Annotated in this window: 54 protein-coding genes, 1 pseudogene and 1 riboswitch; of the genes and pseudogenes, 34 read left to right on the top strand and 21 right to left on the bottom strand. The window is 59.1% G+C overall.

The features are described from left to right. Positions 1-218: 218 nt before the first annotated feature. On the bottom strand, positions 219-605 hold the full coding sequence (locus tag PMI22_RS16585; RefSeq protein ID WP_007945477.1) for a DUF6124 family protein: 387 nt from the start codon (positions 603-605) through the stop codon (positions 219-221). Positions 606-1,035: 430 nt separating this feature from the next. On the opposite strand from PMI22_RS16585, the gene PMI22_RS16590 reads away from it, so the two are divergent. The 11 genes from PMI22_RS16590 to madM all read left to right on the top strand — a co-directional run bounded on the left by PMI22_RS16590 (position 1,036) and on the right by madM (position 9,534). Further along, on the top strand, positions 1,036-1,665 hold the full coding sequence (locus PMI22_RS16590; RefSeq protein ID WP_007945476.1) for a nucleotidyltransferase domain-containing protein: 630 nt from the start codon (positions 1,036-1,038) through the stop codon (positions 1,663-1,665). After that, a complete protein-coding gene (locus PMI22_RS16595; RefSeq protein ID WP_007945474.1) occupies positions 1,628-2,059 on the top strand; it encodes a hypothetical protein in 432 nt (143 codons plus the stop codon). The genes PMI22_RS16590 and PMI22_RS16595 overlap by 38 nt, the downstream gene beginning before the upstream one ends. Before the next feature lie 229 nt (positions 2,060-2,288). Next, positions 2,289-3,959, top strand: a complete 1,671-nt coding sequence (gene mdcA / locus PMI22_RS16600; protein ID WP_007945472.1) for a malonate decarboxylase subunit alpha — start codon at positions 2,289-2,291, stop codon at positions 3,957-3,959. After that, positions 3,959-4,822 (top strand): triphosphoribosyl-dephospho-CoA synthase, encoded by an 864-nt coding sequence (locus PMI22_RS16605; RefSeq protein ID WP_007945471.1) that lies wholly within the window; start codon positions 3,959-3,961, stop codon positions 4,820-4,822. The genes mdcA and PMI22_RS16605 overlap by 1 nt, the downstream gene beginning before the upstream one ends. Then, positions 4,822-5,121, top strand: coding sequence for a malonate decarboxylase subunit delta (locus PMI22_RS16610; RefSeq protein WP_007945470.1), 300 nt, complete (start codon positions 4,822-4,824; stop codon positions 5,119-5,121). Before PMI22_RS16605 ends, PMI22_RS16610 begins: the two co-directional genes overlap by 1 nt. Continuing rightward, a complete protein-coding gene (locus tag PMI22_RS16615) occupies positions 5,114-5,965 on the top strand; it encodes a biotin-independent malonate decarboxylase subunit beta (protein WP_007945468.1) in 852 nt (283 codons plus the stop codon). The genes PMI22_RS16610 and PMI22_RS16615 overlap by 8 nt, the downstream gene beginning before the upstream one ends. Beyond that, positions 5,962-6,765, top strand: a complete 804-nt coding sequence (gene mdcE, locus PMI22_RS16620) for a biotin-independent malonate decarboxylase subunit gamma (protein WP_007945467.1) — start codon at positions 5,962-5,964, stop codon at positions 6,763-6,765. Before PMI22_RS16615 ends, mdcE begins: the two co-directional genes overlap by 4 nt. Next, entirely contained in the window at positions 6,759-7,379 is a 621-nt protein-coding gene (locus tag PMI22_RS16625; protein WP_033049198.1) for a malonate decarboxylase holo-ACP synthase, read from the top strand. The genes mdcE and PMI22_RS16625 overlap by 7 nt, the downstream gene beginning before the upstream one ends. Continuing rightward, positions 7,376-8,287 (top strand): malonate decarboxylase subunit epsilon, encoded by a 912-nt coding sequence (gene mdcH / locus PMI22_RS16630; RefSeq protein WP_007945465.1) that lies wholly within the window; start codon positions 7,376-7,378, stop codon positions 8,285-8,287. The genes PMI22_RS16625 and mdcH overlap by 4 nt, the downstream gene beginning before the upstream one ends. 64 nt (positions 8,288-8,351) lie before the next feature. Continuing rightward, positions 8,352-8,768: a malonate transporter subunit MadL gene (gene madL, locus PMI22_RS16635; protein WP_007945464.1), complete on the top strand. Its 417-nt coding sequence runs from the start codon at positions 8,352-8,354 to the stop codon at positions 8,766-8,768. Position 8,769: 1 nt separating this feature from the next. Then, positions 8,770-9,534, top strand: coding sequence for a malonate transporter subunit MadM (gene madM, locus PMI22_RS16640; protein ID WP_007945463.1), 765 nt, complete (start codon positions 8,770-8,772; stop codon positions 9,532-9,534). A 111-nt stretch (positions 9,535-9,645) separates the two neighbouring features. On the opposite strand, the gene PMI22_RS16645 is transcribed toward madM, so the two are convergent. Then, positions 9,646-10,560 carry a LysR family transcriptional regulator gene (locus PMI22_RS16645; protein WP_007945461.1) on the bottom strand — a complete coding sequence of 305 codons (915 nt, stop codon included), beginning with the start codon at positions 10,558-10,560 and terminating at the stop codon, positions 9,646-9,648. Between the two features lie 174 nt (positions 10,561-10,734). Between PMI22_RS16645 and trhA the strand changes: the two genes are divergently transcribed. After that, positions 10,735-11,352: a PAQR family membrane homeostasis protein TrhA gene (trhA, locus tag PMI22_RS16650; RefSeq protein ID WP_007945460.1), complete on the top strand. Its 618-nt coding sequence runs from the start codon at positions 10,735-10,737 to the stop codon at positions 11,350-11,352. 111 nt (positions 11,353-11,463) lie between these two features. Here trhA and PMI22_RS16655 read toward each other — a convergent pair whose 3' ends face one another. Beyond that, positions 11,464-12,183, bottom strand: coding sequence for a 16S rRNA (uracil(1498)-N(3))-methyltransferase (locus tag PMI22_RS16655; protein WP_007945459.1), 720 nt, complete (start codon positions 12,181-12,183; stop codon positions 11,464-11,466). A 132-nt stretch (positions 12,184-12,315) separates the two neighbouring features. Continuing rightward, a complete protein-coding gene (locus PMI22_RS16660) occupies positions 12,316-13,722 on the bottom strand; it encodes an adenosylmethionine--8-amino-7-oxononanoate transaminase (RefSeq protein ID WP_007945458.1) in 1,407 nt (468 codons plus the stop codon). 222 nt (positions 13,723-13,944) lie between these two features. Here PMI22_RS16660 and PMI22_RS16665 point away from each other — a divergent pair, with 222 nt between their 5' ends. The 3 genes from PMI22_RS16665 (at position 13,945) to PMI22_RS16675 (ending at position 17,100) form a co-directional block, all read left to right on the top strand. Continuing rightward, the gene (locus PMI22_RS16665; RefSeq protein WP_007945457.1) at positions 13,945-15,669 is read left to right on the top strand and encodes a flavin monoamine oxidase family protein; all 1,725 of its coding nucleotides are present in this window, start codon (positions 13,945-13,947) and stop codon (positions 15,667-15,669) included. 262 nt (positions 15,670-15,931) lie between these two features. Then, positions 15,932-16,483, top strand: coding sequence for a cytochrome b (locus PMI22_RS16670; protein ID WP_007945455.1), 552 nt, complete (start codon positions 15,932-15,934; stop codon positions 16,481-16,483). Between the two features lie 32 nt (positions 16,484-16,515). Further along, entirely contained in the window at positions 16,516-17,100 is a 585-nt protein-coding gene (locus tag PMI22_RS16675) for a YceI family protein (RefSeq protein WP_033049197.1), read from the top strand. A gap of 263 nt (positions 17,101-17,363) precedes the next feature. On the opposite strand, the gene PMI22_RS16680 is transcribed toward PMI22_RS16675, so the two are convergent. From PMI22_RS16680 to ahcY, 4 genes are all read right to left on the bottom strand, one after another. Continuing rightward, positions 17,364-19,238, bottom strand: a complete 1,875-nt coding sequence (locus PMI22_RS16680; RefSeq protein ID WP_007945453.1) for a DEAD/DEAH box helicase — start codon at positions 19,236-19,238, stop codon at positions 17,364-17,366. A gap of 223 nt (positions 19,239-19,461) precedes the next feature. Further along, positions 19,462-20,277, bottom strand: a complete 816-nt coding sequence (locus tag PMI22_RS16685; protein ID WP_007945452.1) for a substrate-binding periplasmic protein — start codon at positions 20,275-20,277, stop codon at positions 19,462-19,464. 124 nt (positions 20,278-20,401) lie between these two features. Further along, entirely contained in the window at positions 20,402-21,247 is an 846-nt protein-coding gene (metF, locus tag PMI22_RS16690) for a methylenetetrahydrofolate reductase [NAD(P)H] (protein ID WP_007945451.1), read from the bottom strand. Positions 21,248-21,433: 186 nt separating this feature from the next. Further along, positions 21,434-22,843 (bottom strand): adenosylhomocysteinase, encoded by a 1,410-nt coding sequence (ahcY, locus tag PMI22_RS16695; RefSeq protein ID WP_007945450.1) that lies wholly within the window; start codon positions 22,841-22,843, stop codon positions 21,434-21,436. A 23-nt stretch (positions 22,844-22,866) separates the two neighbouring features. Further along, a riboswitch (S-adenosyl-L-homocysteine riboswitch) is annotated at positions 22,867-22,969 on the bottom strand. A 181-nt stretch (positions 22,970-23,150) separates the two neighbouring features. On the opposite strand from ahcY, the gene PMI22_RS16700 reads away from it, so the two are divergent. After that, positions 23,151-23,555: an acyl-CoA thioesterase gene (locus tag PMI22_RS16700; protein WP_007945449.1), complete on the top strand. Its 405-nt coding sequence runs from the start codon at positions 23,151-23,153 to the stop codon at positions 23,553-23,555. Between the two features lie 103 nt (positions 23,556-23,658). Next, a complete protein-coding gene (locus tag PMI22_RS16705) occupies positions 23,659-24,543 on the top strand; it encodes a formate/nitrite transporter family protein (RefSeq protein WP_007945447.1) in 885 nt (294 codons plus the stop codon). A gap of 113 nt (positions 24,544-24,656) precedes the next feature. Here the strand turns inward: PMI22_RS16705 and PMI22_RS16710 are convergent, their stop codons facing one another. Next, positions 24,657-25,826 carry an MFS transporter gene (locus PMI22_RS16710; RefSeq protein ID WP_007945446.1) on the bottom strand — a complete coding sequence of 390 codons (1,170 nt, stop codon included), beginning with the start codon at positions 25,824-25,826 and terminating at the stop codon, positions 24,657-24,659. Between the two features lie 218 nt (positions 25,827-26,044). Between PMI22_RS16710 and PMI22_RS16715 the strand changes: the two genes are divergently transcribed. Both PMI22_RS16715 and PMI22_RS16720 read left to right on the top strand, forming a co-directional pair. Further along, on the top strand, positions 26,045-26,878 hold the full coding sequence (locus PMI22_RS16715; protein ID WP_007945445.1) for an EamA family transporter: 834 nt from the start codon (positions 26,045-26,047) through the stop codon (positions 26,876-26,878). Positions 26,879-26,918: 40 nt separating this feature from the next. Continuing rightward, complete coding sequence (locus PMI22_RS16720; protein ID WP_007945444.1) at positions 26,919-27,302, top strand: MAPEG family protein; 384 nt, start codon at positions 26,919-26,921, stop codon at positions 27,300-27,302. A gap of 141 nt (positions 27,303-27,443) precedes the next feature. Here PMI22_RS16720 and mltA read toward each other — a convergent pair whose 3' ends face one another. Beyond that, positions 27,444-28,628 carry a murein transglycosylase A gene (gene mltA / locus PMI22_RS16725; protein WP_007945443.1) on the bottom strand — a complete coding sequence of 395 codons (1,185 nt, stop codon included), beginning with the start codon at positions 28,626-28,628 and terminating at the stop codon, positions 27,444-27,446. 128 nt (positions 28,629-28,756) lie between these two features. Here mltA and PMI22_RS16730 point away from each other — a divergent pair, with 128 nt between their 5' ends. Beyond that, positions 28,757-29,206 (top strand): c-type cytochrome, encoded by a 450-nt coding sequence (locus PMI22_RS16730; protein ID WP_033049196.1) that lies wholly within the window; start codon positions 28,757-28,759, stop codon positions 29,204-29,206. Positions 29,207-29,350: 144 nt separating this feature from the next. On the opposite strand, the gene PMI22_RS16735 is transcribed toward PMI22_RS16730, so the two are convergent. The 4 genes from PMI22_RS16735 to PMI22_RS16750 all read right to left on the bottom strand — a co-directional run bounded on the left by PMI22_RS16735 (position 29,351) and on the right by PMI22_RS16750 (position 33,981). Next, positions 29,351-29,746, bottom strand: coding sequence for a DUF1090 domain-containing protein (locus PMI22_RS16735; protein ID WP_007945441.1), 396 nt, complete (start codon positions 29,744-29,746; stop codon positions 29,351-29,353). A 98-nt stretch (positions 29,747-29,844) separates the two neighbouring features. Further along, positions 29,845-31,518: an NAD-dependent DNA ligase LigB gene (gene ligB / locus PMI22_RS16740; protein ID WP_007945440.1), complete on the bottom strand. Its 1,674-nt coding sequence runs from the start codon at positions 31,516-31,518 to the stop codon at positions 29,845-29,847. A gap of 259 nt (positions 31,519-31,777) precedes the next feature. Continuing rightward, positions 31,778-32,968 carry a methionine adenosyltransferase gene (metK, locus tag PMI22_RS16745; protein ID WP_007945439.1) on the bottom strand — a complete coding sequence of 397 codons (1,191 nt, stop codon included), beginning with the start codon at positions 32,966-32,968 and terminating at the stop codon, positions 31,778-31,780. 17 nt (positions 32,969-32,985) lie between these two features. Further along, entirely contained in the window at positions 32,986-33,981 is a 996-nt protein-coding gene (locus PMI22_RS16750; protein WP_007945438.1) for an ArsR/SmtB family transcription factor, read from the bottom strand. Between the two features lie 261 nt (positions 33,982-34,242). Between PMI22_RS16750 and tkt the strand changes: the two genes are divergently transcribed. From tkt to PMI22_RS16795, 10 genes and pseudogenes are all read left to right on the top strand, one after another. Then, positions 34,243-36,240 carry a transketolase gene (gene tkt / locus PMI22_RS16755; RefSeq protein WP_007945434.1) on the top strand — a complete coding sequence of 666 codons (1,998 nt, stop codon included), beginning with the start codon at positions 34,243-34,245 and terminating at the stop codon, positions 36,238-36,240. 151 nt (positions 36,241-36,391) lie between these two features. Continuing rightward, positions 36,392-37,453, top strand: coding sequence for an erythrose-4-phosphate dehydrogenase (gene epd / locus PMI22_RS16760; protein WP_007945433.1), 1,062 nt, complete (start codon positions 36,392-36,394; stop codon positions 37,451-37,453). 17 nt (positions 37,454-37,470) lie between these two features. Next, on the top strand, positions 37,471-38,634 hold the full coding sequence (locus tag PMI22_RS16765; protein WP_007945431.1) for a phosphoglycerate kinase: 1,164 nt from the start codon (positions 37,471-37,473) through the stop codon (positions 38,632-38,634). A 34-nt stretch (positions 38,635-38,668) separates the two neighbouring features. Then, a complete protein-coding gene (locus tag PMI22_RS16770) occupies positions 38,669-38,890 on the top strand; it encodes a hypothetical protein (protein WP_007945429.1) in 222 nt (73 codons plus the stop codon). A gap of 56 nt (positions 38,891-38,946) precedes the next feature. After that, positions 38,947-39,276, top strand: coding sequence for an MliC family protein (locus tag PMI22_RS16775; RefSeq protein WP_007945428.1), 330 nt, complete (start codon positions 38,947-38,949; stop codon positions 39,274-39,276). 155 nt (positions 39,277-39,431) lie between these two features. After that, the gene (gene fba, locus PMI22_RS16780) at positions 39,432-40,496 is read left to right on the top strand and encodes a class II fructose-bisphosphate aldolase (RefSeq protein ID WP_007945427.1); all 1,065 of its coding nucleotides are present in this window, start codon (positions 39,432-39,434) and stop codon (positions 40,494-40,496) included. Between the two features lie 163 nt (positions 40,497-40,659). Then, positions 40,660-40,911 carry a helix-turn-helix transcriptional regulator gene (locus tag PMI22_RS16785; RefSeq protein ID WP_007945426.1) on the top strand — a complete coding sequence of 84 codons (252 nt, stop codon included), beginning with the start codon at positions 40,660-40,662 and terminating at the stop codon, positions 40,909-40,911. Then, entirely contained in the window at positions 40,904-42,175 is a 1,272-nt protein-coding gene (locus tag PMI22_RS16790; protein ID WP_007945425.1) for a type II toxin-antitoxin system HipA family toxin, read from the top strand. Before PMI22_RS16785 ends, PMI22_RS16790 begins: the two co-directional genes overlap by 8 nt. A gap of 28 nt (positions 42,176-42,203) precedes the next feature. Continuing rightward, positions 42,204-42,426, top strand: a pseudogene (locus PMI22_RS30530) (fructose-1,6-bisphosphate aldolase); the annotation flags it as partial. 213 nt (positions 42,427-42,639) lie between these two features. Next, complete coding sequence (locus PMI22_RS16795; RefSeq protein ID WP_007945424.1) at positions 42,640-42,867, top strand: hypothetical protein; 228 nt, start codon at positions 42,640-42,642, stop codon at positions 42,865-42,867. Between the two features lie 76 nt (positions 42,868-42,943). Here PMI22_RS16795 and PMI22_RS16800 read toward each other — a convergent pair whose 3' ends face one another. Further along, the gene (locus tag PMI22_RS16800) at positions 42,944-43,237 is read right to left on the bottom strand and encodes a hypothetical protein (RefSeq protein ID WP_007945423.1); all 294 of its coding nucleotides are present in this window, start codon (positions 43,235-43,237) and stop codon (positions 42,944-42,946) included. Positions 43,238-43,871: 634 nt separating this feature from the next. Further along, positions 43,872-44,540: a polysaccharide lyase family 7 protein gene (locus PMI22_RS16810; RefSeq protein ID WP_007945421.1), complete on the bottom strand. Its 669-nt coding sequence runs from the start codon at positions 44,538-44,540 to the stop codon at positions 43,872-43,874. A 323-nt stretch (positions 44,541-44,863) separates the two neighbouring features. On the opposite strand from PMI22_RS16810, the gene PMI22_RS16815 reads away from it, so the two are divergent. The 3 genes from PMI22_RS16815 to PMI22_RS16825 are packed head-to-tail and all read left to right on the top strand — an operon-like array spanning position 44,864 to position 47,846. Beyond that, positions 44,864-46,987 carry a putative bifunctional diguanylate cyclase/phosphodiesterase gene (locus PMI22_RS16815; protein WP_007945420.1) on the top strand — a complete coding sequence of 708 codons (2,124 nt, stop codon included), beginning with the start codon at positions 44,864-44,866 and terminating at the stop codon, positions 46,985-46,987. A 45-nt stretch (positions 46,988-47,032) separates the two neighbouring features. Next, a complete protein-coding gene (locus tag PMI22_RS16820) occupies positions 47,033-47,524 on the top strand; it encodes a YgjP-like metallopeptidase domain-containing protein (RefSeq protein ID WP_007945419.1) in 492 nt (163 codons plus the stop codon). 25 nt (positions 47,525-47,549) lie between these two features. Next, positions 47,550-47,846 carry a winged helix-turn-helix domain-containing protein gene (locus PMI22_RS16825; RefSeq protein ID WP_007945417.1) on the top strand — a complete coding sequence of 99 codons (297 nt, stop codon included), beginning with the start codon at positions 47,550-47,552 and terminating at the stop codon, positions 47,844-47,846. Positions 47,847-47,962: 116 nt separating this feature from the next. Here PMI22_RS16825 and PMI22_RS16830 read toward each other — a convergent pair whose 3' ends face one another. Further along, positions 47,963-48,418: a GNAT family N-acetyltransferase gene (locus PMI22_RS16830; RefSeq protein WP_007945416.1), complete on the bottom strand. Its 456-nt coding sequence runs from the start codon at positions 48,416-48,418 to the stop codon at positions 47,963-47,965. A 256-nt stretch (positions 48,419-48,674) separates the two neighbouring features. On the opposite strand from PMI22_RS16830, the gene PMI22_RS16835 reads away from it, so the two are divergent. After that, positions 48,675-49,418 (top strand): substrate-binding periplasmic protein, encoded by a 744-nt coding sequence (locus PMI22_RS16835; RefSeq protein ID WP_007945415.1) that lies wholly within the window; start codon positions 48,675-48,677, stop codon positions 49,416-49,418. A gap of 115 nt (positions 49,419-49,533) precedes the next feature. Here the strand turns inward: PMI22_RS16835 and yccS are convergent, their stop codons facing one another. The 4 genes from yccS to mdtD form a co-directional block, all read right to left on the bottom strand. Then, a complete protein-coding gene (yccS, locus tag PMI22_RS16840; protein WP_007945412.1) occupies positions 49,534-51,717 on the bottom strand; it encodes a YccS family putative transporter in 2,184 nt (727 codons plus the stop codon). 224 nt (positions 51,718-51,941) lie between these two features. After that, positions 51,942-53,120 (bottom strand): NAD(P)/FAD-dependent oxidoreductase, encoded by a 1,179-nt coding sequence (locus PMI22_RS16845; protein ID WP_007945411.1) that lies wholly within the window; start codon positions 53,118-53,120, stop codon positions 51,942-51,944. 146 nt (positions 53,121-53,266) lie between these two features. Further along, positions 53,267-54,604 carry an ATP-dependent RNA helicase DbpA gene (gene dbpA, locus PMI22_RS16850; protein WP_238543950.1) on the bottom strand — a complete coding sequence of 446 codons (1,338 nt, stop codon included), beginning with the start codon at positions 54,602-54,604 and terminating at the stop codon, positions 53,267-53,269. Positions 54,605-54,835: 231 nt separating this feature from the next. Then, positions 54,836-56,263, bottom strand: coding sequence for a multidrug transporter subunit MdtD (gene mdtD, locus PMI22_RS16855; protein ID WP_007945409.1), 1,428 nt, complete (start codon positions 56,261-56,263; stop codon positions 54,836-54,838). Positions 56,264-56,340 lie beyond the last annotated feature (77 nt).

The raw sequence follows: 56,340 nt of genomic DNA, 5'->3' as shown, positions 1-56,340 counted from the left end.
CTAACAATCGTGCCGAAGAAAAAATGTAAGACGGTTCTTTGAGCGTCGTAGGACGGGGCTCTGAATGTTGAGCCGGCTACGTTTTTACTTACGCGATCACAAGCAGATTCGCACCCACATAGAGCCCAGTCGTTTACACACATTGTGTCCGCTGAAGCTCAACGGTGAGAGCGAGCCTGCTCGCGATGGCGACCTTCAATTCACCAAAAATCTAACGGCTAAACCTTGGCCTGAGTCCGCAGCTGCATCTGCAACGCCTCGTAATGGTCCAACGCCCGCTCCACCAACAACTGAACGCCATCCGCCATTCGGCTGATCGCCAAGGCGACCGAGCGGCGAGAGCCTTCCACATCGTCTGCCAGATCGGCAGCAATCGCGCTGATCGACAGCATGTCTTCAGAGGCGTTGGCCAGCAGGGCTTCGGCGTCGATGTCGGGGCAGACAGTGAAGAGCTGGGATTTGTTACGGCGTCCCGGTGGTTTGTCGCGAGCAGGGGGGAAGTAATAGGAGAACGCGCGGTCGGCGGCTTCCTTGAGTTTTTCGGCTTCGAGGGATGGGGCGGAACCGGTGTCGGTTTCCGGGGGGTTGGGAGTAGCTTTAAACATGGTGACTCTCCGTACAAGGGTGAAGCTGACCCATTCGGTTTCCAAGCGAATGGTGGCAGCTGTACGCGGTTGGAAACCCGGGGTACGGCCCGGCAGACCCTAAGGTCTTCCGCGCACAGCCGCCATAACGGAGTGCACACTTTGAAGGTGCGCAAGCATACGTTATGAAGGACGCTTTTGCGTCCCGTACTCATGGGGTTTCCAGCCCCGGTCGCTGAATTGTCAGCGACCCACAAACGATAAAGCCCAGCGCAAAACCCCACCAGTCAGCGGCTTCCGGCATTGCTGTAAGCATCGCGGCCAGAATGCGTAGCCTCACGCCCTTCCTGCTTACAAACTTTTAAACACAAAACCTCAATCGACCAGCCCAGGTTGAAGATTCCCAAAAAGGGACCTATCGTTCCCTTTTTGGGACTCATCGGTTGCCACTGTGAAAAACCTTTCCCTCAGCGAAGCCCTGTTCACGACAACTCAGCAAAAAGTGCTGGGCTTGTTGTTCGGCAAACCCGACCGCAGTTTTTACGCCAACGAGATCGCCCGCTGGGCTCAAGTCGGTAAAGGCAGCCTCATGCGCGAGCTGGATCGGTTGCATCAGGCCGGCGTGCTGACCCTTAGCCGTCAGGGCAACCAGACCCACTATCAAGCCAATCCGCAATGCCCGATCTATGCCGAACTGTTGGGCATAGCCCGCAAGACGTTCGGTATTGCCGAGCCTTTGCGCCAAGCGCTGCAACCCTTTGCCGAACAGATCACCTGGGCATTTGTGTACGGCTCCATCGCCAAGGATTCGGCAAACGCATCCAGTGACATTGATCTCATGCTGATCGGCGAAAGCCTCCACTACAGTGACGTGATGGAACGGCTCATGCCTCTGGAAGAGCAGATGGGCCGCGTCCTCAACCCGACGCTCTACACCCCCGACGACTGGGCCGCAAAACTGGCGGCTGAAAACAGCTTTGTCGTGCGGGTGGCGCAGCAGGACAAGATCAACCTGATGGGGGGAAACCCTTTGGAGTCCAAGGATGGGCAGCAACGAGAATCTGGAGAACCTGATACGTAGCGGTGGACTGAAAGCCGAGCCGCCGGATCGCAAGGAATGCGAAGGACTGATGCGTTCCGCGGTGGATCGATTGAAAGATGCGCAAACGTCTTCGCTTTCCTTCGCAAGCCGTTTTGACCTGGCTTACAACGCTGCCCATGCCTTGGCTCTGACGGCTCTTCGCTTGTGTGGTTACCGTTCAGACAAGAGATACCTGGTGTTTCAATGCCCGGTTCATACCGCTGATATTGGCAAAGTGCAGGTTCGGTTATTCGCGCTGTGCCATGAGCGACGAAACCTGGCGGAGTACGAGGGCTACATGGATGAAGATCCGGCGTTGTTGGCGCAGTTGTTGGAAAGCGCTGAGCAGTTGCTGGTTCGTGTGCAGCAGCTGATGACTGGGTTGAAATGTTGAAACTGCGGTGATTTTTCCGGCCCCTTCGCGAGCAAGCCCGCTCCCACATTTGATCTGTGTACGCCGATCCAATGTGGGAGCGGGCTTGCTCGCGAAGGCGCCAGTCCAGGCAACAGATATCTCCAACCAACCATTACCCTGACCGTAACGATCCACCGCTCAGCTTGATTGATGCCCCCACCCAACACTCCTAAGGTGACTTCCACGAAAGCGAACCCGTGGAGTGGTCATGACAACAACAATATCCCCCGACTCGCGATGGACGCGCCGGCGCAGCGAAAAGCAGCGGCGTCTGGCGTTGGTCAAGCATTTCGCCGATGGCGTAGTCCTGCACACCGACAAAATAGTCGCGGCGCTGGAGGCGCTTATCCTGCCCGGCGACCGCGTGGTGCTGGAGGGTAATAATCAGAAGCAGGCGGATTTCCTGTCCCGCTCACTGGTCAAGGCTGATCCCGCCAAGCTGCATGACCTGCATATGATCATGCCCAGCGTCGGCCGTGCCGAGCATCTGGACCTGTTCGAACGCGGCATCGCCCGCAAGCTCGATTTCTCCTTTGCCGGCACACAAAGCCTGCGTATCAGCCAGTTGCTGGAAGACGGCCTGCTGGAAATCGGCGCGATTCACACCTACATCGAGCTCTATGCGCGACTGGTGGTCGACCTGATTCCCAACGTCGTGCTTTCTGCCGGTTTCATGGCTGACCGCGCCGGTAACATCTACACCGGCCCCAGCACTGAAGACACTCCAGCTTTGATCGAACCGGCTGCGTTCAGTGACGGCATCGTCATCGTCCAGGTCAACCAGTTGGTCGACGATGTCAGCGACTTGCCGCGCGTCGACATCCCCGCATCCTGGGTCGATTTTGTGGTGGTGGCGGACAAGCCGTTCTACATCGAACCGCTGTTCACCCGCGACCCACGGCACATCAAGCCCGTACACGTGCTGATGGCGATGATGGCCATCCGTGGCATCTACGAAAAACACAACGTTCAGTCGCTGAATCACGGCATCGGTTTCAACACTGCCGCCATCGAATTGATCCTGCCGACCTACGGTGAATCCCTCGGACTCAAAGGCAAAATCTGCCGCAACTGGACGCTCAATCCGCACCCGACCTTGATCCCGGCGATTGAAAGCGGCTGGGTCGAAAGCGTGCATTGCTTCGGCACCGAACTGGGTATGGAAAACTACATTGCCGCACGGCCGGACGTGTTCTTCACCGGCCGCGACGGCTCGCTGCGTTCCAACCGGATGTTCTGCCAACTGGCCGGACAGTACGCAGTGGACCTGTTCATCGGCGCGACCCTGCAAGTCGACGGCGACGGTCATTCCTCCACCGTGACCCGCGGACGCCTCGCCGGATTTGGTGGTGCGCCGAACATGGGCCACGACCCGCGCGGTCGCCGTCACGGCACGCCGGCCTGGCTCGACATGCGCCACGACGATGCGCCTGAAGCCTTGCTCGAACGCGGCAAAAAACTCGTGGTGCAAATGGTCGAGACCTTCCAGGAGGGCGGCAAACCGACCTTCGTCGAAACCCTCGACGCCATCGACGTGGCGAAGAAAAGCGGCATGCCGCTGGCGCCGATCATGGTCTACGGCGACGACGTCACCCACCTGCTGACCGAAGAAGGTATCGCCTATTTGTACAAGGCGCGCTCGCTGGAAGAACGCCAGGCGATGATTGCCGCCGTCGCCGGGGTGACCGCCATTGGCCTGCGCCACAACCCGAAAGACACCGCACGCATGCGCCGCGAAGGGTTGATTGCCTTGCCCGAAGACCTCGGCATCCGCCGCACCGACGCCACCCGCGAACTGCTCGCAGCGAAAAGCGTGGCGGATCTGGTCGAGTGGTCCGGTGGCCTCTACAACCCGCCCGCCAAGTTCAGGAGCTGGTAATGCACGCACTCAACCTGCAACCCACAACCTTGAGCCTGGCGGAACGGCTAGCCGATTTGGCGGTGGACGCGCTGATCGACGAAGCGGACCTGTCGCCGAAACCGGCGCTGGTCGACCGTCGTGGCAACGGCGCCCACACCGATTTGCACCTGGGGTTGATGCACGCTTCGGCGTTGTCACTCTGGTCCGCGTTCAAGGAAATGGCCGAAGCCGCTATCGAATGTGGCGAAATCGGTTTGCCGCTGCGCGAAGCGGTGGGGCGGATTGGCCGGGAAGGGGAGCAAGCGATGCTCGCCACCACGGGAGGTGTGAATACCCATCGCGGGGCGATCTGGGCCTTGGGCCTGTTGGTCACTGCCGCGGCGCTTGAGCCGGCCGGTTCCATCACCTTGCGCGCCGCACGCCTGGCGTTGCTCGACGACCGTTACGCACCCCGTCCCCTCAGCCACGGCGCCCAAGTCGCCCAGCGCTACGGCGCCCGAGGTGCCCGTGAAGAAGCACAGCTGGGTTTTCCTTCTGTGGTGCAACGGGCATTGCCGCAACTCAAACGCAGCCGCGCCGCCGGCCACGGAGAGCAGAACGCCCGGCTCGATGCCTTGCTGGCGATCATGACCCGACTGGCCGACACCTGCGTGCTCTACCGCGCCGGCGAAGACGGCCTGCGCACCATGCAACTTGGCGCCCAGGCCGTGCTCGATGCAGGCGGCAGCGCCAGCCTTGCCGGTCGCCGCCGTTTGCATGAACTGGATGAACAATTAATCGCGTTGAATGCCTCGCCCGGTGGTGCTGCCGACTTGCTCGCAACCTGCCTGTTTATTGACCGTATCGAGTCGGGCGATGGGCTCATCCTGGGAGTATTTTGATGGAAACCTTATCCTTTGAATTCCCCGCCGGGCAGCCGCCACGCGGTCGCACGCTGGTGGGTTGTGTCGGCTCCGGCGATCTGGAAGTGCTGATCGAACCAGGTCAGGCCGGCAAGCTGACCATCAACGTGCAGACTTCGGTCAATGGCGCGCAACAGCGCTGGCAGCATCTGTTCACGCGGATGTTCGACGGTCAGACACCGCCGGCGATGGCCATCGATATCCACGATTTCGGCGCGACACCGGGCGTGGTGCGCTTGCGTCTGGAACAAGGCTTTGAGGAGATCAGCCATGACTGACAGCGCACAACTTCTTAACAAACACAGCTTCATCGAACTCGGCGCCCGGCAACGAGCGAAAGCCTTGCTCGACCCCGGCACCTTCCGCGAATTGCTCGACCCGTTTCAACGCGTCATGTCGCCGTGGCTGGAGCGCCAGGGCGTGGTGCCGCAAGCCGATGACGGCGTGGTGATCGCCAAGGGCAGCATCGGTGGATTGCCGGTGGTGATCGCGGCTATCGAAGGCGCATTCCAAGGTGGCAGCCTCGGTGAAGTCGGCGGGGCGAAGATTGCCGGTGCGCTGGAACTGGCCGCAGAAGACAACCGCAACGGCATTCCAACCCGCGCCGTGCTGCTGCTGGAAACCGGCGGCGTGCGTTTGCAGGAAGCCAACCTCGGACTGGCAGCGATTGCCGATATCCACGCGGCGATTGTCGACCTGCGCCAATACCAACCGGTAATTGGTGTGGTGGCCGGCAGCGTCGGCTGCTTTGGCGGGATGTCGATTGCTGCCGGATTGTGCAGCTATTTGCTGGTGACCCAGGAAGCGCGACTTGGCCTGAACGGCCCGCAAGTCATCGAACAGGAAGCGGGCCTTGAAGAATACGACTCCCGCGACCGCCCTTTCATCTGGAGCCTGACCGGTGGCGAACAGCGTTTCGCCAGCGGATTGGTGGATCGTTATGTCGCCGATGAAGTCGCGCAGATTCAGCAGCAGGTCAATGAACTGCTGCAACTAGGTTTGCCCGCGCAACAACGTAGCCGTCAGGCGGGTCTGTTCCTGCAACGGTTGGCGCGTCTGGACGCCACACCACAAATCGAACCGGCGACGGTTCGCGATCTGTACCAGGGAGCGCGCTCATGAGCACCTATTCGCTAAGAGGTTTGAACTGGTTCAATGCCCTGAGCACAGGGGCCAAGCTGGTCGAAGGTTTGCCGGCTTCATTGAAGGTGGCCGATGGCGTGCTGGGTGATCAGCCTGTCCGGTTTATCGCAGTGGTGGCTGATCCGGACAACCGTTTTGTCCGTGCGCGTAACGGTGAAGTCGGTTTGCTGGAAGGTTGGGGCTTGGCGAAAGCGGTGGATGACGCGATCGCCGCTGATGTGGATAAACCGCACAAGCGCGCCTTGATCGCCATCGTCGATGTGCCGAGTCAGGCTTATGGCCGACGCGAAGAAGCCCTCGGCATTCACCAGGCATTGGCCGGGGCCGCAGACAGTTATGCCCGTGCCCGTTTGGCCGGTCATGCGGTGATTGGTTTGCTGGTGGGCAAGGCGATGTCGGGGGCATTTCTGGCTCATGGTTATCAAGCCAATCGGTTGATCGCCCTGCGAGATCCGGGAGTGATGGTGCATGCGATGGGCAAGGCTTCGGCGGCGCGGGTGACCTTGCGCAGCATTGAAGAACTTGAAGCGCTGGCCGCCAGCGTGCCGCCGATGGCCTATGACATCGACAGCTACGCCAGTCTCGGTCTGTTGTGGGAAACCCTGTCGGTGGAACAGATTGAGCAGCCGACGGTAGCCGATCTGGCGCGGGTGGCTGAATGCCTGAATCAGGCGATTGGCGATGTGGCGGCCCACGGTCACGATCTGAGCAGTCGCTTGGGTGCAAGCAACCGTGCCGCTTCGAGCAAGGTGCGCCAACTGTTGAGAGCGCAGTGGTGAACACGCTTATGGCCCACGATCTGCTCTGGGGGATGACCCCGGAGCAGTTGCCTGCGGATGCACCTGCGTGGGTGAGCGAATCGCTAAGCGCGGGGCAGCCGGTGGTGGTTCGGCGTGCGCTGAGCGCTGCGGGTCTGGTCGCGGTCGGTGTGCGTGGGCGTTTGCGTGAACAGCGTTTTGCGACGCTGATGCCGGCCGATGCCATTCAGCGCCGAGTCAAACCGGAAGACCTTTGCCACGTCTCGATCGATCGGGATTTGCCGGCCTTGCGTGCCCTCGATCAACTGCGGCCGATACTCGATGAGTGTGGTTGGGTGTGGGGTGTCAGCGGCAGTGCCGGGTTTGAATTGGCCAGCGGCTTTGTTGCCTTGCACGAGGGCAGTGATCTCGATTTGATTCTGCGCACGCCGCAAGCGCTGGAGCGTTCTCAGGCGCACGCACTGATGAAGATTCTCGATGCGGCTGTGTGCCCGGTGGACATGCAGTTGCAGACGCCGTTTGGCGCTGTGGCCCTGCGCGAATGGGCCGGTTCTGCTCGGCGTGTATTGCTGAAGAATGCCACCGAAGCCTGTCTGGTGAGCGATCCGTGGAATCCGCAGGAGCAAGCCGCATGAGCAGTTTGCTGGTGTTCCCCGGCCAGGGCGCGCAGCAGCCGGGCATGCTCCAGCGTTTGCCGCGCGAGACGGTGAACGAGGCGAGTGAAGTGTTGGGTGAAGAGGCGTTGTTGCTGGATGGTGACGAGGCCTTGAAGTCGACCCGTGCGGTTCAGCTTTGCCTGTTGATCGCCGGCGTGGCGGCATCACGCCAATTAGCCATGGCGCCGGATTACGTGGCCGGATTGTCCATCGGCGCTTACCCGGCAGCGGTGGTGGCCGGTGCCTTGAGTTTCAGCGATGCGCTGCATCTGGTCAGCCTGCGCGGTGAGTTGATGCAGCAGGCTTATCCACAGGGTTACGGCATGACCGCGATCATCGGCCTGGAGTTGTCCACAGTCGAAGGCTTGCTGGCGCAGGTTCACAGCGTCGATACGCCGGTGTACCTGGCCAATATCAATGCCGATAACCAGATAGTGATTGCGGGCAGCGACGGGGCGATGAACGCGGTGGCGGTGCTGGCGAAACGTAGCGGTGCAGGTCTGGCCAAACGGCTGGCGGTCAGTGTGCCGTCGCATTGTCCGCTGCTGGATGCGCCGGCTAAAACCCTGGCCGAAGCCTTTGCCAAGGTGCCGCTGAAAACGCCGTCGTTGGGTTACCTCAGTGGCAGCCGCGCCCGGCCCATCATCAATGTCGACGCCTTGCGCGATGACCTCGCGTTCAACATGTGCCGCGTCGTTGACTGGCGTGGCACGGTACAAAGCGCTTATGAGCGCGGCGTACGTCTACAGATCGAACTTCCGCCCGGTGCGGTGTTGACCGGGCTGGCGCGCCGGGTGTTCGAGCAGGGCACTGTGATTGCTTTCGACGGTGCGCGGCTCGACACCTTGCAGGCGCTGTTGCGTGAGGAGGGAAGCCGCCAACCCTAGACCCCGACTCAGGCCTTCGAACAACAAAAACAACATTCGACGATGCACTTTGAGGACTACAACAATGATTATTTACGGTGTGGCGCTGTTGGCGATCTGTACGCTGGCGGGAGTGATCATGGGCGATGCGCTTGGCATGTTGCTGGGCGTCAAATCCAACGTTGGCGGGGTCGGGATCGCGATGATCCTGCTGATTTGCGCGCGGTTGTGGATGCAAAAGCGCGGCGGCATGACCAAGGACTGCGAGATGGGCGTCGGTTTCTGGGGCGCCATGTACATTCCGGTAGTGGTCGCGATGGCCGCGCAACAAAACGTGGTGACGGCCTTGCATGGCGGGCCAGTGGCGGTGCTCGCGGCGATCGGCTCGGTGGTGCTCTGTGGCTGCACCATCGCCTTGATCAGCCGGACGCATAAAGGCGAACCCTTGCCCGATGAACCGGTGGACATTACCCCGGTCGGCACACCTGTAGGAGGTCGTTGATATGTGGGAATCCATCGAGAAAGGCCTGACCACGAACAGTCTGGTCACCGCGTTCGCATTTGTTGGCGTAATCATGTGGGTGTCGGTTGTCTTGTCGAAGAGGCTGACATTCGGGAGGATTCACGGCTCGGCGATTGCCATTGTTATCGGGCTGGTCCTGGCGTGGGTTGGCGGAACCATGACCGGCGGGCAAAAAGGCCTTGCGGACCTGACATTGTTCTCGGGCATTGGTTTGATGGGCGGCGCAATGCTGCGCGACTTTGCCATTGTCGCCACTGCATTCGAAGTTCAGGCCACCGAAGCGAAAAAGGCCGGGTTGATTGGTGTGATTGCGCTTTTGCTGGGCACCATTTTGCCGTTCATTGTCGGCGCGAGCATGGCTTGGGCGTTTGGTTATCGTGATGCGATCAGCATGACTACCATCGGCGCGGGAGCGGTGACCTACATCGTCGGGCCAGTGACCGGGGCAGCGATTGGCGCCAGTTCCGATGTGATGGCGTTGTCGATTGCCACCGGGTTGATCAAGGCGATTCTGGTGATGGTCGGCACGCCGATGGCGGCGCGCTGGATGGGCCTGGATAACCCGCGTTCGGCGATGGTGTTTGGTGGGTTGGCCGGGACGGTCAGCGGCGTGACGGCCGGGCTGGCGGCGACGGATCGGCGGTTGGTGCCATATGGCGCGTTGACGGCGACTTTCCACACCGGGCTTGGGTGCTTGCTGGGGCCTTCGTTGTTGTACTTCATTGTTCGCGGGATTGTGGGTTAAACCGAAGCATCGACTCTGAATGTACCGACGCCATCGCGAGCAGGCTCGCTCCCGCAGGGAATTGCATTCCAAGGTGGGAGTGAGCCTGCTCGCGATGGCCGTGACACGGTTTCAGGGCTGGCGATTGGCGTACATCCGGCACTCCGCCAACAACGCCAGCAAGTTCGGATCGCGCTCCTTGGCCTTCAAGAACACCACGCCAATGTGTTGCTGCAACCGATAGCGTTCCTGCAACGGAATCAGCTTGACCCGGTTCTCATACACCGCCGCAATCCGCCCCGGCAGCAACGCATAACCTACCCCCGAGCTGACCATGCTCAGCAAGGTGAAGATGTCGTTCACCTGCATCGCCACTTTCGGCTCGAAGCCCGCCTGCTTGAACACCCGATTACCGTCCTGGTGCGTGGCAAAGCCCTGCGTCAGGGTAATAAACGTCTCGTCACGCACTTCGGCCAGATCGACCTCGGCGCGTTGGGCAAACTTCGAGTCAGCCGGCGTGGCGAGAAAAATGTCATCCGAAAAAAGCGCAATCTGCTCACAGTCCGGGTCGTTGACGCTCTCGTCCAGCGACACCAGGATCGCGTCGACTTCCAGGTTCTTGAGCTTGTACAAAAGGTCGAAGTTCGAACCGAGGATCAAGTCGATGTTGAGTTCGCTGCGGCGGATTTTCAGGCCCATGATCAACTGCGGCACAGTCTTCACGGTCAGTGAGTACAGCGAGCCGAGCTTGAAGCGTTCAGCGGAAAAGCCGGCAGCTTCGCGGGTCAGGCGCACGGTTTCGACCACGTCCTGAATCAGCTTCTGCGCCCGTTCTTCGAGCACATACGCACTTTCCAGCGGCGTCAGGTTACGGCCCTCGTGTTTGAACAGCGGGCAGCGCAGGGCGCTTTCCAGGGAATGGATGGCGCGATGCACGCTGACGTTGCTGGTCTGCAACTCGGCGGCCGCGCGAGCAAGGTTGCCGGTGCGCATAAAGGCCAGGAACACCTCGAGTTTTTTCAGGGTCAATTCTTCATCGATCAGCATGGCCTGGACTCTTATTCGAATGGCTCGATTGTGCACGCATGCGATCTTTTTTGTGGGAGCTATGTAGGAGCTGTCGAGTGAAACGAGGCTGCGAATTTTTGACCGCAACCTCGTTCCACTCGACAGCCTCTACAGTTTGCGCGATGTTGCAGTGAATTTTGAGGTGAGCAACGCATGTATCACGGGGAACGATTGAACGCCTGGACGCATTTGGTCGGGGCCGTGGCGGCAACAGTCGGGGTGGTGTGGATGCTGGTGATCGCCAGCATGGACGGCAGCCCGTGGAAGATTGTCAGCGTGGCGATTTACGGTTTTACCTTGATGGTGCTGTACAGCGCCTCGACCGTTTACCACAGCGTGCGCGGGCGCAAGAAAGCGATCATGCAGAAAGTGGATCACTTTTCGATCTACCTGCTGATTGCCGGCAGTTACACACCGTTCTGCCTGGTGACCCTGCGCGGGCCATGGGGATGGACGTTGTTCGGGATTGTCTGGGGGCTGGCGCTGATCGGCATCCTGCAAGAGATCAAGCCGCGCTCTGAAGCACGGATTCTGTCGATCGTGATTTACGCGGTGATGGGCTGGATCGTGCTGGTGGCGGTCAAACCGTTACTCGCGACGCTGGGCACTGCGGGGTTTGCGTGGCTGGCGGCGGGCGGGATCTTGTACACCGTGGGCATTATCTTTTTTGCCCTGGATCATCGTTTGCGGCATGCCCACGGGATCTGGCATTTGTTTGTGATTGCCGGGAGCTTGCTGCACTTTGTGGCGATTTTCTTTTATGTCCTTTAAGACCGCGTCGCGGCCATCGCGGCGGTGCGGCGATCCGACAAGCCCGCTCCCACATTGAATCGGCGAATCACCAAAAATCCCTGTGGGAGCGGGCTTGCCCGCGATGAGGCCCTAGAAGTCACCCCAAAGCTGTTGGGCGACCGCTAACGCCACCACCGGCGCAGTCTCTGTGCGCAACACCCGCGGACCCAGTCGGGCAGCATGAAAACCAGCCGACTTGGCCTGATCGACTTCAGCATCGGACAATCCACCTTCCGGGCCAATCAGAAACGCCAATGTCCCCGGCTTCGCATGACTCACCAGCGGCTCCGCCACCGGGTGCAGCACCAGCTTCAACTGCGCTTCAGTCTGCTTCAACCAATCCACCAGCAGCAGCGGCGGGTGAATCACCGGCACCCGAGACCGCCCACATTGCTCGCAAGCACTGATCGCCACTTGGCGCCAGTGCATCAGGCGTTTGTCGGCGCGCTCGTCCTTCAGCCGGACTTCACAGCGGTCGCTGAAGATCGGGGTGATTTCAGTGACGCCCAGTTCGGTGGCTTTCTGAATCGCCCAGTCCATGCGCTCCCCCCGGGACAGGCCCTGGCCGAGATGGATCGCCAGCGGCGATTCAACCTGCCCGGCGAAGCTTTCATCGATCTGCACGACGACGCGTTTCTTGCCAACCTCCACCAGCGTGGCGCGAAACTCGTGTCCCGAACCGTCGAACAACTGCAAGGCATCGCCCTCGGCCATGCGCAGCACACGGCTGATGTAATGGGCCTGGGCTTCGGGCAACTCGTGTTCGCCGGTGCTCAGGGGGGCGTCGATAAAGAAGCGGGACAGTCTCATCTTGGGTCTCTAGTGAATTCGATCGTTCCCACGCTCTGCGTGGGAATGCCTCACCGGACGCTCCGCGTCCGCTTTTTGGGACGCAGAGCGTCCCTGGCTGCGTTCCCACGCGGAGCGTGGGAACGATCAGTGTTAGCCCGGATCACGGAAGCCGGGATGGAAGTCTTTCGGCACCGCCACGCTGATGCTGTCGCGCGTCGCGATGTCGATGCCTTCGCTGGCCACTTCGGCCAGAAAGTCGATCTGCTGCGGCGTGATCACGTACGGCGGCAGGAAATACACCACGCTGCCCAACGGTCGAAGTAAAGCACCGCGTTCCAGTGCGTGCTGGAACACCTTCAACCCGCGACGTTCCTGCCACGGGTAGGCTTCTTTCGTAGCCTTGTCCTTGACCATCTCGATGGCCAGCACCATGCCGGTCTGGCGCACTTCCGAGACGTTCGGATGGTCGGCCAGGTGCGCGGTGGAGGAGGCCATGCGCTGAGCGAGGGCCTTGTTGTTCTCGATGACGTTGTCTTCTTCGAAGATATCCAGCGTCGCCAGTGCGGCGGCGCACGCCAGCGGGTTGCCGGTGTAGCTGTGCGAATGCAGGAAGGCGCGCAGGGTCGGGTAGTCGTCGTAGAAAGCGCTGTAGACGTCTTCAGTGGTCACGCAGGCCGCCAGCGGCAAGTAACCGCCGGTCAGGGCCTTGGACAGGCAGAGGAAGTCCGGGCGGATGCCGGCCTGTTCACAGGCGAACATCGTGCCGGTGCGGCCAAATCCGACGGCAATTTCGTCGTGGATCAGGTGCACGCCATAGCGGTCGCAGGCTTCACGCAACAGTTTGAGGTAAACCGGGTGGTACATGCGCATGCCGCCAGCGCCCTGGATCAGCGGCTCGACGATCACTGCCGCGACGCTGTCATGGTTCTCTGCCAGGGTCTGTTCCATGGCGGTGAACATGTTGCGTGAGTGCTCTTCCCAGCTCATGCCGTCTGGGCGCAGGTAGCAATCGGGGCTCGGCACCTTGATGGTGTCCAGCAGCAGCGCCTTGTAGGTTTCGGTGAACAGCGGCACGTCGCCCACCGACATCGCCGCCATGGTCTCGCCGTGGTAGCTGTTGGTCAGGGTGACAAAGCGCTTCTTGGCAGGCGCACCGCGGTTGAGCCAGTAGTGAAAGCTCATTTTCAGCGCGACTTCGATGCAGGACGAACCGTTATCGGCGTAGAAGCACCGGGTCAGGCCTTCGGGAGTCATCTTCACCAGTCGCTCGGACAGCTCGATCACCGGTTGATGGCTGAAGCCGGCGAGGATCACGTGCTCCAGTTGATCGACCTGATCCTTGATGCGCTGATTGATGCGCGGGTTGGCGTGGCCAAACACGTTGACCCACCAGGAGCTGACAGCGTCGAGGTAGCGCTTGCCTTCGAAGTCTTCCAGCCACACACCTTCCCCGCGTTTAATCGGGATCAGCGGCAGCTGTTCGTGGTCTTTCATCTGGGTGCAGGGATGCCACAACACCGCGAGATCGCGTTCCATCCACTGTTTATTCAGGCCCATTTTCTGTCTCCTCGAGGCTACCCGCGACGTAGGCGGGCAAACAATCGCGCAAGCCTATGCAATGCGTGGCGTGGGGACAACCCATTGTGTCGATTGAGCTACTTTGTATAGGACGATAGACGTTGCTGGCGGGCGTCTGAAGCCTGACGTATCCTTCGCGGTTCCTGGAGTCGACTGACTCGTAAAACCGTATTTTCCACATGTATTTCCGGAGTTCGCTGAATGTCTGTCGGTTGGCTGCGCGCCTGTGCGCTGGTGATGTTGGGGCTGTTCAGCGTGTCTGCGCTGGCCAAGGATAAAACCGTGATCGTGGTCGGTGGCGGGCTGTCTGGCCTGACCGCAGCTTACGAACTGCAGAGCAAAGGCTGGCAGGTCACGCTTCTGGAAGCCAAGTCGAGCCTGGGCGGTCGCTCCGGCATGGCCACCAGCGAGTGGATCGGCAACGACAAGACTCAGCCGGTGCTGAACAAGTACGTGTCGACCTTCAAGCTGAGCACCACGCCAGCCCCTGAATTCGTGCGCACGCCGAGCTACCTGATCGACGGTGAATACATTACCGCCGCCGATCTGGCGACCAAGCAGCCAGCCACCGCGGAAGCGCTCAAGCGCTACGAAAAAACCGTGGATGATCTGGCGCGCTCGATTGACGACCCGCAGAACCCGGCCGCCAACAACACACTGTTCGCGCTGGACCAGATCAACGTGGCCAATTGGCTCGATCGTCTGAACCTGCCAACCACGGCCCGTCAGTTGGTGAATCAGCAGATTCGTACCCGCTATGACGAACCTTCGCGCCTGTCATTGCTGTACTTCGCACAACAGAGCCGTGTTTACCGTGGCACCTCCGATCGTGATCTGCGCGCGTCGCGACTGGTGGGCGGCAGCCCGATGCTGGCCGACGCTTTCGTCAAACAGCTGAAAACCATCAAGACCAACTCCCCTGTCTCGTCGATCACTCAGGACAAGGACGGCGTGACCGTCAAAGTCGGTAGCGTCGGCTATCAAGCGGACTACGTGGTGTTGGCCGTGCCGTTGCGCGCACTGGGCAAGATCCAGATGACCCCGTCGCTGGATGCCAAGCATATGGACGCCATCAAAGGCACCAACTACGGTTGGCACGACCAGATCATGCTGAAGTTCAAGACGCCGGTGTGGGAACCCAAAGCGCGCATGTCCGGCGAGATCTTCAGTAACACCGGCCTTGGCATGTTGTGGATCGAGCCGGCACCGAAGGGCGGCGCCAATGTGGTGATCAACCTGGCTGGCGACAACGCACGCGTGATGCAGGCGTTTGGTGACAAGCAAGTCGTCGATCAAGTGCTGATTCGCCTGCACGCCTTTTATCCGCAGGCGCGTGGTGCGTTCACCGGCTATGAACTGCGCCGCTACAGCACCGACCCTACGATGGGCGGCGCTTACCTGGCCTTCGGTCCGGGCCAGATCAGCAAATACTGGCGCCTGTGGGAGCGACCGATTCAGCGTGTAACCTTTGCCGGCGAACACACTGATACCTTGTACCCAGGCACCCTGGAAGGCGCATTGCGCACCGGCCAGCGTGCGGCCAGTCAGGTTGAAGACTTGGCGGCGGGCAAGTCGTTTGAGCCGGCGAAAGTGGCGACCGCAGCGGCAGCCGGCGCGGTGGCGGCGAAGAAAGGTAACTTCTTCAGCAACCTGTTCGGTGGTTCGGATGACGCCAAGAAGGCAGAGCCGGTCAAGGCACCTGAGCCTGTCACTCCACCCGCACCGGCTCCAGCTCCGGTAGCTGCACCGGCACCTGTCGAAGCGCCGAAGCCTGCAACGCCAGTAAAAGCCGAGCCCGCCAAAAAGGCACCGGCGAAAGCTCCGGCGAAGAAGCCTGCCGCCAAAACCGAAGCCAAAAAGGCTCCGGTGAAGAAACCAGCGACTAAACCCGCTGCGACAGCGACAACGGTTACCAAGGCGCAGTAAGCGTCGGGGTTAAAAAAACGCGGCAGAGATGTCGCGTTTTTTTATGCCTGAAGAAAACCAGTAGCGGGAATCGAATAAAGCCCGGGGAGTAGGTGTTTTCTAGTCGGAGTGCATTTTTTCTCACGCAGTGGTCTTTAATCTTTCCTTAACACACCTATTTCAATCTCTTGATCGTATTTCTCGATATTTCAAAGCAAAATTTTCGGCTTTAATTCGATAGATAACTCGTTAGTCTTGGGCCAGCACTTACAGGGACTTGGCAATGCAACTACGAAACTCTACCTCTCGCTACGGCTGGGTCAGCATCTTCATGCACTGGGGCGTGGCGCTGGCGGTCTTCGGTCTGTTTGCATTGGGGTTGTGGATGATCGATCTCGATTACTACAGCACTTGGCGCAAAGAAGCGCCGGAATTGCACAAGAGCATTGGTCTGGTACTGCTGGCTGTCATGGTTCTACGGTTGCTGTGGCGCTTCATCAGCCCACCGCCGCCTACGCTGCAAAGCTATAGCCGCATGACGCGCCTGGGCGCCAAATTCGGCCATTTGTTTCTGTATCTCAATTTGTTCGTTGTGATGATTGCCGGTTACCTGATTTCCACCGCAGAAGGCGTCGGGATCCCGGTGTTTGGCCTGTTTGAAGTTCCTGCGCTGGTTTCCGGACTACCGGATCAGGCAGACACCGCCGGTGTGATTCATTTGTACCTGGCGTGGGTGCTGGTCATTTTTTCCGGCTTCCATGCGTTGGCAGCACTGAAACACCACTTTATAGATCGCGATGTGACCCTGACGCGAATGCTGGGGCGCAAAGCCTGATGTTCAACCTCGACTCCAAAGGAATAGAAAGCATGTTGAAAAAAACACTCGCTGCTCTGGCAATCGGTTCGACCCTGCTGTCCGCCAACGTGATGGCGGCTGACTACGTCGTCGACAAGGAAGGCCAGCACGCCTTCGTTGACTTCAAGATCAGCCACCTGGGTTACAGCTACATCACCGGTACTTTCAAGGACATCGACGGCAAGTTCAGCTTTGATGCTGCCAAGCCGGAAGACAGCAAGATCGAGTTCAACGTAAATACTGCGAGCGTTTTTACCAACAACGCGGAGCGTGACAAACACATCTCCAGCAAAGACTTCCTCAACGGGAGCAAAGCCACGTTTGTTTCCACCAGCGTCAAACCCACCGGCAAAAACGCCGCTGGCAAAGACACTGCCGACGTGGCGGGTGACCTGACTATCCTTGGCGTGACCAAGCCAATCGTGGTCAAGGCTACTTTCCTGGGTGAAGGCAAAGATCCATGGGGCGGCTACCGTGCCGGTTTCGAGGGCACCTTCAACCTCAAGCGTTCCGATTTCGGCAAGCAGAAAGACCTGGGCCCATCGTCCGATGCGGTTGAAATGTACGTGACCTTTGAAGGTGTGAAAGCGAAATAACTTTCGCGCCTGACACAAAAAACGCCCTCGATCTCATGATCGGGGGCGTTTTTTTTTGAACAAGATTTTTATCTACACCACCGAACCGCTGTGGGAGCGGGCTTGCCCGCGATGGCGGTGGGTCAGTCAACATCAATGTTTGATGGACTGACGCTATCGCGGGCAAGTCGAATCGTCGCACCGCCGCCCCACAGGGGTATTCGTCAGTCCAAAAAAATGCCCCTGACCGTGAGATCAGGGGCATTTTTTATGGCTGGAAAAACTTAGCGATTGCGGGTCAGCAACGCTGGTTTTTCGCCTCGCGGACGGCCTGGCAGTTGATCAAGTTGCTCAGGAGTCGGGAAACGATCGGTTTTCGACTCCTTGTGAATGATCTTCGGCGCTGGGCTGCGCGGGTTTTGCACGGCCGGTTCCGAACGTGGCTGATCGTCCCGGGCAGGGCGGCGGTTGCGGCCTTCTTCGCGACGGGCCTGACCGTCACGTGGAGCACCGCTGCGTGGGCCACTGCGCTTGGCCGGCGGCGTGCCGGTGGTGGCGCCGTCGCTGCTGCGCGGACCGCTTTGGCGACCTTGAGGCTTGCCGCCGGTGCGCGGAGCACCTGCGCCAGCGGTTGTGCCTTGTGCCGGAGCACCCGGACGGCGACCACGACCCTGAGCCGGTTTGGCTTGAGGAACGTAGTCAACGCGGTTACCGAAGTTATCGATATCGTCGTCCAGGAACTCATCCGGAGCACGGTCAGCAGCAGCGCGTGGTGCCGGGCGTTGTTGCTCGCGAGCCGGGGTGCCTTCGCGTGGCTTGTGTTCACGCGCCGGACGATCGCCACGGGCAGTGGCGGCAGGTTTTTCCTTGCCTCCCTTGTCCTTGCCTTTGTCCTTGCGACCGCCGCCACCGCCGGTGCCGTTCGGACCGTCGCCGCGCGGGCCACGTGGGTTGCGCGGGTTACGCACATCCGGACGCTCGCGCACTTCAGGCTTCTCGGCTTCTACAGCACTGGAGTCGAAGCCCATCAGGTTGCCGTCGGCAATCTTCTGCTTGGTCATGCGCTCGATGCTTTTCAGCAACTTCTCTTCGTCCGGCGCGACCAGCGAGATCGCTTCGCCCGAACGACCGGCACGGCCAGTGCGGCCGATACGGTGAACGTAGTCTTCGTCGACGTTTGGCAATTCGAAGTTGACCACGTGTGGCAACTGATCGATGTCCAGGCCGCGAGCGGCGATGTCGGTGGCGACCAGGATGCGCACTTCGCCGGCCTTGAAGTCGGCCAGGGCTTTGGTGCGAGCGTTCTGGCTCTTGTTGCCGTGGATCGCGACGGCGCTGAGGCCGTGTTTGTCCAGGTACTCGGCCAGGCGGTTGGCGCCGTGCTTGGTGCGGGTGAACACCAGCACCTGTTCCCAGGCGCCCGCGGTGATCAGGTGGGCCAGCAGCGAACGCTTGTGGTTGGCGGGCAGACGGAATACGCGTTGCTCGATACGCTCGACCGTGGTGTTCGGTGGCGTGACTTCGATGCGTTCCGGGTTGTGCAGCAATTTGCCGGCGAGGTCGGTGATGTCCTTGGAGAACGTCGCCGAGAACAGCAGGTTCTGCCGTTTGGCTGGCAGGCGGGCCAGGACCTTCTTCACGTCATGGACAAAGCCCATGTCGAGCATGCGGTCGGCTTCGTCCAGCACGAGGATTTCCACGTGGGACAAATCGACGCTGCCTTGGCCAGCGAGGTCGAGCAGGCGGCCAGGGCAGGCCACCAGCACGTCAACACCACGGGACATGGCCTGAACCTGCGGGTTCATGCCGACGCCGCCGAAGATGCACGCGCTGACGAACTTCAGGTCACGGGCATAGACCTTGAAACTCTCGTGGACTTGAGCCGCGAGCTCGCGAGTCGGGGTCAGGACGAGAACGCGCGGTTGGCGCGGGCCATGACGCTGGGATTTGTCCGGGTGACCGTTAGGGAACAGCCGTTCCAGAATCGGAAGGGCGAAGCCACCGGTTTTACCAGTACCTGTCTGTGCCGCAACCATCAGGTCGCGACCTTGCAACACGGCGGGAATGGCCCGCTGTTGCACCGGAGTAGGCTCGGTATAGCCCGCTGCCTCGATGGCGCGGACTAAAGCCTCGGAGAGACCGAGGGAAGCAAAGGACATGAGTAATCCTGTTTTAGTTAGGGCTTGGCCCAATGGGAGTCTTGCCTGGCGCGAATGGCGTTTAAGAGGAACGCAATCCCGTCCGGTTCTGCTGGGCCTTGAAAGCTCGTCTGGAGCGCTCGCGCGGGCTGAAGAGCTGCGCTGTAGCGGGGTCAAGATGCCTATAACAAGTCCGAGCGTCCGGGCGTGAGCCTGGCGGGAAGGCCGGAGTATAACAGAGCAATCACTGCGCGCCGCTTTCCTGCTGCTCAACGGTTTTTACAGGGGGCGTAGTCGCCGTGGTGACTTTGATGGCGGCGACGGGGCCCGCGCCGTAACGGGCGCTCAACTCCGCATAGGCAGGTTCGCGCTTGAACCGCTTGAGCTCGGCACCGAAACGTTGCACCAGCAAATCCATGCCGGCATTTTTGCGGACCGCCAGAAACTGGCTCTGGTGACTGATGACTGTCGGGTTTTCGGTGATCTTGTTGCGGATACCCAGTTGATCGAGCAAGTGCTGGCCGACCCGGCGATCCGTGATCAACAGGTCGATTCGCCCGCGTACCAGCTTGCCGAAGTTGGCTTCATGGGTCGGCGCCGGTTCACGGGTGAACAGCGCCGATTCGCTGAAGTCCTTACTGTAGAGATAGCCCGGCGACGTGCCGATGGTCAGGCCTTTCAGATCCTCCAGGGTGCGAAAAGGATGAGGTCGGGCATTGGCGTAGAACATCACGAATTCGACTTCCGAGAGTGGCTCGGCGGGATAGAGCAGGGTCGCGTCCCGCTCATCACTGTGGAAAATGTCCAGTGCACCATCCGCCTGGCCGGTTTCGAGCATCGACAGACAGCGTTTCCACGGCAGGAACTGCCAGTCCACTTCGATCCCCAGGCGTTTGAAGACTATGGCTGTGGTTTCGTAATCCAGCCCCATGGATTTGCCATTTTCCTCGTAGACGTAGGGCGCCCAGGGCTCAGTGACAATGCGCAGCTTCTCGCCCCGAGCGGCAAAGCTCAGGCAAGTAAAAAGCAGCACTGTCATAAATTGCGAAATCAAGGGCATGGCTTGAGATTACGACGAGAAATCATAAAGAGCCAGAAGCCCGATCCAGAAGCTCTGGCACAAAGTGCGTCCCATAAAAAAGGCCCTGGATTTCGCCAGAGCCTTTTCATGATTTTGCACTGTTTCAGCGCGGCAACTTCAGGTTGTTCCACACCGCCAGACTCGCTTCAGCCTGGTTCAGTGTGTAGAAGTGCAGGCCGGGTGCACCACCTTGCAACAGGCGTTCGCACATTTCGGTGATGACTTGCTCACCAAAGCCTTGAATGCTTTGGGTGTCGTCCCCGTACGCTTCCAGCTGTTTGCGAATCCAGCGTGGAATTTCCGCGCCGCAGGCGTCAGAGAAGCGCGCCAGTTTGCTGTAGTTGGTGATCGGCATGATCCCCGGAACGATCGGGATAGTCACGCCCAGCGCCCGTACACGCTCGACAAAGTAGAAGTAGCTGTCGGCGTTGAAGAAGTACTGGGTGATCGCGCTGTCGGCTCCGGCTTTGGCCTTGCGCACGAAATTGGCGATGTCGTCTTCGAAATTTCGCGCTTGCGGGTGCATTTCCGGGTAAGCGGCGACTTCGATGTGGAAATGATCGCCGGTCTCTTCACGAATGAATTCGACCAGGTCGTTGGCGTGGCGCATTTCACCGCTGGCCATGCCCATGCCCGAAGGCAGGTCACCGCGCAGGGCAACGATACGCTTGATGCCCGCGGCCTTGTACTGGGCCAGCAAACCGCGCAAGTCGTCCTTGCTGTCGCCCACGCAAGACATATGCGGTGCGGAAGGGACTTTCACTTCGCTTTCGAGCTGCAACACGGTGTTGAGGGTGCGATCACGGGTCGAACCACCAGCGCCGTAGGTGCAGGAGAAGAAGTCAGGGTTGTAGGTCGCCAGATGACGGGCAGTGGCGATCAGTTTTTCATGCCCAGCGTCGGTCTTCGTAGGGAAGAACTCGAAGCTGTAGCGACGGTCTTGGGACATGGAGGGGGCCTCCAGCTGCAAGCTGCAAGCTTCAAGCTGCAAGTGGGGGTCGTGCCCATTTGGCATGCTTCGGCTTGCAGCTTGTGGCTGCGAAATTGCTATGAAGAAGCAAGCAGAAAGCCTCAAGTTTCAAGTAAACGAACTGCTTTTTACTTGCCGCTTGAAGCTTGTAGCTCGCAGCTGCTGTCAGTACCGATAAGCGTGCGGCTTGAACGGACCTTCGACGGTCACGCCGATGTAGTCGGCCTGGGTCTTGGTCAGTTGAGTCACAACGCCGCCGAAACCGCGGACCATTTCCAGGGCCACTTCTTCGTCGAGTTTCTTCGGCAGTACTTCAACGGTCAGGCGCTCGGCTTTCTGGGCTGGCGACAGGTCGGCGTACTTCTGGCCGAACAGGAAGATCTGCGCCAGCACCTGGTTGGCGAACGAACCGTCCATGATGCGGCTTGGGTGGCCTGTGGCGTTGCCCAGGTTAACCAGACGGCCTTCGGCCAGCAGGATCAGGTAGTCGTCGTTCTGAGCGTCGAAAGCGCCCGGGCCGGTACGGTGGATTTTGTGAACCTGTGGCTTCACTTCTTCCCACGCCCAGTTTTTGCGCATGAAAGCGGTGTCGATTTCGTTGTCGAAGTGACCGATGTTGCAGACAACAGCGCGCTTTTTCAGGGCTTTGAGCATGTTCGAGTCGCAAACGTTGACGTTACCGGTGGTGGTCACGATCAGGTCGATCTTGCCCAGCAGCGCTTTGTCGATGCTTGCTTCAGTGCCGTTGTTGATACCGTCGATGAACGGCGAAACCAGCTCGTAGCCGTCCATGCAGGCTTGCATGGCGCAGATCGGGTCAACTTCGGAAACCTTGACGATCATGCCTTCCTGACGCAGGGACTGGGCCGAACCCTTGCCCACGTCACCGTAACCGATGACCAGCGCTTGCTTGCCGGACAGCAGGTGGTCGGTGCCGCGCTTGATCGCGTCGTTCAGGCTGTGACGGCAGCCGTACTTGTTGTCGTTCTTGCTCTTGGTCACCGAGTCGTTGACGTTGATGGCCGGGATTTTCAGCTCGCCCTTGGCCAGCATGTCCAGCAGGCGGTGTACGCCAGTGGTGGTTTCTTCGGTAACGCCGTGGACGCGGTCCAGGATCGCCGGGTATTTCTTGTGCAGCAGCTCGGTCAGGTCGCCGCCGTCGTCGAGGATCATGTTGGCATCCCAAGGCGCGCCATCTTTCAGGATGGTTTGCTCCAGGCACCACTCGTACTCTTCTTCAGTCTCGCCTTTCCAGGCGAAAACCGCGATGCCGGCAGCAGCGATAGCGGCTGCGGCCTGATCTTGAGTCGAGAAAATGTTGCAGGACGACCAACGTACTTCGGCACCCAGGGCAACCAGGGTTTCGATCAGCACGGCAGTCTGAATGGTCATGTGGATGCAGCCGAGGATTTTCGCGCCTTTGAGCGGTTGCTCACCGGCGTATTTGCGGCGCAGACCCATCAGGGCAGGCATTTCGGATTCGGCGATGATGGTTTCGCGACGGCCCCAGGCAGCCAGGGACATGTCGGCGACTTTGTAATCGTTAAAATCTGCAGGCGTGATAACAGCGCTCATGATGAGCCTCCATTCGTAATGTATGCGAATGGGCGCCGTTGTGCGTTTAGTGTCTGGCCGAGAACAGCCAAGCAACGCCCCATCCGAGCCTGACAGGTCGAACCTGCTGCAGCGCCCCTCGGACAGGTGGCGGGAAAACGGTAGTAGCCGTTTTAAATCGGTGGCGATTATAGCTGTCTTTAAGCTTCAAGTTGCAAGCCGCAAGCGACAAGTTGCAAGCGGACCGATTTTCACTTGCAGCTTGTAGCTTGAAACTTGAAGCTGGGGGCACACCTACCGCAATCGATCAAACACCCCGGAGCCCCCCATGAATTTCCACACCCGCAAATGGGTAAAACCCGAAGACCTCAACCCTAACGGCACGCTGTTCGGCGGCAGCTTGTTGCGCTGGATCGATGAAGAAGCGGCGATCTATGCCATCGTCCAGCTGGGCAACCAGCGCGTGGTGACCAAGTACATTTCCGAAATCAACTTCGTCAGCGCTTCGCGTCAGGGCGACATCATCGAGCTGGGCATCACCGCCACCGAGTTTGGTCGCACGTCGATCACCCTGACTTGCGAAGTGCGCAACAAGATCACCCGTAAAAGCATCCTCACCGTGGAAAAGATGGTGTTCGTCAACCTCGGCGAAGACGGCTTGCCGGCGCCCCATGGCCGTACCGAAATCAGATACGTCAAAGATCAGTTTCAGGATGATGTGGCTAGCGAGTGATATCGGCGGCGGCCTCACTATCAATGATGATTTAACTGACCACTGAACAGCTCCGAACCGCGCGTGTCGTACCTACATGACACGCCACCGGTTCAGGAACGCTATGGACACCCCAAAAGACGGCAAGACCCCGAACCTCTCGGCTGAAGAACGGCACGAAGTCGACAAAAACCAGCCACCCCGTGCGGCGGTGCTGCACGAAATCATCCGCACCCAGGGCGATAAGGAACTCGAGCGCAGTGTCGCCGCCCTGTGGTGGTCGGCGCTAGCCGCCGGCCTGACCATGGGTTTGTCGCTGATGGCCATGGGGCTGCTCAACGCGCGACTGCCTGACGGTGAAGGCTTTAAGGTGATCGCCAGTTTCGGTTACTGCGCAGGTTTTCTCGCGGTAATTCTGGCCCGCCAGCAACTCTTCACCGAAAACACCTTGACCGCCGTGCTGCCGATCATGAGCAAGCCTACGTTGGGTAACTTCGGTCGGCTTTTGCGGCTGTGGTCGGTAGTGCTGGTGGGCAACCTCTGCGGCACCTTGCTGGTGGCATATGTGATGCTGCACTTGCCGATTTTCGACACCAAGACCGATCTGGCCTTCCTCGACATCGGGCGCAAGGTTATGGAAAACGACGCGAGCAAAATGTTCGCCAAAGGCATCATTTCCGGCTGGATGATCGCCACCATGGTCTGGATGATCCCGTCCATGGAAAGCGCCAAGATGTGGATCATCATCCTCATCACCTATTTCATGGCGCTGGGAGATTTCACTCACATTGTGGTCGGATCGGTTGAGGTTTCGTACCTGGTGTTCGCCGGCGAGTTGCCGTGGAAGGATTTTTGGCTGGTGTTCGCAGGTCCCACGCTGGTGGGGAACATCGTCGGTGGCAGTTTTATCTTCGCGCTGATCAGCCATGCGCAGATCCGCAGCGAGAGTGGGCCGCCCAAGAAGAGTGCGGATCAGGCACCGGATCCACACAAGCGCAAAGAGGAGTGAGGGCAGGGGTACCGCGTCAACTTCATCGCGAGCAGGCTCACTCCTACGGGTGGGGCGCGGTCCATGTGGAGTGAGCCTGCTCGCGATAACTATTTCAGCAGCAAAGCAGTCAATCAGCCGGGCACATTGACCGCAACCGCACCGCGCCGCTGCAGATAAATGAAGAACAGCGCCGTAAACACGGTCAGGCCACTGACCAGCGCACCCGTCCATGGCAAGTCCGCCAGGTCGGCGCCGCTGGCAACCACCAGTCCGCCAATCCACGCACCCGCCGCGTTGCCAAGGTTGAACGCACTCTGGTTCAACGTGGAGCCGAGGTTAGGCGCTTCGTGCGCCTGGTCGATGATCAACAGTTGCAGGATAGGGCACAGGGCAAAAGCAAAAATCCCCCACAGCACCAGCGTGATCGCCGCCGGAATCACCGAGTGACTGGTCTGCGTGAACGTCGCCAGCACCACCAGCACGGCCAGCGCCATGCCGACCAGTGAAGGCAGTAAACGACTGTCCGCCAGTCGACCGCCGAGCATGCTGCCTGCCGTCAAACCCACGCCGAAGAGCAACAGCATGATCGTCACGCCGTGCGGGCTGACGCCGGTGATGTCTTGCAGGATCGGCGCGATGTAAGTGAACACGCTGAACAGACTGGTCGAAGCCAGTACACTCATGCCTAGCGCCAACAACACATTGACCTTGCCCAGCACCTTGAACTCGCTGGCGAGGTTGGCCTTGTCCATGGCGATGTGTCTGGGCAACCAGCGCCATTGCGCGATCGCGGCAATCACACCAATCACCGAGACCGCCCAGAAGGTCGAGCGCCAGCCGGCGTACTGCCCAAGCGCGGTGCCCAATGGCACGCCCAGTACATTGGCCAGCGTCAGGCCGGTGAACATCATTGCAATGGCTTGTGCCCGTTTATTCGGTGCGACCAGGCCCGCCGCGACCACTGAACCGATGCCGAAGAACGCACCGTGACACAACGCAGTGACCACGCGGGCAGCCATCAAGGTGGCGTAGTTTGGCGCGAGGGCGCACAAGACATTGCCGAGGATGAACATCATCGTCATCCCCAGCAATGTCGCCTTGCGCGGCATGTTGGCGGTGCCGACCGCAAGGATCGGCGCACCGAACACCACGCCCAGGGCATAGCCGGTGATCAACAAACCGGCGTTCGGGATGCTGACGGCGAGGTCGCGAGCGACATCGGGCAACAGGCCCATGATGACGAATTCAGTGGTGCCGATGCCGAACGCGGCAACAGCGAGGGCAAGCAAGGCGAGTGGCATGCGCAAGGTCTCTGTCGGTAGTCTTGACGCTGTGATCAGGCATACGCATGCCAACGACCGTTCTCGGTGAGAGCGGGCATGGACAGAAATTATTGGAATTAGTCTGTGCGCAACTGAGTGCGGCGTGGTCGCTTGCAGTATAAACAGCTGCTGACCTATGGCGAATCAATTATCTGGGCGCTTTGCGCAGGGAATAAAAACAAACAAAGGAGTTTGCCGTGCTTGCAACAGCACTGGTGTTAGTCGCTGCGCTGTTGCACGCAGCGTGGAATACCCTGATCAAATTCAGTGCGGAACGCTTGCTGGTGGTGGCCTGCATGGACAGCGTGGCGATGCTGTTTGTCGCCGTCATGTTGCTATTTGTGAGCGTACCGCCGATTGAAATCTGGCCCTGGATCCTGGCGTCGGCGGCGTTCGAATTGCTTTATCGCTACCTGCTGATCCAGGCCTATCGGGTCGGTGATCTGGGGCTGGTCTATCCGTTGATGCGCGGACTGTCGCCGCTGGTGGTGCTGGCCCTGACGCTGATCTTCGCCGGGGAAGTGCTGACCAATCAGCAGGTTTTAGGGATTCTGCTGATTCCGTTCGGCATGCTTTGCCTGTTGTGGCAGGGTGGGGGGGGTGCGCGCTTGCCGTGGTCGATGCTGCCGGTGGTGGCGCTGATCGGACTGTGCATCGGTTGTTATACCTTCATCGATGGCCAGGCATTGAGGCGCTGGTCGCACCCGCTGGATTATCTGGTTTGGGTCACACTACTCAGTGCCTGGCCGTTTCCATTATTGGCGCTGGTGCGCAAACGGCCGGCGTTCATGCTGTTCTGGCGGGAGCAATGGCGGTTGGGGCTGGCGGTCGGATTTTGCGTGTTGTTCAGTTACGCTCTGGTGCTGTGGGCAATGCAGCTGGGCTCGATTGCCGAAGCTGCGGCGCTGCGTGAAATCAGCGTGATTCTGGTGGTGCTGTTCGGCATGCGCTACCTGAAAGAACCGTTCGGTCGGCCAAGACTTCTGGCTTGTGGCCTGGTGTTGATTGGCATGTTGGTGATGAAGTTTTAACCGAAACCCGAATCTCTGAAACTAAAGAAAGGACTGCTTTATGACGGTTGCCCTGTGGTGCATTTTGATCGCGATTTTCCTGCCGTATATCTGCACGGGTGTTGCCAAGGCCAGTGGCGGGTACAGGTTGAAAGACAACCATGATCCCCGGGATTTTCTCGATTCGCTGGAGGGTTTGGGCAGGCGTGCGCATGCAGCACAACTGAACAGTTTTGAAGTGACCCCGGCGTTCGCTGCGGCGGTGATCGTCGCGCACCTGGCCGGCAATGCCGAACTGGTGACGATCAATGTCCTGTCGGTGTTATTCATCACCAGCCGGTTGCTGTACATCATTTGCTACCTGGCGGACTGGGCGATTTTGCGGTCGTTGGTGTGGTTTGTGGGGATGGGGTTGATCGTGAGTTTCTTTGTGGTGTCGGTCTGACAGAGCTTCATTGGTTTTACCCCTTCGCGAGCAGGCTCGCTCCCACACTGGACTGTGTTCGGTCACGCATGTTGTATTCACCGAAGATCCCCTGTGGGAGCGAGCCTGCTCGCGAAAGCTATCTGTCAGTCGCTACAGGACTCAAGGATTGGTCTTCGCCGCATCAGCCACCTGAGGCACCTGCGGCAACGCGGCTCCTTTAGGCCACAACATCCAGATCTGCCCTTGCTGCTTCATATCCCCGGCCAACTGCCCGGCCGCTTCACCTGTGCCCCAGAACAAATCCGCGCGGACCTCGCCGGCAATCGCTCCGCCGGTATCTTGAGCCGCCACCGGGCGAACCAGCGCAGTGCCGTCCGGTTTGGTGGTGGACAGCCATAACAGGCTACCCAGCGGAATCACCTTGCGGTCCACTGCCGCGCTATATCCCGCCGTCAACGGCACATTCAACGAACCGCGAGGCCCTTCGTTGCTGTCCGGGTTGCGGGTGAAAAACACATAACTAGGGTTGCTGGCCAGCAGCTCGGGAATACGCGTCGGATTGGCCTTGGCCCACGTGCTGATCGCGCCCATGGTGACATCTTCTTTTTTCAGCTCGCCTTGCTCAACCAGCCAGCGCCCGATAGGCCGATACGGATGGCCGTTCTGGTCGGCGTAAGCGATGCGCAGTTGGCGACCGTCATCGAGCTGGATACGCCCCGAACCCTGGATTTGCAGGAATTGCAGGTTCATCGGGTCGGTCAGCCAGGCAACTACCGGCGCCTTGACACCCTTGGTTCCAATTGTTGCCGCATCGTCGTAAGGCTTGAGTACCCGCCCTTCAAGCCGGCCGCGCAGGCGCTTGCCCTTGAGTTCCGGATAGACACTGTCGAGCGAGACAATGATCATGTCTTCGGGCACGCCGTAGACCGGGATGTTGGCCGTCGCGGTCTGGGTCAGGCTGCCGGGGTAGACCGGTTCGTAATAACCGGTGATCAAGCCGTTGGGGTTGTCATTGGCGGCGCGCAGGCCATAGACATCCAGGTTTTGTTTCAGAAAATTGCGGATGTCAGGGGCGGTTTGCGGCACGTTGGCAGAAGCCGCGCAGGTCGGGCCCCAGACCGGGTCGGCCTTGAGTCGGTTGCAGGCGCTGCGCCACGAACCGAAACCGGCGACCAGGTCGTTGTCGGACACCGTTGGCAGCGCTTCCCAAGTGGCACTGGAGTAGGTGGCCAGGGCGTGGGTTTTTGGCTTGTTGTTATCGCCGCCGGTGCAGCCGGCGAGTACGGCCACCATGGGAAGAGTCCACGCGAGGTGGTGACGCCATGCCTTGAAACGGCTGTTCATGGAGTAATTCCTCTGTCGGTCGCCTGAGTGCTCCATGCGCTCAAACAACCCATATTGATAATAGGGCTATTGGTCTTTGTCGATGACGCGAGGATACTGGCCGCCGTTTCCCGTGACCTGAAGCCACCATGACTTTCAAAAGACTTTCTGTTGTATTGCTGGCGTGCCTCATGCTGTCCGCTTGCGGCGGTGTTGACCCGAATTCGCCGCTGGGTCAGCGCAAGGCGATCTTCAAGCAGATGCTCAATACCGGCGAAGACCTGGGCGGCATGTTGCGTGGTCGCATTGCATTTGATGGCCAGAAATTCGCCGATGGCGCCGTGAAACTCGATGCGCTGTCCCGTGAACCGTGGAAACATTTTCCACAGGTGCGCGAAGAAGATCACACCAGTGCCAAGGACAATGTCTGGCAACAACAGGCACGTTTTCAGGAAATGTCCCGCGACCTTGAAGCCGCCACCGGTGAATTGGTGATCGCCAGCCAGGTTCAGCCTTACAAGGTCAGCAACCTTGGGCCGGCGGTGCAGAAAGTCGAAGATGCCTGCAGTGCTTGCCATAAACAGTTTCGGGATCATTGATTCTTGCTTGTTGATCGTTCCCATGCTCTGCGTGGGAATGCCTCAAGGGACGCTCCGCGTCCAGTGACGCGGAGCGTCACGGGCTGCATGCCCACGCAGAGCGTGGGAACGATCACTGCAAAGTTCAGATGCTCGGCCGGGGACTTACTTGTCCAATTCGTCGAGCGCATCCTGCAGCTCCTTGCGGGCCTGGGCGAGTTTGTCTTTGCGCTTGTTGATCTTCTCGGGATCGCCTTTTTTCATGGCGCTGTCGAGGTCGGCCTGACGCTTGCTGACTTCATGCTTGGCGTCGAGGACTTTGTTTTCCCTTTCTTTCTTCAGTGAGGCATCGGTGCAATGAGTGGTGACTTCGCTCAGGGCGGTTTCCAGGCCTGCTAACTGGTCGGTGTTGTCGCGCGACTTGGCCAGTTCGATCTGATTGATGATGCCTTGTTTTTTTGCAGCGCAACCGCTCAGCCCCGGCGCTTCTTCATCCGCCATCAGCGGAGCGGCCAACACACTGCAAAGGGTCAGCAGGGCGAGTGGTGAAAGAATTTTCATAAAAGCTCCATGTGCAAAAGCAAGCAGGTCAGTGTGGCGATGGGCGTTGGAGCGCATCGGCACCTAGGGGTTCCCGGGACGCCGGGCATTGCCAGTCCCTAGAAACCGTCAATTCCGGCGACACGCAATGTTTCACTCAAGGCCAGGACCTGCGGGTCGCGAAAAAACGCGCTCAATTGCGCTGCACGTCCCGGGCCGATACCGGCTTCAGCCTGCCATTGTTCAGTGTTTCGGTTCGCCAGCTCCTGCCATGAATCGGCAAGCTGCGCCTGCCCTGTCGGAGGTAAACCCAAGGCTTTTAACCAGCGACTGAAAGGTCGCTGTCGAGCACTGTTGAAACTGTTTAAAAGACGAGCACTGCTGCGTTCGCCGAAGCCGTTAATGGTAGCAAGCTCTTGAGCGTCGAAGGTCAACCAATCCAGAAGGCCATTCAGTCGGCCTGTTTCTAAAAGTTTCTCCCAAGTACCGGGGCCGACATGAGGCAAGGCCAGCCCCTGCTTGCCACTGAGCCAGGTCAGTCGCGCGAGGAATTGGCTTTCGCACCCCGGTGTTGGCTTCCAACAACTCAAAAGATGGAAGTCGGCTGCCAGCGGAACATTCAACTCAGGGCGATCGGTGCTGCGAAGTACAACCCTGTCCAGCCTGGGAATGGTCAGTCCGGCGAGGCTGATGGACACCTGATCGCCGGGGCGGATGTCCAGCTCCTCCCAGCGCCGCAGCGAGCTGACACTCACGCGCTTGATCTGCCGGTCATCGAGCATCACCGGTTTCAGGTTCAGCACTGGTGTGATCCGACCGGTGCGACCGACCTTGAAGTCGACTGTTCGCACCTGCGCCAGTGCCTGAGCGAAGGGGTATTTCCAGGCGACGGCCCAGTAGGGTGATTTCGCCTGCCAGCGTTCGGCCGAGGGGCGCTGACTTTGGCGCAGGACGACACCGTCGCTGGCAAACGGCAAGGGCGAGCGATACCAGTGATCGCGCCAGCGTTGAGCATCGGCCAATGTCTGGATCGGTTGGCTGTAGGGCGCCGTGCTCGGGAAACCCAGTTCATCCAGCGTCGCGATACGTTCGGGCATATTTGCCGGGCCTTGAGGCCAGTCCCAGACAAACAGCCTGATGCCGGTGGCGTGTTCAGGGGGGAGGGTCTTGCGGGCCATCAGGCCGGCCACCGTGGAGCGGGCATTGAGGCTTCCGGCCTTGGCTTGTACGTGGTCAGTCAGATGCCAATAGAGTTCGCCTTGCACCAGTAAATCCAAGGGTTTTGCCAGCTGCCGAGGAATGTCGGGGACCAATCGTGCCGAGTTGGTCCAGTCCTGTCCGGTCACTCCGTCGCCACGGCTGATGACCTGGTGCAGCAGGCCGTCGCGATAGATCAAAGTCACGGCCACACCATCGACCTTGGGTTGTATCCAGAGGTCCTTGCGCTCGCGCAGCCAGTTTTCCACGGCCTGGCTATCACGGAGTTTATCCAGGCCTGTGTGGGCGATGGGGTGAGCTGTCTGGCCACTGGCGGTGCGCATGGGGTCAGGCGCCAGACCCACGTCAAAGCACTCGCGCCATTCGATCAATTGCGCGCGGGACTGATCGTAGATTTCGTCGGCCACCAGTGAGCGTCCGCCCCGGTGATAGTGGTCGTCCCACAAGTCGATTTGTTTTTGCAGGGCGCCAATTTCGTCCAGTGCGCGGGTGGGTGGCCAGTCGGGGCAGCCGGTTGCGTTGGAGCTCAGGCAAAACAAGGTCAGAAAAACAGCGGACAGCAGGCGTAGAAGCATCTTGAGCGTCCTTGCTCAGGTGGAGTGCTTTCAAGGTTAGTCCGCATTCGGATGTTGGCAGCGACGATGTTTTTCGGTGTGTTTCGAGGCGAGGAGATCAAAAGCTCGCAGCCTCGTTTCACTCGACATCTGCTACACAGATCCCTGTAGGAGCTGTCGAGTGAAACGAGGCTGCGATTTGTTGGATTTCGCGCAATAACGCAATAAAAAGCCCCGCACGGCGAACCGTGCAGGGCTTTGGGTACCGCCGGGGGAAGTCTTACAAGCCAGCAGCCAGACGCAGGTCGTCGGCGCGGTCGGTTTTTTCCCAGGTGAACGTGGTGAAAGTGTCATCGCCCACGGTCTTGGTGGCCGGGGTGCGGCCGAAGTGGCCGTACGCCGCGGTTTCCTGGTACATCGGGTGCAGCAGGTTGAGCATGGTGGTGATTGCGTATGGACGCAGGTCGAATATTTCGCGAACCAGTTTGACGATTTTGTCGTCGCTGATTTTGCCGGTGCCGAAGGTGTTCAACGAGATCGACGTAGGCTGGGCAACACCGATCGCGTAGGAAACCTGGATCTCGCAGCGCTCGGCCAGGCCGGCGGCAACGATGTTCTTGGCCACGTAACGACCGGCATAGGCGGCCGAACGGTCAACCTTCGATGGATCTTTACCGGAGAACGCGCCGCCGCCGTGACGGGCCATGCCGCCGTAGCTGTCGACGATGATCTTGCGGCCGGTCAGACCGCAGTCGCCAACCGGGCCGCCGATGATGAACTGGCCAGTCGGGTTGATGTGGAACTGGGTGTCCTTGCTCAGCAGTTCGGCAGGCAGTACGTGCTTGACGATCAGCTCCATCACGCCTTCGCGCAGGTCTTTGTACGACACGTCAGGGTTGTGCTGGGTCGACAATACAACGGCATCGATACCGACAACCTTGCCGCCTTCGTAACGGCAAGTCACTTGCGACTTGGCGTCCGGGCGCAGCCAAGGCAGCAGGCCGGATTTACGGGCTTCGGCTTGCCGTTGCACAAGCTGGTGCGAGAACGTGATCGGTGCTGGCATCAGCACGTCGGTTTCATTGCTGGCGTAACCGAACATCAGGCCCTGGTCGCCGGCACCCTGATCTTCCGGTTTGGCACGGTCAACACCCTGGTTGATGTCAGGGGACTGCTTGCCGATGATGTTCATCACACCGCAAGTGGCGCCGTCGAAGCCGACATCGGAGCTGTCGTAGCCGATGTCCAGAATGACGTTACGCACGATCTCTTCCAGATCGACCCAGGCCGAGGTGGTCACTTCACCGGCGATGATTGCAACGCCGGTTTTTACCAGGGTCTCGACCGCTACACGGGCGAACTTGTCTTCAGCAATGATGGCGTCCAGCACCGCATCGGAAATCTGGTCGGCGATTTTGTCCGGATGTCCTTCAGACACGGACTCGGAGGTGAAGAGGGAGTATTCGCTCATCTCGATGTTTCCTGAATTTACCGATGGTGAGTGTCGCCAGTCGGTCGCTGAAAGTGGCGAACCTGGATCTGGAAACCATTACGTAAGCCTACATAGAGGCTTTCCCCGGGAACGAGTCCCGCAGCGGTGGCCCAACGGGCCAAATCGTCCTGTTCAAACCCCAACCAGAGATCACCGCAGGCCTCCCTGGCCCAACTCTGGTTGTGGCTACATAACTCTGTCACGAGCAGGCTTCCACCCGTTTGCAGCAAGTCGGCCATGTGTTTTAGTGCTTCGGCCGGTGCGGCGAAATGGTGCAATACCATGTTCAGTACAACGCAATCGGCTTGAAGGCTTACACCGTTCAATGCATCGGCCAATTGCAGGCTGACGTTAGCCAGCTTTTCACGTTCACAGACCTGGCGGGCCAGTTCGAGCATTGCCGGGCTGTTGTCCAGCGCGGTGACTTCAGTGAAGCGGCGCGCCAGTTCCGGCAGAAACTCGCCGTCACCGGGGCCGACTTCAATAGCCGTGGCGCCTTTGCCGAAACTCAACTTGTCGAGCAAGGCCAGCACGCTTTCGCGGTACTGCGGCAGGCCGGCGATCAAATCTTGCTGGGCGCGAAATTTCTCCGCGACCCGCGAGAAAAAGTCCTGGCTGGCCGCTGCTCGCTGCCCATGCACCTGAGCGATTCGCGACCGCACATCGGCGGGCAGGGTCAGATTGTCCACTTCTTCCAGCAGGGCGGTGTGCAGCTTGCCACCCAGCAGGTCGGTATGGGGCAGGGCGCGACGGTAGAAAATCGCATTGCCTTCACGGCGGGTCGCCACCAGGCCGGCCTGGGCCAATACCTTGAGGTGATGACTCATGCCGGATTGGCCGATGCCGAAGATCTGCGCCAGTTCCAGTACACCGAACGAATCGTTGGCCAGTGCGCGCAATACATTCAGACGCAGAGGATCGCCGCCGGCCTTGCAGAGGGCCGCCAGTTCGTCGCAATCGTCATGTTGAATGGAAGGCGCGGGTAGATTCATAAGGCCAGCAGTCTAGTGACGGGCCGAAATCCCCGCAAGAGCAATATCAAAAAGTTTTGATATTGCTCGATAGGTGGCACTTCTCGTCGTCAGCGTCGGTCAATAAACGGATAGCGGAAAGGTTTCATCAGTCGAAACCACCGCAATCCATTGGAAAAACGCCTCCAGATGACTATCTGTCATTGCCCCGAGGCGGCCCGGTGAGGGAAAATGCTCGCCTTTTTTCCGTTTCGTTTTATTCAAGCCCCCAGGAGATCAGCGATGCCAAGCCGTCGTGAGCGTGCCAACGCCATTCGTGCCCTCAGCATGGATGCCGTGCAAAAAGCCAACAGCGGCCATCCCGGTGCCCCTATGGGTATGGCGGATATCGCCGAAGTACTTTGGCGTGACTACCTCAAGCACAACCCGAGCAATCCATCGTTCGCCGACCGTGACCGCTTCGTGCTGTCCAACGGCCACGGCTCGATGTTGATCTACTCGCTGCTGCACCTGACCGGCTACGACCTGTCGATCGATGACCTGAAGCAGTTCCGCCAACTGCACAGCCGCACCCCGGGCCACCCGGAACTCGGCTACACGCCGGGCGTTGAAACCACCACCGGTCCACTGGGCCAGGGTCTGGCCAACGCCGTGGGTTTTGCCCTTGCCGAAAAAGTCATGGCGGCGCAGTTCAACCGTCCGGGTCACAACATCGTTGATCACCACACCTACGTGTTCCTGGGTGATGGCTGCATGATGGAAGGCATTTCCCACGAAGTTGCTTCCCTGGCCGGTACCTTGGGCCTGGGCAAGCTGATCGCCTTCTACGATGACAATGGCATCTCCATCGACGGCGAAGTCGAAGGCTGGTTCACCGACGACACGCCAAAGCGTTTCGAAGCCTACAACTGGCAGGTGATTCGCAACGTTGACGGTCATGACCCTGAAGAAATCAAGACCGCGATCGAGACCGCACGCAAAAGCGCGCAGCCAACCTTGATCTGCTGCAAGACCACCATCGGTTTCGGTTCGCCGAACAAGCAAGGTAAAGAAGACTGCCACGGTGCCCCATTGGGTGACGCGGAAATCGCCTTGACCCGCGCTGCACTGAAGTGGACCCACGGTCCGTTCGAAATCCCGGCTGATATCTACGCCGATTGGGACGCCAAGGAAGCAGGCAAGGCTGTCGAAGCCGAGTGGGATCAGCGTTTCGCTGCTTACTCCGCTGCGTTCCCTGCCGAAGCCAACGAATTGGTACGTCGTCTGAGCGGTGACCTGCCGGCTGACTTCAGCGAAAAAGCCTCGGCCTACATCGCCGAAGTGGCCGCCAAGGGCGAAACCATCGCTAGCCGCAAAGCCAGCCAGAATGCCCTGAACGCATTCGGCCCATTGCTGCCTGAATTCCTCGGCGGTTCGGCTGACCTGGCCGGCTCCAACCTGACCCTGTGGAAAGGTTGCAAAGGCGTCACCGCCGAAGACGCCAGCGGCAACTACATGTACTACGGCGTGCGCGAGTTCGGCATGACCGCAATCATGAACGGCGTTGCCCTGCACGGCGGTCTGGTGCCTTACGGTGCGACCTTCCTGATGTTCATGGAATACGCGCGCAACGCGGTACGCATGTCGGCCCTGATGAAGCAGCGTGTGATCCACGTCTACACCCACGACTCTATCGGTCTGGGCGAAGACGGCCCGACACACCAGCCAATCGAGCAACTGGCCAGCCTGCGCTGCACGCCGAACCTCGATACCTGGCGTCCAGCCGATGCCGTTGAATCGGCGGTGTGCTGGAAGTACGCATTGGAGCGTAAAGACGGCCCTTCGGCGCTGATCTTCTCGCGTCAGAACCTGCAGCACCAGGATCGCAACGCGCTGCAAATCGCCGACATCGCCCGTGGCGGTTACGTGTTGAAGGATTGCGACGGCGAGCCTGACCTGATCCTGATCTCCACCGGTTCCGAAGTGGGTCTGGCGGTTCAGGCTTACGACAAGCTGACCGAACAGGGTCGCAAAGTGCGCGTTGTGTCGATGCCTTGCACCAGCGTGTTCGATGCCCAGGACGCCGGTTACAAGCAAGCAGTTCTGCCGTTGCAGGTCAGCGCCCGTATCGCCATCGAAGCTGCTCACGCAGACTACTGGTACAAGTACGTGGGCCTGGAAGGCCGCGTGATCGGCATGACCACCTACGGCGAGTCGGCGCCAGCGCCAGCCTTGTTCGAAGAGTTCGGCTTCACCCTGGAAAACATCCTGGGTCAGGCTGAAGAGCTGTTGGAAGACTGATCCAGAAGTTGCGTCGTCCTGACTGCCGTCTTCGCGAGCAGGCTCGCTCCCACAGGGTTCTACATTGCCCATGTGGGAGCGAGCCTGCTCGCGAAAGCGGTGGTTCAGGCAACGCTGCAATGACAGATTCACCACGGTAATCGAGAACCCCATGCCTCAACCGCGTCCTTACAAAGTTGCACTCAACGGCTATGGCCGGATTGGTCGTTGCGTCTTGCGTGCGTTGTTTGAGCGAGGCGAAAAGGCCGGGTTTGAAATTGTCGCGATCAACGATCTGGCTGACATGGCCAGCATCGAATACCTGACACGATTCGACTCCACTCACGGGCGTTTTCCCGGTGAAGTGCGGGTTGAGGGCGATTGTCTGCATATTAATGGCGACTGCGTGAAGGTCCTGCGCAGTGCCACCCCCGAAGGCATCGATTGGGGGTCGCTGGGCGTCGATCTGGTGCTGGAGTGCTCCGGCGCTTATCACACACGTGCCGATGGCCAGCGATTCCTCGACGCCGGCGCGCCGCGTGTGCTGTTTTCCCAGCCGATGGCCAGCGAGGCGGATGTCGACGCCACCATCGTTTACGGCGTGAACCAGGATTGCCTGACCGGCGACGAACTGCTGGTGTCCAACGCGTCCTGCACCACCAACTGCGGCGTGCCGTTGTTGCGCCTGCTGGATCAGGCGATCGGTCTGGAGTACGTGTCGATCACCACCATTCACTCAGCGATGAACGATCAGCCAGTCATTGACGCCTATCACCACGAAGACCTACGCCGTACGCGCTCGGCCTTCCAGTCGGTGATCCCGGTGTCCACTGGTCTGGCGCGGGGCATCGAACGCTTGCTGCCGGAACTTGCCGGGCGAATTCAGGCCAAAGCCGTACGCGTGCCGACGGTGAACGTGTCCTGCCTCGATATTACGATGCAGACCGTCAGCGACACCGACGCCACCGAGGTCAACCGGATTCTGCGCGAGGCCGCCACTACTGGCCCGCTCAAAGGCTTGCTGGCCTATACCGAGTTGCCTCACGCCAGTTGTGATTTTAACCATGACCCACATTCGGCAATCGTCGATGCCAGTCAGACTCGAGTTTCCGGCCCTCGGCTGGTGAACATCCTGGCCTGGTTCGACAACGAGTGGGGGTTTGCCAACCGAATGCTGGACGTTGCAGAACACTATCTGCAAACAGCTACTCCAACAGCTTCTCCAAAACAGTAACTCAGGAATTGCGACCCATGACCGTGTTGAAGATGTCCGACCTCGATCTGCAAGGTAAGCGCGTACTGATCCGCGAAGACCTCAACGTTCCAGTCAAGGACGGTGTTGTCACCAGCGATGCGCGAATCCTGGCCTCGCTGCCGACCATCAAGCTGGCCCTGGAGAAAGGCGCGGCCGTGATGGTCTGCTCGCACCTTGGCCGTCCGACCGAAGGCGAATTTTCCGCCGAGAACAGCCTCAAGCCTGTCGCGGACTACCTGAGCAAGGCGCTGGGTCGTGAAGTGCCGCTGGTGGCTGACTATCTGGGCGGCGTCGACGTCAAAGCCGGCGAGATCGTGCTGTTCGAAAACGTGCGCTTTAACAAAGGCGAGAAAAAGAACGCTGACGAACTGGCCCAGCAATACGCCGCCCTGTGCGACGTGTTTGTGATGGACGCCTTCGGCACCGCTCACCGCGCTGAGGGTTCGACCCACGGCGTGGCCAAGTTCGCCAAAATTGCCGCCGCTGGCCCATTGCTGGCGGCTGAACTGGACGCTCTGGGCAAAGCCCTCGGCGCCCCGGCCCAGCCAATGGCCGCCATCGTTGCCGGCTCCAAGGTCTCGACCAAGCTCGACGTTCTGAACAGCCTGAGCCAGATCTGCAATCAGCTGATCGTCGGCGGCGGCATCGCCAACACCTTCCTGGCCGCTGCCGGTCACCCGGTTGGCAAGTCCCTGTACGAACCGGACCTGCTGGACACCGCTCGCGCCATCGCCGCCAAGGTCAGCGTGCCGCTGCCAGTTGACGTCGTGGTTGCCAAGGAGTTCGCTGAAAGCGCCACTGCTACCGTCAAGCTGATCGCTGACGTGGCTGCCGACGACATGATCCTGGACATCGGCCCGCAGACCGCAGCGAATTTCGCCGAGTTGCTGAAGTCGTCCAAGACCATTTTGTGGAACGGCCCGGTAGGCGTGTTCGAATTTGACCAGTTCGGCAACGGCACCAAAGTGTTGGCCCAAGCCATCGCGGAAAGCTCGGCGTTCTCCATCGCTGGCGGCGGCGACACCCTGGCGGCCATCGATAAATATGGCGTTGCGGATCAGATCTCCTACATTTCTACCGGTGGCGGCGCGTTCCTCGAATTCGTCGAAGGCAAAGTGCTGCCAGCCGTTGAAGTCCTGGAAAGCCGGGCCAAGGCCTGAGGCCGCCCGTTTGACCAGGCAAAGGAGTGTTGACATGGTCAAGACGTTAACGCTGTTGATCGCAGCGGGCTTGCTGGCGGCTTGCGGGAGTAACCCGAAAGCCACGCCGGAGCCTGCGCCGCAAACCCAGGAAAAAGGTTGCTACCAGGCCGATTGGCAAGCGGAAACCAATCCTGTGATCAACAAGCGTTCCGGGCCGGATGGCCTGGATAAATACGAGACACAGACACCCGCCAAGGAACATGGCTGTCCTTGACGGGTCTGACTCATTACTCAGGGCTGGCGGCGTGCGCCGTCAGTCGAGGAACATGGATGAAAGGTTTTATCGCCGTTACGGCGCTGGCGTTGCTGGCCGGTTGCGCTCAGTTGAACCTGTTCCAGTCGTCCGCCCCTGTGGATAACTGGACCACCTGGACCTGCGACAGCCAGGCCAAAGTGCTGTGGCGCTACACCGACGACAGCCGCAAGGAAGTCGAAGTTCGCCTCGGTGGTGCGGATCAGGTCTATCGCCTGAAGCTTGAGCCGGGCGCCGAAGGTTCGCTGTACAGCAACGACATGCTGGCGTTTCACGTAAAAGGTGAGGAAGGCCTGGTGTACTGGGTCGCCACCAATGATTTGATTGGCCGCGGTTGTAAGTTGTAGCAGCTGCCGAAGGCTGCGTTCGGCCGCGAAGCGGTCGTCTGATGTGAATTGAATGGCAGCTCGGGCTTAACCCCCGATCTGCAATAACTTGAATAGCCGCCGCCGCTACGGCAGGCTGGCACGATTAACGACCCAAACCGGGAGAGACACACACAATGGCACTTATCAGCATGCGCCAGATGCTGGACCACGCAGCCGAGTTCGGCTACGGCGTTCCAGCCTTCAACGTCAACAACCTTGAGCAGATGCGCGCCATCATGGAAGCCGCTGACAAGACTGACTCCCCGGTGATCGTCCAGGCTTCGGCCGGTGCTCGCAAATATGCCGGCGCCCCGTTCCTGCGTCACCTGATCCTGGCGGCCATCGAAGAATTCCCGCACATCCCGGTGTGCATGCACCAGGACCACGGCACCAGCCCTGACGTCTGCCAGCGCTCCATCCAGCTGGGCTTCAGCTCGGTGATGATGGACGGCTCCCTGGGCGAAGACGGCAAGACCCCGACCGACTACGACTACAACGTCCGTGTTACCCAACAAACCGTGGCCATGGCTCACGCCTGCGGCGTTTCGGTAGAAGGCGAGCTGGGCTGCCTGGGTTCGCTGGAAACCGGCATGGCCGGTGAAGAAGATGGCATCGGTGCCGAAGGCGTTCTGGACCACAGCCAAATGCTGACCGACCCGGAAGAAGCCGCTGACTTCGTCAAACGCACACAAGTTGATGCCCTGGCCATCGCCATCGGCACCAGCCACGGCGCATACAAGTTCACCAAGCCACCTACCGGCGACGTACTGGCCATCGACCGCATCAAAGAAATCCACAAGCGCATCCCGAACACCCACCTGGTGATGCACGGTTCGTCTTCGGTTCCGCAAGAGTGGCTGGCGATCATCAACCAGTACGGCGGCGACATCAAAGAAACCTACGGCGTGCCGGTTGAAGAGATTGTTGAAGGCATCAAGCATGGCGTGCGTAAGGTCAACATTGATACTGACCTGCGTTTGGCTTCGACCGGCGCGATGCGTCGCCTGATGGCCACCAACCCGAGTGAGTTCGACCCGCGTAAGTTCTTCGGTGCGACCGTGACGGCGATGCGTGATGTGTGTATCGACCGTTACAACCAGTTTGGTACGGCGGGTAATGCTTCGAAGATCAAGCCGATCTCGCTGGAAGGGATGTATCAGCGGTATTTGAAGGGTGAGTTGAACGCCAAGGTGAATTGATCCTGCGCGTTAAGCTGCGTTGATAAGAAACCCGCCGAGAGAGGCGGGTTTTTTGTGGGCGAAATCTTTACCTCAAAGTGGAGTGACGTAAGGCGCTTGAAATGTCACTTATAGTGTACATAATAAAAGTTAAAGCTGAATAAGTCCGATATAGGTGACATTTATGCTCCTTAATAACCCCTCTGTGTTCGGTGAAAGAGTCCGCCAGTTGCGACGCGCCAAAGGCTATAGCCAGGCAATACTGGCGCACAGGGCACAATGCAGCCGTAAAACCATCATCGACCTTGAGGCCGGTGAAAATGTCGCGCTTTACACTGCGTTCAGGGTGCTGTCAGCGCTGGGCATGGCGCTTGAAATTGTTGATAACCGAATTGACCTCAAATCCCTTGCTGATCTGGTAGAGCACGATGAGTAAGGTCAAGCTGCTCAACGTCATGACACCTCAGGGCCTTTCGGGCGAGCTGTCCAAGGGGTCACAGTTTTCGTTTGCCTACCAATCCGCCGATGCACCCAGGGAAGTCTCACTGGTCATGCCCTATGACCCGACGCCCTCGGTGAGCAACGTGCTGCATCCGATCTTCGATATGAATGTGCCTGAAGGGTTTCTGGCCGATCAGATCAAACGCCGGATGGCCAAACATATGCAGGTGGATGAAATGCGCCTGTTGTCGGTCATCGGAGGGAATCAAATCGGGCGCCTCACCTACCAGAACCCGATAGAGTCCCCCGTGTCCGTTCCGGCTCAGGTCGGGTTGCAAGACATCCTGTCTGCGGATGCCTCGCAAGGTGTCTTCGAGTTTCTCGTCGATACTTACTTCGAGTCGGGTATTTCTGGTGTGCAGCCCAAGGTGCTGGTGCCCGATCTGGATAAGCTCACCGGTAACCGAAAAACCATGCTCAGCTCCGATCTGATTGTTAAGTCAGGCGCCGATGAGTACGCACACCTGGCTCAAAACGAATTTCTCTGCCTGGAAGCGGCCCGTCTTGCCGGGCTGGAAACGCCACCGTTCTGGTTGTCAGAAAATGGTGATCTGTTTGTGATGGAGCGATTCGATCTGACCGCTTCCGGCCGGCTCGGGTTTGAAGACATGGCCGTTCTGTTGGGGCTCAACAAGGATCCCCATGACAACTACAAGTATTCCCAAAGCTACGAAACCCTTGCCGCCGTGATTGGCCAGGTCTGTCGACATGGCGATCCGATACGTGAACTGGAGCGTTTTTACTCTTCGGTTTGTCTGTCGGTCATGGTGCGCAACGGAGACGCACACTTGAAAAATTTCGGGGTGATTTACACTCATCCTGATGCGCTTGAAACGGTGCAATTGGCGCCGGTCTTCGATGTCACGACAACGACCATCTACGAAAATTACAACCCCAAATCCGGTCGCTCATTGGTAGACCGTACTTTGGCCATCAAGATGAACAAAGTGAAAAGCTACCCGGATCGTCAGCAATTGATTGAGTTCGGTCGAAAACACTGCGCAGTGGACAGGCCAGCCCTGATCATTGAGCGGATTGCCGAGGCGATGACTCAAGCGTTGGCGGCTAATCGGAGTCGTGTTGATGGAGAGCTGTTTGCGGATATGCAGCGTGAATGGGATTCGGGGCGGGTGGCGGCGCGCAATGACACTGTTGCGTCAGGGCTGAGGCGTAAACCTGTTGGCAAGGGGAGTATTTGATTTTCGGTCGGGCGCGATCACCCACTAGCACTGGGTGCGCACGGTCAACATCGACACCGACCTGAGCTTGAACCTCCACCAGCGCGATGCGTCGGTTGATGGCGACCAATCCTGGCGAGTTTGATCCGCGTAAGTTCTTCGGCGCGACTGTGACGGCGATGCGTGATGTGTGTATCGCGCGTTATGAGCAGTTTGTTACGGCGGGTAATGCTTCGAAGACCAAGCCGATCTCGCTGGAAGGGATGTATTAGCGGTATTTGAAGGGGGAGTTGAACGCTAAGGTTAACCAAGATCCAAAAATGTATTGAAAACTGTCATTTCTATCAGGTGATTAAATGACGATTAACCATTAATGTTACCCACGCAACCAGAAAAAATGGGGGTGAATAGATAAATAGGTCTGTCCCATTTTTTTCTGTCCCATTTTTTCTTTTTTTGCCATTTATTTTACGGAGAGTATAGCCATGGAAAATAGCAAGTTTGGAGGCAGTAATATTCAGCTTTCTATTCCGAAGCGATTAGAGTTGCTGAATAGTAATGAACGAGTTGATGTGACGCTGGCTAGTGGCGAGGTAGTCCAAGGCCTTTTTGATTCGTGCGTTGGTGGCGTGCTGGCATTAACTTTGGTTGGGACTGATGACAAAAAAATGATTGAAGTCGGCGGTATCGAAAAGCTGTTTGTCCACAGCTAACACCAACAGCGCGATGAAGTAGGATACTTGTAATAAAAACCCGCATCACTGCGGGTTTTTATTACCTGTAATTCGTCTACTGAGCTTTCGGTTGATCAAAGCCGCGCTGTTCAATCACTCGAAACACATCGCTTACATCCTGGATCAAGATCCGGGCGATGTTGGTGACGGTGTTGATGTCGTTCTCGGCGTAGTCGGGCAGGCTGGTGCAGGCCATCAGGTTCAGGTATTTGAGGACGGCATTGAGGCGTTCGCTGACGCAGTTGTGGAGTTCGCGTAGCGGGGCGTCGCTGTCGATGAGAAGGACGGGATAGTCGGTGGCGAACTGGGACATAGGAGTAAAGCGGCGTGGCGGTTGTTGATTGCTCATGGAAAATCCTTAACTCCAGAAAAGAATTTGCCACCGTTTGCTGCGAAACAATAGGGTGGCAACTGCGCGCGGGTTCGCAGACCGAGGAGTTAAGACCCGGCAGACCTGATGGTCTCCCACGCACAGCCGCCATAAAAACAGAGCACAGGCAAAGCTGCCGCGCCGTATTTTGACGATTGTGGATCTAACTCGCTAGGGCTGCGAAACCCTATCGCCAACGATGTCAGCGACAAGCCAACTCTAGGCAGCGATTCTGGCAGCCGCAACTGGGCTGTAGGACGCCCATCCGGCCATTTGGTTAGGCAGCTTGGACTTGGTTTACGACGCAGTCGCAATAAACTGGGCGATATGGCGTGTCTGAAGAAATCGGAGGCTGAGCATGGGGCTGCTTCGTAGCCCAGCGGGAGCCAGCTCCCTCGCCACGGTCGGAGACGTCCTACGAGTATTTCGGACGCTCAAATGTTTTTTTGTAGCAGTTGTCGAGCAGCGCGAGGCTGCGTCCGACTGCGAAGCGGTCGTAATCCGGCAACGCATGCAGGTAGACCGGACTCACCGAGCTTGCGAGGATTTCATCCTCGGACGCAGCCTCGCGCTGCTCGACAGCTGCTACAGGGGATGAGGTTTTTGGGGGGGACTACTTATCGTGATCAATATCCAGCTTGCTGAACGTCACCTTCCCACCCTCGCTGGTGTACCCGGTGTTGTCCTGCACATAAACCCCCGCCTTGAAGTACAGCGGTTTATCACGCCAGGTCGCGCTGATGTCGGTGTCCCACTGATACCCCGCCGCGCTGATGCCCAATGCACCGCCGGGGCTCAGGTGGATGAGGTAGGAAAACTCCTGATCCAGCTTCACGCCCGTGGCAATGGTAATCACCCGACCTTCGTCGTCATCCGGGCGCATGCGCACTTTGGCGACGATGTTGCCGGTCGAGGTACTGGTCTTGTACTGGTATTCAACCTTCACCATAGGCTTCTGGCTTTCATAGGCGTGGATCTGGCCGATGACGATTTTCCCTGAGCTGGGCACTTGATTCACCGCCAGGGTCGCGCGAAGGAAATTGTCGGCGTCCGGGTGGTACCAGTTTTTCAGGGTGCCATTGCTGTAGGTTTCGCGAAGTTCGGTGCGAGGGTAGATGGCATTTGCGGTGCGCGAACCCGTAACCGGAGCCCAGAAGAACAAAGTCCCGGTGTCGGAATGGAAGTATTGGTCCTTGAAGCCATCCACCAGTTTGGCGGTTTCGACGGTGTACGGCGGATTGCCAACAGGAACGCTGAGGTTCCAGGTTGCGAGATCGATCATAGACAAAGCTTCCACAAATTTTTACTGCACGCACGTACCAGAAGCTCTAGTACGCGCCTTGGAGGGCGGTCTTTATAAGCGTTGCAGGCCACTTTGTTAATGCCTGAATGGCAAATGATTGACGTCAACATCCTGTCGAAATGCCATCTCGCCCGGTTTTCGGGGCTTGCAGGACCGACCGTTAGTCGGCAAATTAACGCGTTGGTTAAGTGGTGGGGCTCTGATAGCTTCTGCTTATGCGGATCGCGGTCTAAAGTGATGCCACAGTATTTGTCCGGTTTTCACAAGAAACCGGCCTGACGTCCCCGAACAAGAGAAGCAGCATGGAATGCGCGCAACCCACGCCAACCGAAGGCGGTTCGATCCTTTTAATCGTCGATGATTACCCTGAAAACCTGATCAGCATGCGCGCGTTGCTTCAGCGCCAGGACTGGCAGGTCATGACCGCAGCCTCCGGCTTTGAAGCGCTCGGTCTGTTGCTCAAACACGATGTCGACCTGGTTTTGCTCGATGTGCAAATGCCGGGCATGGACGGTTTTGAAGTCGCGCGCCTGATGCGCGGCAGCCAGCGAACGCGTCTCACGCCGATCATTTTCCTGACGACCAACGAACAGTCTCAGGGCGCCGTGATCAAGGGGTACGCCAGCGGTGCGGTGGATTACCTGTTCAAACCGTTCGACCCGCAAATTCTCAAACCCAAAGTTCAGGCCCTGCTGGAGCATCAGCGCAATCGCCGTTCGTTGCAGCGCCTGAGCCACGACCTGGAAGCCGCGCGCGCGTTTAATGCCTCGGTGCTGGAGAACGCGGCTGAAGGCATTCTGGTGGTGAGTGAGGACGGAGTGATCCGTTTTGCCAACCCGGCCATGTCGCGGCTGCTCAATGCCACGGTGCAGGAGTTGCAGGGCAAAGCGTTTGTGGATTTCCTGCAAAAACCGCATATTCCGGTCTGGGCGGATTCCGAGATGTACAACGGTTACAAGCGTGGCGAAACCTTGCGCCTGCATGACGCGTTCTTGCGTACCGCCCCCGGCCAACAAGTGCCAGTGGCGCTGTCGTGCGCACCATTGCCCGCTGAACAGCACGCCATGGTGGTGACGGTTTTGGACATGTCGGTGGTGCGTCACCTGCATCAGCAACTGGAGTTCCAGGCGGTTACCGACCCGTTGACCGGGCTGCTCAATCGCCGGGGTTTCAACCAGACCGTGGAAAACCTGTTGCTGCGCGGCGAACGCGCCGACAGTACCTGGGTGCTGCTGTACCTGGACCTCGACGGCTTCAAACGGGTCAATGACTCCCTCGGCCACGATGCCGGAGATCGCGTGCTGCGCTGGGTGTCCGAGCAGTTGAAGGCCTGTCTGCGCCCCCTCGATCTTCTGGCGCGCATGGGCGGCGACGAGTTTACGGTGCTCCTGGACCTGGAGTTTCCCGAGCAGGCGGCGAAGATTGCTGAAAAACTCATCGAGCGGGTATCGGTCTGTCAGCAGATTGATGGTCTGGAAATCTCCTTGGGCGCCAGCATCGGTATTGCGACGTATCCGGATGGCGGGGCCAGCCTCGACGGTTTGTTGCGGGCCTCCGACATTGCCATGTACGAAGCCAAGCGTGCGGGCCGTCAGCAGTACCGTTTTTACGATCATGAAATGAATGGCCGGGCGCGATCGCGGCTCATGCTCGAAGAAAGTGTGCGCACGGCCATCGAAAACCGTGATTTCAATTTGGTGTATCAACCCCAGGTATCCATCGCCACTGGGCAGATCCGTGGGTTCGAGGCGTTGCTGCGCTGGCAGCACCCGAGCGTCGGCGATGTCCCGCCAGGGCTGTTTTTGCCATTGCTCGAAGAGGCGCGGCTGATCAGTCGACTGGGCAGCTGGATTTACCATCACGCGATTGGGCAGCGAAAGACTTGGGAAACTTCGTTTTCCGAGGACCTGGTGCTAGGTATCAGTTTGAGCAGTACCCAGTTCGGCATGCCCAATCTGGTCAGCGAATTGCGTCAGGTACTGGAGCGCCATGGGCTGGAGCCTCGTCATCTGGAAGTCGAGGTGACGGAAGAAGCGCTGATGCAAAACCCCGAAGAAACCCGAAAGACCCTGCGGTTGCTGCGCAATCTTGGAGTGCTGGTGGCACTGGACGACTTTGGTTCCGGGCCTTGTTCCCTCTCTCATCTGCGCGATCTGGAACTGGACACGCTCAAGTTCGACCGGCATTTGATCGCCCGCCTGCCTGAATCCTCGCGCGACGCCGCGTTGGTGCGCAATGTGATCGACCTGTGCAAGGGATACGGAATCCGGGTAATCGCCGAAGGGGTGGAAACCGTTGCTCAGTACCAATGGCTGCAAGCCAATGGCTGTGAGTACGTGCAAGGTTCTCTGGTGGCACGGCCGATGATGGCAGTGGACGTCGGCGACTGTGTGCCGCCGTTCGGCTGGAGCGCACTGAAGGGCTGAATTCGCTACACTGGCGACCTTTTCGTGATTCGTGTTGCTGCCCCAATGACCGCGTTGAAATACCTCCAGGCCTATCCTGCTGCATTGCAGGATCAAGTGCGCCAGCTGATCGCCGACGATCGGCTGGGCGAGTACCTGAGCAAGCGTTACCCGCAAAAGCACGGCGTACAGAGCGACAAGGCGCTGTACACCTATGCGCTGGACCTTAAGCAGGAATACCTGCGTAACGCCCCGGCCATCGACAAAGTACTGTTCGACAACCGTCTGGACCTCACTCATCGCGCCCTGGGCTTGCACACAACGATCTCGCGGGTGCAGGGCGGCAAGCTCAAGGCCAAGAAAGAAATCCGTGTGGCTTCGCTGTTCAAGGAAGCGCCTTGCGAGTTTCTGAAAATGATCGTGGTGCATGAGCTGGCACACTTCAAAGAGTCCGATCACAACAAGGCGTTCTACAAACTTTGCGAACACATGCTGCCGGGCTATCACCAGGTGGAGTTTGACCTGCGGGTGTACCTGACCTGGCGGGACATGCAATAACGGATCAACAGCCGGGAGTCTTTGAATGGAAGTCAGCAAGACCAAGAGCAGTTTCTATCGCCGATTGTACGTGGCGTACCTGATCGACAGTGGGCAGGCGAGCAGCGTCCCGGCCTTGACCGACGTGACCGGAATGCCCCGGCGCACGGCGCAGGACACAATTGCGGCGTTGGCGGATCTGGATATTGTTTGCGAGTTCGAGCAGGAAGAGGGCGCGCGCAATCATGCCGGGTGCTATCGGATTCGTGAGTGGGGAGCGATTGATCGGGGGTGGATCGAGCGGAATTTGCGGCAGATAAAAGCGGTGTTGGAGTACCCCTGATTCTTGCGGACGATCGTTCCCACGCTCTGCGTGGGAATGCAGCCCGGGACGCTCCGCGTCCCAAGAGCGGACGCAGAGCGTCCATTGAGGCATTCCCACGCGGAGCGTGGGAACGATCATTGTGGCCGACGCATCCCGATATGAGGAATACCATCCTCAACGTATTCCTCACCCGCCACCACAAACCCGTACCGCCCGTAATACCCCTGCAAATGCGCCTGGGCCGACAGATAAACCGGTATGTCCGGCCATTGCTTCTCAGCCTGCTTCAAAGCCTGCGCCATCAGCTCATGCCCAATTCCGATACCACGTGCCGCCGGGGCAACAATCACCCGGCCAATCACCACATCGCCCCCTTGCGTCTGAGGGTCGAGCAATCGTAGATAACCCACCAGCCGATTCTCGTCCCAGGCCATCAAATGGCAGGTGTCACCTTCCAGATCCTGGCCATCAATGTCTTGATACACGCATTTCTGTTCGACGACGAACACCTCGGCGCGCAATTGCAGAATGGCGTACAGCTGTTCCTTACCCAGGTCGCTGTGGTGTTTGCAAATCCAGTCAATTGTCATTTTCACACTCCTTGAACATCGTCGCTCCGATACTAAGCGTCCTGAGGACGGTTGTCTTGATGGCAGGAAAATCTGTCACAAAGGCCAAAATGCCATCATTCATTTCGGGCGGCGTTGTCTTCTTTGTGTAACCTGCAATGAGGCGCTGTGTTGTGGCTTCAATGAGCTATGTTGAGTACCTGGCTGCCGGTATATGGGTCTTGGAGTTTGGGCTGAAAAACACATCGGGTAACCCGCCCGCTAAGGATTTTCTAGCATGCCGCGATTGCATCAAGCTTCTGCTTTGATTGTGTTGCTGTTGCTGTTGCTCACCCAGGGTGCGGCGGCGGAAAAGCTGCGTCTGGTTGCCGATGCCTGGCCACCCTTTACCGACGCCACGCTGGTCAACGGCGGCTTGGCGACGGACATCGTCAGTACCGCGCTGGCCCGGGCCGGTTATGCCAGTGATTTTGAACAGGTGCCTTGGGCGCGAGCCCTGATGGGCGTGGGCGAGGGGCGCTATGACGTGCTGGTCAACGCCTGGTACACGGATGATCGCACCAGGTTAGGCCAGTTCTCCGACGAGTATTTGCTGAATCGCGTGCGCTTTCTGAAACGCAAGGACTCGCCTATCGAATACAAAAATTTGCAACAACTGCACACTTTTCCGATTGCGATCGTGCGTGGCTACGCTTATTCGCCGGAGTTTGATGACGACGGGTCACTGCAGAAAGTCCCGGTGCATAACTTTTCCATGGCGGTACGCATGGTGGCGGCGGATCGGGTCAAGTTGACGCTGGAGGATGAATACGTCGCCCGTTATCACTTGGCGCGCGAATCATCCAAGGTACGCAATGCCGTGGAGTTTTTGCCAACACCGTTGAGCGAGAACAGCCTGCACATATTGGTCAGCTTGAAGAACCCGCAACACGAAAAGATCGTCGCCGGTTTTGACCGTGAAATTGCCGAGATGAAGGCGGATGGCAGTTATGCGCGGTTGATGAAGCAGCATGGGATGTGAGATGTGGCTTATGGCCCCTTCGCGAGCAAGCCCGCTCCCACATTGATCTATGGCGTGACACAAATCCCCTGTGGGAGCGAGCCTGCTCGCGAAGAGGCCGGCCCCCCCGCAAATCTCAAGTCTCGCTGGTGTCTTTAATCAAATGCGCCGCCAAGGTCCGCAGCGGCCCCAACTGCCGACAAATCAACGCCAACTGCGTCTGCACCAGTCGCTGCCCTTCATCGATCTCATCGGGCATCTGCTCAAGCGAATTGGCCAGCGCCTCTTCCTCGTCACTCTGAATCGCAATCGGCTGTTTGCTCGCCAGGCCCTGAGCGATTTCGTCGATGCTCGCCGCCAGGCTCACGCCGGCACCCTCAATCAAATGCTCACGCACATCCGCTGGTAGCGGGGTTTCGCGATGTGCTCCGAGACCCGACAAATAGCTGAGCAACGTATGCGACAGCACCAGAAAACGAAAGCCGACATCCGCTTCTTTCCGGAAATGCCCGGGTTCCATGAGCATGTTGGCCAGCGTCGTCGACAGCGCTGCGTCGGCGTTGTGTGCATTGCGTCGAGCCAGGCGATAAGCCAGGTCGTCGCTTTTGCCGGCGGCGTATTGCTGCATGATTTGACGCAGGTAGATGCTGTTGCAGGTCAGGGTATTGGCCAGCACTTTGTTCAGGCGTCGGCCCTGCCAGTCCGGCAGGAACAGGAACACCGCGAGCCCGGCGATCAGGCTGCCGAGCAAGGTATCGAGCAGTCGCGGCAGGAACAGCCCATAACCGTCCCCGACCTGATTGAAGCAGAACAGCACCATCAAGGTAATCGCTGCCGTGGCCAAGGTGTAGCGCGTGGTCCTGTTGATAAAGAACACCACGCCGGCGGCAATCGCGAAGCACGACTGGATCAGCGGATTGGGGAACAGATCGAACAACGCCCAGGCCATCGTCAGGCCGATTGCGGTGCCGATGATCCGTTGGCCGAGTTTGCGTCGGGTGGCGCCGTAGTTTGGCTGGCAAACGAACAGCGTGGTGAGGATGATCCAGTAGCCTTGCGACGGGTGAATCAAATGCACCATGCCGTAGCCGATGCTCAACGCCAGGGGCAAACGTAGTGCATGGCGGAACAGCAGCGACGTCGGCGTCAGTTGCGTGCGCAAACGAACCCACACATCTTTGAGGCTGCGTGGCGAACGGTCGAGCAGGCTACTGTCGGTGGCATCGGCCAGGGCTTCCGGGTTGCTGGCATCGCTGAGCAAATGGTCGAGTGTGGCGAGGTTGGCCGCCAGCGCTCGCAGCGAACGCAACAGCCCGCGCCAGGCCGGGTTGCTCTGGATGCGCAGGTGTTCGATGGAGGCGTGCAGGTCGCTCAGGGCTTCGGCAAAGCCTGCGTCATAGACGAACGGCTGACGCATCTGGATCGATTCGGCCAGGGCACGGCAGGCCTTGCCTTGCTGACGCAGCAGGCGCTGACAGCGGAACAGCACGTCGCTGTGGAAAAACGCCTCGGCGAGTGCGTTATAGGGGTAATGCGAGGAACTGGCGCGCTCGTGGATGTCCTGAGCGAGGAAGTACAGTTTCAGGTAGCGACTGACTTTCGATCCCGGCCGACCATTGCCGACCCGGTGCAGAATGATTTCCTTGGCGGCGTTCAGGGCCGCCACCACACGCCCGTTCTGTTGGGCCAATTCCAGGCGACGTGCTTCCACGTCCATCTGCCGGATCGGCTCGAACAGCGACGATTTCAGTTTCAGGTAGTAACCCAATTCGCGGAACAATCGCGCCAGGCTCTGCTGCACCGGCTGGTTGGAAAACATCGCCTGCCACAGCACCGACAGCAAACCGTACCAGGCCGCACCGGCCACCAGCAGCACCGGTTCATGCCAGAAATCGGTGACCGCGCCGCCGCGCTGGTCCACGCCGATCATGGTGTAGACCGACAGAATCAGTGTCGCCGAGGCAATGGCGCCATAGCGCTCGCCGAGGGCGCCGAGCATGGTCAGGCAAAAGCTGGCCACGGCCAGGGCGATGACGAAGATATAAGGGTAGGGGAAGAGCAGTTCGACGGAGAAGGCTGCGACGCTGAAACACACCAGCGTCACGGCGAGCGCGTTGAGGCGGCCCTGCCAACTGTCGTCGGTTTCGGCCAGGGCGCTGGCGATGATCCCCAGGAACAACGGGATCAGCAGCCCCATTTCATCCTGATACCAACAGACCGCCATGCTGCCGGTCAGGGCAATGAACACCCGCACGCTGTAGCTGAATTTATCCAGCGCCCAAAGGCGACGCAGAGACTGACTGAGAGGAGTCGATGACATGAAGTGCGAAGGCCTTCCGAGGCAATGACGCTAAATTGAGCCAGTAATGACGCCGACGCAATGGCGCCGATCACATCTGACAGCAAAATCTGTTCCTTTAAGCTTCACGCATAACCACTGTGGGAGCGAGCCTGCTCGCGAAAGCGGTCTTACATTCAACATCGATGCTAGATGTTCCGACCTCTTCGCGAGCAGGCTCGCTCCCACAGTGTGTTGGGGTTGTATCAGACGAATTGCGCGGCGGCGTAGCCTGAGGCCCAGGCCCACTGGAAGTTGAAACCACCGAGGTGTCCGGTGACGTCGAGCACTTCGCCGATGAAGTACAACCCCGGGCTTTTCAGCGACTCCATGGTTTTGGACGACACTTCGTTGGTGTTGACGCCGCCCAAGGTGACTTCGGCAGTGCGGTAGCCTTCGGTACCGGCCGGCACCACTTTCCAGCTCGCCAGTTTTTCGGCGATGTCGGCGATTTCGGCGTGGGTGTACTGCTTCATCGGTTTGGACACGAACCAGTTGTCCGCCAGCAAGTTGGCCATCTTCTTGGTGAAGATTTCCCCCAGCAGGGTTTTCAGCTCGCTGTTCGGACGTTCGGCCTGCTGCTGTTGCAGCCACTCATGCACGTCGTGGTCCGGCATCAGGTTGATCTCGACCGTGTCGCCGGATTCCCAGAACGAAGAAATCTGCAAAATCGCCGGGCCGCTGAGGCCGCGGTGAGTGAACAGGATGTTCTCGCGGAAACTCTGATCGTTGCAGCTCACCAGGCAATCCACCGACGTGCCGGACAGCTCGGTGCAAAGTTCTTTCAGCTGATCGGTAATGGTGAACGGCACCAGGCCAGCGCGGGTTGGCAACAGTTCATGACCGAACTGTTTGGCGACCTGATAACCGAAACCGGTGGCACCCAAGGTCGGAATCGACAGGCCGCCCGTGGCGATCACCAATGACTCACAGGTGATCTGGCCCATCGTGGTGTCCAGCAGGAAACCGCTTTCGAGTTTTTCGATGGTCTGGATCGAGGTGTCCAGGTGCAGGCTCACGCCGACCTGATCGCACTCGTTGAGCAGCATTTCGAGGATGTCGCTGGATTTGTTATCGCAGAACAACTGCCCGAGCTTTTTCTCGTGGTACGGCACGCCGTGTTTGGCGACCATGCCGATGAAATCCCACTGGGTGTAGCGCGCCAGTGCGGATTTGCAGAAGTGTTCGTTCTGCGAGAGGAAATTGCCCGGTTCGGTGTACATATTGGTGAAATTGCAGCGGCCACCGCCCGACATCAGGATTTTCTTGCCGGCCTTGTTCGCATGGTCGAGCAACATCACCTTGCGCCCACGCCCGGCGGCGGTCAGCGCACACATCAACCCTGCGGCGCCAGCGCCAATGATCACGACTTCGGTAGAGCGCAAAACGGTGTCCTCACACAAGAGCTGATCTGGAATGCAATCAAATGTGGGAGCTGGCCTGCCGGCGATGGCATCGACGCGGTTTACCAGTCAGACCGAGTCGATGCCATCGCTGGCAGGCCAGCTCCCACAGGGGGGCCGCGGCGTTCTTACAGGATGCGAACGCGCAGCGAACGGCCTTTGATCTTGCCGTCATTCAGGCGCTGCAAGGCTTGCTTGGCGATCCCGCGTTCAACGGCCACAAAAGCCTGGAAGTCGAAAATCGCGATCTTGCCTACCTGGGCGCCCGGAATACCGGCATCGCCAGTCAGTGCGCCCAGAATGTCACCCGGACGAACCTTGTCTTTACGGCCGGCACCGATGCACAGGGTGCTCATCTGCGGCAGCAACGGACCGCCACCCTGGCTGGTGAGGTTGTCCACCAGATCCCAGGTCAACGGCGATTGCTGCAGATGTTCGATGGCTTGGGCGCGTTGCGCTTCGGGCGGTGCAACCAGGCTGATCGCGAGGCCTTTCTCACCGGCGCGACCGGTACGGCCGACACGGTGAATGTGGATTTCCGAATCACGGGCCAGTTCGACGTTGATCACCATATCCAGCGAGTCGATGTCCAGACCGCGAGCAGCGACGTCGGTGGCCACCAGTACCGAAGTACTGCGGTTGGCGAACATTGCCAGCACCTGGTCACGATCACGCTGTTCCAGATCGCCATGCAGACCGACGGCGGAGATGCCTTTGGCGGTCAGGTGGTCGACGGTTTCCTGAACCTGCTGCTTGGTGTAGCAGAAGGCCACGCAGGATGCCGGGCGGAAGTGGCCGAGGACCTTGGTCACGACGCTCATGCGCTCTTCCGGGGAGATCTCGTAGAAGCGCTGTTCGATCTGTGAGTCGTCGTGGAACGCCTCAGCCTTCACTTGCTGCGGGTTGCGCATGAATTTTGATGCAAGCTGCTTGATGCCTACCGGGTACGTGGCCGAGAACAGCAGTGTCTGGCGGCGTTCCGGGGCCTGCATGATGATTTCTTCGATGGAATCGTAGAAACCCATGTCGAGCATGCGGTCAGCTTCGTCGAGAATCAGCGTGTTGAGACCGTGCAGTACCAGCGAACCTTTGCGCAGGTGCTGCTGAATGCGCCCCGGCGTGCCGACGATGATGTGCGCGCCATGTTCCAGCGAAGCGATCTGCGGGCCGAGGGAGACGCCACCGCACAGGGTCAGAACCTTGATGTTGTCTTCGGCACGGGCCAGACGACGGATTTCCTTGGCGACCTGATCCGCCAGCTCGCGGGTCGGGCAGAGGATCAGCGCCTGGCAACCGAAGTAGCGCGGATTGATCGGGTTCAGCAGGCCGATACCGAAGGCGGCGGTCTTGCCGCTGCCGGTCTTGGCCTGGGCGATCAGGTCCATCCCCTTGAGGATCACCGGCAAGCTTTGCGCCTGGATCGGCGTCATCTGGGCATAACCGAGGGAGTCGAGGTTAGCCAGCATGGCGGCGGACAGCGGCAAAGTATTAAAAGCGGTGGCGATGGTGGTCACGGGACTGGCCTGCAAAACAAAATGTCGCGCAGTGTACCAGTCTGGCCCTCTCTACCTGCAAATTCTGGACGAATAGCCTGTAGCAGCTGCCGAGGCACGAGGCTGCGTTGCGTGTCCGCAGGACCGCTATCGGGGGCCGCTTCGCAGCCCAACGCAGCCTCGTGCCTCGGCAGCTGCTACAAGTCAGTGTTCTATATCGTGCTCGCGGGTGACCGTCCGTCGGCCATCCGTTGGTGAGAGCTGCGAGAAGATGGCTGCGGCGAGCATTGCCATGATGCCAACGGTGACGAAGGTCAGTTGGAACGCGCCCAGCACCGTCTGCACACCATCGTTTCCGATCTCTGCGGTAAAGCCGCCGAGCAATGCACCGGCACACGCAACCCCCAGGCTCAGGGACAATTGCGCCACCACCGACAACAGGCTGTTGCCGCTGCTGGCGCTGGCGTCGTCGAGGTCGATCAGGGTCACGGTGTTCATCGCCGTAAATTGCAGCGAGTTGATTGCCCCGAGAATCGCCAGCAGACACAGCAGCAGCCAGTACGGCGTCTGTTCGCTGACCAGGCCCATGCTCGCCAGCATGATGCCCAGCGCCAGGGTATTGCCGGTCAGCACGATGCGATAGCCCAGACGCTCGATCAGCGGTCGCGCCACCCACTTGGCGATCATCGCCGCTGCGGCCAGCGGCAGCATGCTCATCCCGGCCTGTGACGGCGAATAACCCAGCGCCACTTGCAGTAGCAATGGCACGAGGAAGGGCAGTGCGCCGCTGCCGAGGCGGGCGAACAGGTTGCCGAGAATGCCGACGGCAAAGGTCCGGGTCTTGAACAGCGATGGGGCGAATAGCGGATTGTCGATATGCCCGGCGCGCAACCAGTACGCCGCGAGACAGGCCATGCCAGCGAACAGCAGCAACATCACTCGCAAGTGGGGCAGATGCATTTCGCCCAGGCCTTCCATGGCGATGGTGATCAGAATCATTGCGGCGCCGAACAGCACGAATCCCAGGCTATCGAAACGGGTGCGTTCGGAACCGCGCAGGTCCGGGATAAATTTCCACACGGCATAGCAGCCGACCAACCCGACGGGCAGGTTGATCAGGAAGATCCAGTGCCAGGTCAGGTATTGCACCATCCAGCCGCCCATGGTCGGGCCGATCAACGGTCCGAGCAGGCCGGGAATGGTGATGAACCCCATGATCCGCACCAGTTCCGAGCGCGGGTAGGCGCGCAGCACCACGAGGCGCCCGACCGGCAACATCAACGCGCCGCCCAGGCCCTGAATCACTCGGGCGCCATTGAGCATGCTCAGGCTGCTGGACAAGGCGCAGAGCAACGAGCCGAGACTGAATAGCAAGATTGCGCTGAAGAAGATTTTCTTGGTGCCGAAACGGTCGGCGATCCAGCCGGAGGCGGGGATCAGCAAGGCGACGGTGAGCATGTAGGCAATGATCACACCCTGCATGCGCAAAGGGTCTTCCGCCAGGTCCCGGGCCATGGCCGGCAGGGCGGTGTTGAGGATGGTGCCGTCGAGCGATTGCATGAAAAAAGCGATGGCGACGACCCACGGAATCCAACGGGCGGTGACAGCGTCGAGAGGCGGGCGGTTGGGCATGGGACCTCTTGCGGGTGTGAGATGAAACAATCTGCAAAACGGTGAACCCTGTAGCAGCTGGCGAAGCCTGCGTTCGG

The organism is Pseudomonas sp. GM21, assembly GCF_000282215.1.
Lineage (GTDB): Bacteria > Pseudomonadota > Gammaproteobacteria > Pseudomonadales > Pseudomonadaceae > Aquipseudomonas.
Note: the sequence above shows the minus strand (reverse complement) of the source record. Positions and strands in the feature narration are given on the sequence as shown.

Excerpts from the sequence above, each read along its gene's own strand:
- PMI22_RS16830 (WP_007945416.1), bottom strand. The coding sequence starts at position 48,418 with ATGACAATTGACTGGATTTGCAAACACCACAGCGACCTGGGTAAGGAA.
- epd (WP_007945433.1), top strand. The coding sequence starts at position 36,392 with ATGCCTCAACCGCGTCCTTACAAAGTTGCACTCAACGGCTATGGCCGG.
- PMI22_RS16605 (WP_007945471.1), top strand. The coding sequence starts at position 3,959 with ATGCACGCACTCAACCTGCAACCCACAACCTTGAGCCTGGCGGAACGG.
- mdtD (WP_007945409.1), bottom strand. The coding sequence starts at position 56,263 with ATGCCCAACCGCCCGCCTCTCGACGCTGTCACCGCCCGTTGGATTCCG.
- PMI22_RS16775 (WP_007945428.1), top strand. The coding sequence starts at position 38,947 with ATGAAAGGTTTTATCGCCGTTACGGCGCTGGCGTTGCTGGCCGGTTGC.
- yccS (WP_007945412.1), bottom strand. The coding sequence starts at position 51,717 with ATGTCATCGACTCCTCTCAGTCAGTCTCTGCGTCGCCTTTGGGCGCTG.
- mdcH (WP_007945465.1), top strand. The coding sequence starts at position 7,376 with ATGAGCAGTTTGCTGGTGTTCCCCGGCCAGGGCGCGCAGCAGCCGGGC.
- metF (WP_007945451.1), bottom strand. The coding sequence starts at position 21,247 with ATGTCCCAAGACCGTCGCTACAGCTTCGAGTTCTTCCCTACGAAGACC.
- tkt (WP_007945434.1), top strand. The coding sequence starts at position 34,243 with ATGCCAAGCCGTCGTGAGCGTGCCAACGCCATTCGTGCCCTCAGCATG.
- PMI22_RS16825 (WP_007945417.1), top strand. The coding sequence starts at position 47,550 with ATGGAAGTCAGCAAGACCAAGAGCAGTTTCTATCGCCGATTGTACGTG.
- ligB (WP_007945440.1), bottom strand. The coding sequence starts at position 31,518 with ATGCTTCTACGCCTGCTGTCCGCTGTTTTTCTGACCTTGTTTTGCCTG.
- PMI22_RS16795 (WP_007945424.1), top strand. The coding sequence starts at position 42,640 with ATGGAAAATAGCAAGTTTGGAGGCAGTAATATTCAGCTTTCTATTCCG.
- metK (WP_007945439.1), bottom strand. The coding sequence starts at position 32,968 with ATGAGCGAATACTCCCTCTTCACCTCCGAGTCCGTGTCTGAAGGACAT.
- PMI22_RS16660 (WP_007945458.1), bottom strand. The coding sequence starts at position 13,722 with ATGGGCCTGAATAAACAGTGGATGGAACGCGATCTCGCGGTGTTGTGG.
- PMI22_RS16770 (WP_007945429.1), top strand. The coding sequence starts at position 38,669 with ATGGTCAAGACGTTAACGCTGTTGATCGCAGCGGGCTTGCTGGCGGCT.
- ahcY (WP_007945450.1), bottom strand. The coding sequence starts at position 22,843 with ATGAGCGCTGTTATCACGCCTGCAGATTTTAACGATTACAAAGTCGCC.
- PMI22_RS16790 (WP_007945425.1), top strand. The coding sequence starts at position 40,904 with ATGAGTAAGGTCAAGCTGCTCAACGTCATGACACCTCAGGGCCTTTCG.
- mdcE (WP_007945467.1), top strand. The coding sequence starts at position 5,962 with ATGAGCACCTATTCGCTAAGAGGTTTGAACTGGTTCAATGCCCTGAGC.
- PMI22_RS16705 (WP_007945447.1), top strand. The coding sequence starts at position 23,659 with ATGGACACCCCAAAAGACGGCAAGACCCCGAACCTCTCGGCTGAAGAA.
- PMI22_RS16785 (WP_007945426.1), top strand. The coding sequence starts at position 40,660 with ATGCTCCTTAATAACCCCTCTGTGTTCGGTGAAAGAGTCCGCCAGTTG.
- PMI22_RS16720 (WP_007945444.1), top strand. The coding sequence starts at position 26,919 with ATGACGGTTGCCCTGTGGTGCATTTTGATCGCGATTTTCCTGCCGTAT.
- PMI22_RS16665 (WP_007945457.1), top strand. The coding sequence starts at position 13,945 with ATGTCTGTCGGTTGGCTGCGCGCCTGTGCGCTGGTGATGTTGGGGCTG.
- mltA (WP_007945443.1), bottom strand. The coding sequence starts at position 28,628 with ATGAACAGCCGTTTCAAGGCATGGCGTCACCACCTCGCGTGGACTCTT.
- PMI22_RS16820 (WP_007945419.1), top strand. The coding sequence starts at position 47,033 with ATGACCGCGTTGAAATACCTCCAGGCCTATCCTGCTGCATTGCAGGAT.
- PMI22_RS16700 (WP_007945449.1), top strand. The coding sequence starts at position 23,151 with ATGAATTTCCACACCCGCAAATGGGTAAAACCCGAAGACCTCAACCCT.
- PMI22_RS16685 (WP_007945452.1), bottom strand. The coding sequence starts at position 20,277 with ATGCCCTTGATTTCGCAATTTATGACAGTGCTGCTTTTTACTTGCCTG.
- PMI22_RS16595 (WP_007945474.1), top strand. The coding sequence starts at position 1,628 with ATGGGCAGCAACGAGAATCTGGAGAACCTGATACGTAGCGGTGGACTG.
- PMI22_RS16800 (WP_007945423.1), bottom strand. The coding sequence starts at position 43,237 with ATGAGCAATCAACAACCGCCACGCCGCTTTACTCCTATGTCCCAGTTC.
- PMI22_RS16815 (WP_007945420.1), top strand. The coding sequence starts at position 44,864 with ATGGAATGCGCGCAACCCACGCCAACCGAAGGCGGTTCGATCCTTTTA.
- madL (WP_007945464.1), top strand. The coding sequence starts at position 8,352 with ATGATTATTTACGGTGTGGCGCTGTTGGCGATCTGTACGCTGGCGGGA.
- PMI22_RS16615 (WP_007945468.1), top strand. The coding sequence starts at position 5,114 with ATGACTGACAGCGCACAACTTCTTAACAAACACAGCTTCATCGAACTC.
- fba (WP_007945427.1), top strand. The coding sequence starts at position 39,432 with ATGGCACTTATCAGCATGCGCCAGATGCTGGACCACGCAGCCGAGTTC.
- PMI22_RS16675 (WP_033049197.1), top strand. The coding sequence starts at position 16,516 with ATGTTGAAAAAAACACTCGCTGCTCTGGCAATCGGTTCGACCCTGCTG.
- PMI22_RS16730 (WP_033049196.1), top strand. The coding sequence starts at position 28,757 with ATGACTTTCAAAAGACTTTCTGTTGTATTGCTGGCGTGCCTCATGCTG.
- PMI22_RS16645 (WP_007945461.1), bottom strand. The coding sequence starts at position 10,560 with ATGCTGATCGATGAAGAATTGACCCTGAAAAAACTCGAGGTGTTCCTG.
- PMI22_RS16765 (WP_007945431.1), top strand. The coding sequence starts at position 37,471 with ATGACCGTGTTGAAGATGTCCGACCTCGATCTGCAAGGTAAGCGCGTA.
- PMI22_RS16670 (WP_007945455.1), top strand. The coding sequence starts at position 15,932 with ATGCAACTACGAAACTCTACCTCTCGCTACGGCTGGGTCAGCATCTTC.
- PMI22_RS16610 (WP_007945470.1), top strand. The coding sequence starts at position 4,822 with ATGGAAACCTTATCCTTTGAATTCCCCGCCGGGCAGCCGCCACGCGGT.
- madM (WP_007945463.1), top strand. The coding sequence starts at position 8,770 with ATGTGGGAATCCATCGAGAAAGGCCTGACCACGAACAGTCTGGTCACC.
- mdcA (WP_007945472.1), top strand. The coding sequence starts at position 2,289 with ATGACAACAACAATATCCCCCGACTCGCGATGGACGCGCCGGCGCAGC.
- trhA (WP_007945460.1), top strand. The coding sequence starts at position 10,735 with ATGTATCACGGGGAACGATTGAACGCCTGGACGCATTTGGTCGGGGCC.
- PMI22_RS16655 (WP_007945459.1), bottom strand. The coding sequence starts at position 12,183 with ATGAGACTGTCCCGCTTCTTTATCGACGCCCCCCTGAGCACCGGCGAA.
- PMI22_RS16585 (WP_007945477.1), bottom strand. The coding sequence starts at position 605 with ATGTTTAAAGCTACTCCCAACCCCCCGGAAACCGACACCGGTTCCGCC.
- PMI22_RS16810 (WP_007945421.1), bottom strand. The coding sequence starts at position 44,540 with ATGATCGATCTCGCAACCTGGAACCTCAGCGTTCCTGTTGGCAATCCG.
- PMI22_RS16680 (WP_007945453.1), bottom strand. The coding sequence starts at position 19,238 with ATGTCCTTTGCTTCCCTCGGTCTCTCCGAGGCTTTAGTCCGCGCCATC.
- PMI22_RS16710 (WP_007945446.1), bottom strand. The coding sequence starts at position 25,826 with ATGCCACTCGCCTTGCTTGCCCTCGCTGTTGCCGCGTTCGGCATCGGC.
- dbpA (WP_238543950.1), bottom strand. The coding sequence starts at position 54,604 with ATGCTGGCTAACCTCGACTCCCTCGGTTATGCCCAGATGACGCCGATC.
- PMI22_RS16750 (WP_007945438.1), bottom strand. The coding sequence starts at position 33,981 with ATGAATCTACCCGCGCCTTCCATTCAACATGACGATTGCGACGAACTG.
- PMI22_RS16735 (WP_007945441.1), bottom strand. The coding sequence starts at position 29,746 with ATGAAAATTCTTTCACCACTCGCCCTGCTGACCCTTTGCAGTGTGTTG.
- PMI22_RS16835 (WP_007945415.1), top strand. The coding sequence starts at position 48,675 with ATGCCGCGATTGCATCAAGCTTCTGCTTTGATTGTGTTGCTGTTGCTG.